We start from the raw sequence: 57,671 nt of genomic DNA, 5'->3' as shown, positions 1-57,671 counted from the left end.
CCACCGCTGGCTCGGCGGCATGCTGACGAACTTCCAGACGGTGTACAAGCGCCTTCAGCGGATGAAGGAGCTGGAGGCCCTCGGTGACCTGAGCGGCACCGCCGCCGGGTACACCAAGAAGGAGACCCTGCAGCTCTCCCGCGAGAAGATCAAGCTGACCCGCACGCTGGGTGGTCTGCGGGACATGCAGAAGCTGCCGGCCGCGGTCTGGATCGTCGACACCAAGAAGGAGCACATCGCCGTCGACGAGGCCCGCAAGCTGGGCATCCCGGTGATCGCGGTGCTGGACACCAACTGTGACCCGGACGAGGTCGACTTCCCGATCCCGGGCAACGACGACGCGATCCGCTCGGCCGAGCTGCTGACCAGGGTCGTCGCCGCCGCCGTCGCGGACGGTCTCATCGCGCGTTCCGGCCGTCGCCGGGGCAGCGACGAGAAGCCCGAGGCGGGTGTGGCCAGCGACGAGCCGCTGACCGAGTGGGAGCGTGAGCTGCTCGAGCAGCCGAAGAAGGCCGACGAGTCGGCCGCCCCGGCCGAGCAGCCGGCGCAGGCCGCCGCTGAGCAGCCCGCACCGGCCGCCGCTGAGCAGTCGGCACCGGCCGCCGCCGAGCAGCCGGCGCAGGCCGCCACCGAGCAGCCGGCGACCGTCGCCGCGGAGTGACCGCACCGTCGCTGCCCCGCCGTCCGTTTTTTCGTACGGGCGGCGGGCGGCGACGGTACGCCGGGCACGATCGACCCGGATCCGGGTAACCGGCACCTCTGACCATCCACACGCCGTCTCAACACCGAAGAGAGAGCCATGTCCCAATTCACCGCCGCGGACGTCAAGAAGCTCCGCGACCTCACCGGCGCCGGCATGATGGACAGCAAGAAGGCGCTGACCGAGGCCGAGGGCGACTTCGAGAAGGCCACCGAGATCCTGCGCGTCAAGGGCGCCAAGGACGTCGGCAAGCGGGCCGGACGGACGGCCGCCAACGGCCTCGTCGCCCACTCCGGCCAGGCGCTGCTCGAGCTCAACTGCGAGACCGACTTCGTGGCCAAGACCGACTCGTTCATCGCGCTGGCCCAGCAACTCGTCGAGCACGGCGAGCGCTCCGGCGCGACCAACGCCGAGGAGCTGCTGGCCAGCGAGCTGGACGGCAAGAGCGTCGCCGACCTGATCCAGGAGCAGTCCGCCAAGATCGGCGAGAAGCTGGTCCTCAACCGCTTCGCGAAGCTCGACGGCACCACCGCCGTCTACCTGCACCGCAAGGCCCAAGACCTGCCCCCGGCGGTCGGCGTGCTGGTGCAGTACGCGGGCAAGGCGGACGAGGCCGGTGACGCGGACGCTCGTGGCGTCGCCATGCAGATCGCCGCGATGCGGCCGAAGTACCTCACCCGCGACGAGGTGCCGGCCGAGGTCGTCGAGTCCGAGCGGCGCATCGCCGAGCAGACCGCCCGCGAGGAGAACAAGCCCGAGGCGGCGCTGCCGAAGATCGTCGACGGTCGGGTGAACGCCTTCTTCAAGGACTACGTCCTGATCGAGCAGGCGTCGGTCACGGACAACAAGAAGTCGGTGAAGCAGGTGCTGGCCGAGGCCGGCATCGAGGTCACCCGCTTCGTGCGGTTCGAGGTCGGCCAGGCCTGAGCCGTCACCGGGCGCCGCTGGCGTCCGTGGGCAGGAGACGTCGACGAGGAGGCCGCCGGTGTACGTGACAGGCACCGGGGCCTCCTCGTCACATAAGGTCGGCAGCGGCAGGTTCGCGGTACGCGCCGCACGGGGCGTGCGCGTGGGGAAGGGCGGGGCGGATGACGCAGGTTGTGAGTGACCGGACGCTGGCGGTGGAGGATCCGACCGCGCCGCCGCCCGGACGGGCCCGCCGGGTGGTGCTGAAGCTCTCCGGTGAGGTGTTCGGTGGCGGCGCGATCGGCGTCGACCCGGATGTCGTCCAGGCCATCGCCCGGCAGATCGCCACCGTGGTCCGGCGGGGTGTGCAGGTCTCCGTGGTGGTTGGCGGCGGCAACTTCTTCCGCGGCGCCGAGTTGCAGAAGCGCGGGATGGACCGGGCGCGCGCCGACTACATGGGCATGCTGGGCACCGTGATGAACTGCCTCGCCCTGCAGGACTTCCTGGAGAAGGAAGGCATCGAGACCCGGGTGCAGAGCGCCATCACCATGGCCCAGGTCGCCGAGCCGTACATTCCGCTGCGGGCGATCCGGCACCTGGAGAAGGGCCGCGTGGTCATCTTCGGCGCCGGCGCGGGGATGCCGTACTTCTCCACCGACACGGTCGCCGCCCAGCGGGCGCTGGAGATCCGGGCCGACGTGGTGCTGATGAGCAAGAACGGTGTGGACGGCGTCTACACGGCCGACCCGCGGATCGACCCCACCGCCAGCAAGCTCGACTCGATCACCTTCTCCGAGGCGCTGCGCCGCAACCTTCGGGTGGCGGACGCGGCGGCGTTCAGCCTCTGCATGGAGAACGGCCTGCCGATGCTGGTCTTCGGCGCGCAGGGTGACGACACCATCATCCGCGCGGTGGGTGGCGACAAGATCGGCACCCTGATCACCGCCTGAGCGCCACCGCCTCCGGCGACGGCGGCAGCGGTCCTGACGACTTCAAGCAGAGCCCACGACGAGCACAGAAGGAGGCGAGGAGACCGGTGATCGACGACACCCTCCTCGAGGCCGAGGAAAAGATGGAGCGCGCGGTCGAGCACGCCAAGGAGGAGTTCGGCGCCATCCGCACCGGTCGCGCGAACCCCGCCATGTTCTCCAAGGTCATCATCGACTACTACGGCACGCCCACGCCGCTGACCCAGATGGCGTCCGTCGCGATCCCCGAGCCGCGAATGGCGATCATCAAGCCGTACGACAACTCGCAGATCAACGCCATGGAGAAGGCGATCCGCGACTCGGACCTCGGCGTGAACCCGAACAACGAGGGCAACCAGCTGCGCATCCTGCTCCCGCAGATGACCGAGGAGCGCCGCCGCGACATGATCAAGGTCGCCCGGCACAAGGGCGAGGAGGCCAAGGTGGCGATCCGCAACGTCCGCCGCCGTGGCAAGGAGGAGCTGGACCGCATCGTCAAGGACGGTGAGGCCGGTGAGGACGACGGTCGCCGCGCCGAGAAGGAGCTGGACGACCTGACCCAGCGCTACGTGGCCAGCATCGACGACCTGGTCAAGCACAAGGAGACCGAGCTGCTGGAGGTCTGACCTCCGGCCCGGCGTGACGTCGACGAGGCCCGACCCCGATCCGGGGCCGGGCCTCGTCCCGTGTGGTCAGCGCGGGATCCGCACCGTCCGGGTCGTCTCGGTCAGGGTCGTCCCGCCGTACGCGTCGTGCAGCTCGAAGCGCACGATGGCCCGACCGGGGTGCAGCAGCGGGTCGGTCCGGTAGAAGCTCATCGTGATGCTCTCGGTGCCGCCGTCGCAGGTGATCTCACCGGCGCCGCGTCCGCTGGTCGCCCAGACGGTCGGCAGGCCGTCCTGGATCAGCGAGGCGGACAGGTTGTAGATCCCGGCCGGGCAGCGCCGGACCTCGCCCCAGACCCGGGTGGCCGGGTAGTCGGGACCCTGTTGCTCGTAGCTGGGGTCGTACGGGTACAACTCGCTGGCGCGGTGCTCGATCCTGATGTGGGCGCTCGGCGTCGCGGCGGCGGCCGGTGGGGCCACCGCCAGGACGATGGCGGCGATCGTCGACACCGCCAGGCTGATTCTGCGCACGAACCGTTCCCTTCCCCGTGGAACGCGTCGGCGGGCACCGGCGCACTGACAGCCGACCACCGGCGGGCCGGCCGGTCATCCCCCGTTCGCCCGGTAGCGCGGTCGGATAGGCGTCGGTGGATCGGTGGTCGGTGTGGGCGCGCGGCCGATGGCCGGGGTCGGGTCGCCCCGCTCGCCGGCTGGGCCGGGCGCCATCGTCCGCCTCGCCCCGGCGGCGGGTGCAGTAGGCTCGGCACGATTCCCGGTCACCGGGCGGTGAACACCGGGAGTCGACCGACCGTCGGGACGGTCAGCCGGAGTAACACAGTCACGCGTGTAGGGGATGGTTGTGGTCTTGCGTCATGTGGTGGTTCTCGCGCCGCGTCGCGGTGCGTGATGTCCCACCCCGACCCCTACAGCGGAGAGCCGCGCGGCTGGGACCGGCCGGAACGGCCGGTGGCCCTGCCGTGGCCCGAGCAGGAGCTGGAAGCCGGCCAGTGGAGCCGTCGTCCGGCCGCAGGCCCTGAGCTGTACGCCGAGCCGCGTACCCGCCCGACCGCCGAGCCGTACCCGGGGGACCCGTACGACGAGCGCGGCCGCATGGTCCGCCCGGACGACCGGGACCGGCGCGATCGCTTCGATGACCGGGACCGGGACCGGTACGAGGACGACCGGAACCGGCCCGACCGGTACGACGATCGGTCCCGCGCCGGTCGGTACGGTGACCGCCGGCCCGTCGGTGACGACGCCCCGGTCGGTCCGGTCGGCCCGGGCCGCTACGACGACCGCGACGGGCCGGTGCGCTACGACGGCGATGCGGAATACCCGACCGCGCAGCTCGCGCCCATCGGGGCCGACATCGGGCCGGACCAGGATCTCGCGGATGGCGGGGAGCGTCCGTCCGGTCGGCGGTCGAAGGGCCGACGCCGGGCCAGTGCCGACCGGCCGGCCACCCAACAGGTGGGCAACGGGCGTGCCGGCCGGAACCTGCCGGCGGCGATCGGGGTCGGGCTCGGCCTCGGCGCGCTGATCGTGGTGCCGCTGGTCTTCTACCCGCTGGCGTTCCTCGTGGTGGTCGCGGGCGCGGTCGGCATCGGCATCTGGGAGATGGCCCGGGCGGTACGGCGTAGCGGCGCCCACCCGCCGCTGCTGCCGCTGCTCGCCGGCGGTGTGCTGACCGTGGGCCTGGCCTGGTTCGCCGGCCCGGACGCGCTCAGCCTGGGCCTGCTGGTCACCGTCCTGGGCACCATGATCTGGCGGCTGGGCGACGGTCCGGGCGGCTTCCAGCGTGACCTCACCGCGGCCACTCTGATCGCCGTCTACGTGCCGTTCCTCGGCGGGTTCGCGGCGCTGCTGGCGGCCGCCCCCGACGACGGCCCGCTGCGCATCCTGGCCACGCTGGTCGCGGTGGTCCTCTCCGACACGGGCGGGTACGCGGCCGGCGTCTCCTTCGGCCGCCACCCGATGGCGCCGACGGTGAGCCCGAAGAAGTCCTGGGAGGGCTTCGCCGGGTCGGTCACCGCGGCGGCGCTGGGCAGCGCCCTGCTGCTCTGGCTGATGTTCGAGGTGGCGCCCTGGTGGGGTGCGCTGTTCGGGCTGGCGGTCTCCTGCGCGGCGGTCCTCGGCGACCTGGCCGAGTCGATGATCAAGCGCGACCTCGGGGTCAAGGACATGAGCAACCTGCTGCCCGGCCACGGCGGCCTGATGGACCGGCTGGACTCGATCCTGTTCGCGGTGCCGACGGCGTACCTGTTGCTGGCGATCTTCGTGCCGGTGGTGAACTGAGGCATGGATCACGGCGCCCGGGTCGTCCCGGTCCGGCGGTCGGGGTCGGTCCGACACCTCCGGACGGGTACCTGCCGCCGACGGCGTGACACACTGGACCAGCCATGACAAGCCTGCCGTTGATCCCCGTCACCTCCGACGCCCCCGCCGCACGCCGGGCGTCCATGCCACCGCAGCACCTCGCCGACCTGGACCTGGCCGGCCGCCAGGCGCTGGTCACCGGGTTGGGTGAGCCGGCGTTCCGTGCGAAGCAGGTCTCCACGCACTATTTCGGGCGGCTGGTCCGTGACCCGCAGGCGATGACCGACCTGCCGGCGGCGACCCGCGACCGGCTTGCCGACCAGCTGTTGCCCAGACTGCTCACCCCGGTGCGCGAGCTGGCCTGCGACGACGGCGCGACCCGCAAGGCGCTCTGGCGGCTGCACGACGGCGCGCTGGTGGAGAGCGTGCTGATGGGCTATCCGGACCGGGTGACCGTCTGCATTTCCAGCCAGGCCGGCTGCGGCATGGCCTGCCCGTTCTGCGCGACCGGCCAGGCCGGGCTGACCCGCAACCTGTCGACGGCCGAGATCGTCGACCAGGCGGTGTACCTGGCCGGCGTGGCCGCCTCCGGCGCGGTCGCCGGTTCCCCGCCGCGACTGTCACACGTCGTGTTCATGGGCATGGGCGAGCCGCTGGCCAACTACAACCGCGTGATCGCGGCCATCCGTCGCCTGGTCAGCTCTGCTCCGGAGGGGCTCGGCCTGTCGCAGCGGCACATCACCGTTTCCACGGTCGGCCTGGTTCCGGCCATCCACCGACTGGCCAGCGAAGACCTCTCTGTGACCCTTGCGCTGTCGTTGCACGCCCCTGATGATGATCTGCGCGACGAACTCGTGCCGGTAAACCAGCGCTGGAAGGTAGCCGAGGTGCTGGACGCAGCGTGGGACTACGCCGCCCGGACGGGCCGTCGCGTGTCGATCGAGTACGCGATGATCAAGGACGTGAACGACCAGCCGTGGCGAGCGGACCTGCTCGGGCGGCTGCTGGCCGGCAAGTTGGCCCACGTGAACCTCATCCCGCTCAATCCGACGCCGGGCAGCCGCTGGGACGCGAGCCCGAAGCCGGTTGAGCGGGAGTTCGTCCGGCGGTTGCGCGACGCCGGGGTGTCCACCACGGTTCGGGACACCCGAGGTCGCGAGATCGACGGCGCGTGTGGCCAGCTCGCCGCCGCCGAGGACAACGACACCAACACCGACCGCGCCGGAGAGGCACCGGCGTGACCGGGCGTGGCGAACGAGACCAGGAGACATAGTGGCGAGTCAGGGTCAGCGTTTCCGGCGCAAGGCGCTCCGCCGGGGATACAAGGTCGACGAGGTGGATGCCTTCCTCGACCGGGTCGAGGCGACGCTCGACGGCCGGCAGGTCGGCGCGCCCGTGGCCTCCCAGGAGGTCCACGACGTCGTCTTCCGGGTCCGGTTCAACGGCTATGACGAGTGGCAGGTCGACCTGCACCTGGACCGGGTCGAGCGGCAGCTGGCCGAGCTGGAGGAGCGCAGCGCCGCTGGACGCGGCGGCGACCCCCGGATGGGCCCGCCGGACCGGATGGGCCCGCCGATGCGCGACGACCGGGGCATGGTCCCGCAGCCGATGCCGCCCCGTCCGATGCCGGCGCAGGCCGGCCCGCCCGACCGCTACGGCCGGTACGACGAGCCGACCGGCGCCTTCGCCGGTGGCTACGACGCCCCCCGCGGCGGTTACGACGCGCCCCGCGGCCCCGGTGGCCCGGGTGGTCCCGGCCCGATGGGTCCCGGCGGCCCGATGGGTGGGCACGGTCTCCCGCCGCGCGGCCTGCCCGCCGGTCCCGGTGGCTACGGTCCGGACGAGCAGCGGATGCCCGGCGGGTACGGCCCTGACGACCAGCGCGGTCCCGGTGGCTACGGCCCTGAGGACCAGCGTGGGCCGGGTGGCTACGGCCCCGACGACCAGCGCTCGCCCGGTGGCTACCCGCCGGAGGAGCCGCGCTTCGACGGCTTCGAGGCCGGTCGGCACGGTCGCGCCGACATGACCGCCGAGATCCGGATGCCCGAGCGGGACCCGCGCGACATGCGCCGTGGCCCGGCCGGCCCGCCCCCGATGCCGCAGCAGGGCATCGGTGGCCCGCCGCCGATGGCCGGCCCGCCCGCCGTGCCCGGCCCGCCGATGGGCGGACCACCGATGGCCGGCCCGCCCGGCAGCGACCTGTACCGGGTCGACCAGATCCGGCGCCGCTTCCAGGTGCGCCGCTTCGGCAGCGGGTACGACCCGGACCAGGTCGACCGGTTCTTCGAGACCCTGCTGGGCGGCATGCAGGGCCGCAACCCGATGCCGGTCAACCCGAAGGACCTGGACACGCTCCGGTTCGGTCTGGTGCCCGGCGGCTACTTCGAGGCTGAGGTCGACGCGGCGCTCAAGGACGTGCAGGACATCCTCTTCGGGCGCTGACCCCCGACGCGTACGGACGAGGGCCCGTCCCCGGGTGGGGGCGGGCCCTCGGCGTGCGTCGGCCGGTCGTCCGGTGGCCGGTCGGGTCAGGAGCGCAGACCGTTGCGCCGCAGCACGGCGTCACCGATGACGATGATCAGCAGCAGCGCGGCCAGGCCGACCAGCCAGACGTCCTCGACCCTGCCCTCGTGGTTGCCGCAGATCATCGCCAGCAGCGCCAGCGCGGTGAGGACCGCGCCGATCCGCCCGGACTTACGGTGTCCGGGCTTGTGCTGGTCTGGCGACGTTACCGGCTCGCTTCCTGCCACTGTCGGTCCTTCCCTCGCGATCGGATCTCCGGTTAGTCTGGCACGCCTCCTGCCCGGGGCGGCGCGCTGGGGGTTTCCCGGTGATCGGGCCCCGCCCATCCGGGCCGAACGGCACTACGGGCGTCGCGAGGCGGCGGTCAGACTCCCTCCGGTAGCGTTTGGCGTACACCTGATTGTCTGTTTGAGGGGGACTGTGCGGTGCGAGTGACCGGAACCGGGCACGCCAGCATGCGGATCGACACGGCCGCGGGCAGCATCCTGTGCGACCCGTGGGTCAATCCGGCCTACTTCGCATCCTGGTTTCCGTTCCCCGACAATTCCCTGCTCGACTGGGAGACCCTGGGCCAGGTCGACTACCTGTACGTCTCCCACCTGCACCGGGACCACTTCGACGCGAAGCACCTGCGGGACTTCGTCTCCAAGGACGCCACCGTCCTGCTCCCCGAATTTCCCACCTCGGAGATGGAGGACGAGTTCCGGGCGCTGGGCTTCACCAAATTCCTGAAGGCGCCCAACGAGCAGGTCGTCGAGCTGGACGGCGGGCTCAAGATCATGATTCAGGCGCTGACCAGCCCCACCGACGGCCCGATCGGCGACTCCTCGCTGTGGGTCGAGTACGACGGGGTGCGGTTGCTCAACCAGAACGACGCCCGCCCCACCGACCTGAGCGTCTTCGCCGAGCTGGGGCACGTGCACGCGCACCTGCTCCAGTTCTCCGGCGCGATCTGGTACCCGATGGTCTACGAGCTGCCGCAGGCGGCGAAGACCGCGTTCGGCAAGCAGAAGCGCGACCGGCAGTTCGACCGGACCTGGCGCTACATCGACGACCTGAAGGCGTCGCACGTCTTCCCGATCGCCGGCCCGCCGTGCTTCCTCGACGACGCGCTGTGGCAGTTCAACGACATCCACGGCGACGAGGGCAACATCTTCCCCGACCAGTCCGTCTTCCTGGCGGAGTACGCGAAGGTCGGCGGCACCAACGGGATCGTGCTGCTGCCGGGCAGCGTCGCCGAGGTGACCACGGAGGGCGCGACCACGACGCACCCGGTGCCGGTCGAGGAGTTCTTCGCGAACAAGGTCGCCCACCTGGAGGAGATGCGGGAGCGCAAGCGCCCCGTCATCGAGGCGGAGAAGGCGTCCTGGCGGCACCCCGAGGTGGACGTGCTCGCGCAGATGAAGAGCCGCATCGAGCCGCTGCTCGACGAGTCGATCTACCTGGCCAAGGGGGTCGGCGGGCCGGTCCGTTTCGACCTGGTCGGGTACGACGGCGAGAGCGTCGAGTCGATCGTGGTGGACTTCCCGGGCAAGGAGGTCCGGCCGTACGCGGACGAGAAGGTCCGCTACCGGTTCCGTACCGAGCGGGCGCTGATCGAGCACCTGCTCCACATCGACGAGGTGGACTGGGTCAACTCGCTCTTCCTCTCCTGCCGGTTCTCGGCGGCCCGGATCGGCCAGTACAACGAGTTCGTCTACGCATTCTTCAAGTGCCTCTCGGAGGAGCGGCTCCAGTACGCCGAGGGCTGGTACGACGAGCACGAGCGGAGCACCGACGCCGAGGACATCACCCTGGGCGACTGGGTGGTGCAGCGGCGCTGCCCGCACCTGAAGGCCGACCTGACCCGCTTCGGCATCGTCGAGGGCGACCAGCTCACCTGTCAGCTGCACGGCTGGCGATTCGACCTGGCCAGCGGCCGCTGCCTGACGAGCGTCGGTCACAAGGTCCGCGCCCACCGCGTCGACGCCGAGACTCCCGCCCCCGCCGGCGAGGCGCTGAGCTGACGGGCAGGCCGGGCACCCGACGTGGTGCCCGGCCGCACCCCCGATCCGCGTCCGCGCGGCCCCTCCATGCGCCACGATGCAGTGGAGAGCGGCGAAAAGCCGCAGGCCGGCGGGAACCGGGCACACCGAGAGCGGGGCGGGCGTGGCGGGGGCGGACGCGCAACAGGGCCGGTACCGGTACCGGCGTGGCCGGGAGATGGCCCGGGACGCGGCGCGCGTGGAGACGTTCAGCGACGGGGTCTTCGGGGTCGTGCTGACGGTGATGGCCGTCGAGCTGCTCCAGACCGGCCCGGCGCGGGTGGGCGGCAGAGAGCTTCCCGAGGCCCTCGCCGACGCCTGGCCGTCCTACCTGGCGTACGTGATCACCTTCGCGATCGCCGGTCAGGTCTGGATCGCCCACCACAACATCTGGCGGTACGTGGTCCGGGTCGATCAGATGCTGCTGGTCCTCAACCTGCTCGTGCTGCTCTTCATCGCCACGATCCCGTTCACCGCCGACCTGCTGTCGGACAACCTGCGCGGTGGTCCGACCGAGCAGCGGCTGACCGCCGCCCTCTACGTCGGCACCGTGCTCGGTGAGGCGCTCTTCGTCAACCTGACCTGGTGGTGGGCCCGCCGGCGTGGGCTGCTCCACCCCGACCTGGATCCCCGGCTGGCCCGGGCGGTCGCACGGCGGATGCGGCTGAAGCCCCTGCTCTACCTGGTCGCCTTCGCCGTCGTCTTCGTCGACCCCATCCTCAGCCTCTGCGCGTACCTCCTGCTGGTCGCCTTCTACCTCATCGGGGGCCCCGGTGACCTCCGGCCGTACGCCCACCCGGCGAAGGACGGGTCAGCGGCCTAGGTCGGCGAGGATGCGGCGGGCGGCGTTGTGGCCGGCCGCGCCGATCACGCTGCCGGCCGGGTGGCAGCCGGCGCTGCCGGCGTACACGCCGTCGATCCCGGTGGCGTAGGGCATCCGGTCGGCGAACGACACGGTGTTGTCGACGTGGTGGATGTGCCCGCCGGTGATGCCGAAGTGGGCCTCGATGCCCGGTGGGGGCAGCGGCACCGCGTCGGCGATCAGGTCGGCGGTGCCGGGGGCGTACCGCTCGACGATGCCGATCAGCTGGTCGACGTAGCCGGGCAGCGCGGCGTCCCAGGTGGTGTCGGCCAGCTCGTAGGGGACCGACTGGACGAACAGCGCGGACGAGTGGTGCCCGGCGGCGTCGGAGAGCGACGGGTCGACGGTGGTGTGCAGGTACCACTCGATGGTCGGCTCCGCCGGCAGCCGCCCGGCCTGCACGTCCGCCCACATGGCCCGCAGCGCGGCCATCGGCGAGGTGGTGTCGCCGCCGACCAGCGACGCCGAGCCGGGCAGCAGGTGGATGGTCGAGCCGAACGGGCTCGGCGCGTCGGCCGGCAGGCAGGAGAACCGGGGCAGCGCGCTGAGCGCCAGGTTGAGCTTGAGGGTGGTGCCGGGGCGGCGGACCGCCGCCATCCGCTCGCCGAGCGGCGCCGGCAGCGCGCCGTCGGGCAACAGGTCCATCAGCCGGTACGGGTCACACGCGCCGAGCACCACCCGGGCGGCGACCTGCCGGCCGTCGGCCAGCACGACACCGGTCGCCGCGCCGCCGTCCAGGGTCACCGCGGTCACCGGCGTACCGGTCAGGATGGTCGCCCCGGCGGCGCGGGCGGCGTCGGCGAAGGTGCGCGACACGGTGCCCATGCCGCCCTCGGCGATCATCCAGGTGCCGCCCGAGCCGGGTAGCCGGCACATGTTGTGGACCAGGAAGTTGTGGCCCGTTCCCGGGTCGTCCGGGCCGGCGTTCAGCCCGGAGAGCCCGTCGGTGACCGCGTACATGCTGACCAGCAGCTCGGAGCGGAACTCGAACCGGGCGAGGTGGTCCGCGACCGAACCCCGGACGAGATCGACGAAGGTCTGTCGCAGCGCCGGGCGGACGTGCCGTTCGGCGGTCTCCTCGACCGTCAGCGGCTCGGCGAGCCAGGCCGGGGCGAGATCCTCGCGCAGCGCGGCCAGCTCGGCCTGCATGGCGTCGTCGGCGGCCACGTCGGCGGGGGAGAAGAACTCGGCGAGCTGCGCGCGGGTGGCCGCCGTGTCACTGCCGAAGAGCAGGTAGGGCGCGCCGAGCCCGCCCGGCGTGGGCAGGAAGTAGTGCGGGTCGCGGCGCAGTACCGGGATCCGTACGTCCAGCGTGGCGAGCAGTTCCGGCGGCATCAACCCGAGCAGGTACGAGCCGGTGGAGTGGCGCAGCCCGGGCACCTTCGGGAACGGGTTCTCGGTGCGGGTCGCGCCGCCGATCACGTCGGCGGCCTCCAGCACCAGGACGTCCAGGCCGGCACGGGCCAGCAGGATGGCGGAGACCAGGCCGTTGTGCCCCGCACCGACGATCACCACGTCCGCGCGACCGGGAAGTTCGCTGCTCATGCCGCGGCAGCCTAGTCCGCGGCGTCGTCCCGGGTCAGCCCCTTCGCCGTGATCAACCCTGCCGTCGGGCCCGCCAGCCGGAGAGGGCCAGGGTCGCCGAGTAGCCGGCCAGGACGATCACGTGGAACAGGTAGAGCCACAGGAGCACGGCGACGCCGGCCCCGATCTCGTCGAAGCCGCCGAACGGCACGCCCAGGTCCAGCGGGAGCGAGGCGAAGAGCACGAATCCGTGCAGGAAGCCGGACAGGTTCGCCGCGGTGAACGACCCGATCGCGAGCGTGGAGAGCCAGTCCGGCGACGCCGGGCCCACCACCCGGAAGACCCACAGCAGCACCGGCGTGAGAACCAGCCAGACCGCCAGGAACGACAGCACCACGCCCAGCGCGCCGGCCCAGCCGCCCTGGCGTACCAGCCGGGTGGTGAGCGGCAGCGCCAACAGGATCGCCAACAGCAGCGCGGGCGCCGGGGCGAGCAGCGGCATCAGCAGCAGCCGGCCCCGCCAGCCGACCAGGTGCTCGTCGGTGCCGGGCGCGGCCACCGAGACGAACGCCCGGCGCAGGCCCTCGCCGTACAGCGACGCGGGCAGCAGCGAGGCCAGCGCCAGCACGGGGGTCAACTCCACCCCGGCGTCGACCAGCGCCGCCACCGCCCGGGGCGTGCCGATCGCGGTGGGCAGCGCCTCCACGGCGTACGAGGTGAGCCGGCGTACCCGGTCGGCCCCGGCGACCAGCGACGTCAGCCAGATGGCCAGCAGGGCGACCGGCACCACGGCGATCGCCCCGTAGAACGTGATGGCGGCGGCGTGCAGCGACAGGTCCCGGCCACGCACGGGGCGGAACGCGGCGCTGATGATCCGCTTTGTCCGCCGCCATCCGCTGCCCACCGCGAACTCTTTCCCCGTCATCGGCTCCGCCACTCATTAAGATCGCCGGCCATGACCGTTCTCACCACCGAACGCCTGATCCTGCGTGACTGGACCGCGAGCCCGACCGATCTGGCCCGGATCTACGACATCTACTCCCGTCCCGAGATCACCCGCTGGCTCGCCGTGTCGCCGGGCCTGCCGATGACCGAGCCGGGGCAGGCCGCCGAGCGGCTGAAGATCTGGCAGGACCGGCACGCCGACGACAATGGCCGGTACGGCACCTGGGCGATCGAGGTGCGGGACACCGGGCTGGTGGCGGGCACGGTGCTGCTGAAGCCCCTGCCGGGGCTGGACGAGACCCGGCTCACCGAGAACATCGAGATGGGCTGGCATCTGCATCCGGATTCGCGGGGCCACGGCTACGCCACCGAGGCGGCCCGCGCGGTCATGTCGCGCGAGTTCGCCACCGGTACGCCGGAGATCTACGCGTTGGTCTCGCCGGGCAACGATCCGTCCATGGCGGTCTGCCGGCGACTGGGCATGTCCCACGTGGGCCTGCGCACCGACTGGTACGGCGGCGAGGAACTGGAGACCTTCGTCCTGCCCGCCCCGACGAGCTGACCACCCGCCTCGCTGAGGCGAAGGAAGGGCCCCTGTCGTCGACAGGGGCCCTTCTCATGTCTGCCGGCACCAGATGGGTGGCCGTCAATAGTCACGGCGGTCGAAGTGTTGACGCCCTCGTAGCACGTCAGTAACATCTGGTCAACGTCATGCAAAATCTAGACAAAGATGTGCTTGATTCTTTGCATGGGGTCGCAAGTTCCAGCGGTCCATCTTCTTGGCACCTTTTCTCCCTCTTGTTCCGCCGCCACCACCTCGCCTCTTCGGCACCTCCTCCGCCGGCCGGCGCGCCCCCACGCGCCGGCCGGCGACGCGCCGATTCACGCCCACGCCGTGGTCCCCCCGCGGCACCGTCCCCCCGAACGACAGGACAGTGATGAGACGAACGAATCTGTTCAGGATGGTGGCGGCGACAGTCGCGGCCACGCTGATGGCCACGGCAGGGTCGGCGGCCGTCGCGAACGCGGCCGGCAGCTCCCGTCCCGCCGACACGGCAGCCGCGACGAGCACCGCCTTCGCCCCGGCGGCCACCAACCTCGCCCAGGGTCGCCCGACACAGGAGAGCGGCCACGCCGACGTCTACGACTCGTCGAAGGTCGTCGACGGCAACGCCGGCAGCTACTGGGAGAGCACCAACAACTCGTTCCCCGAGTGGGTGCAGGTCGATCTCGGCTCGTCGCAGGCCGTCAACCAGGTCGTGCTGAAGCTGCCGACCTCCGGGTGGGGGACCCGCACGCAGACCCTGAGCGTGCAGGGCAGCGCCACCGGATCGTCGTTCAGCGACCTGGTCGCGTCGCAGACCTACACCTTCAACCCGACGAGCGGCAACACGGTCACGATCAACTTCAACCAGACCTCCACCCGCTACGTGCGCATCACCATCACCGCCAACAGCGGCTGGCCGGCCGGCCAGCTGTCCGAGCTCGAGGTGTACGGCAGCGGCGGCAGCAGCCCGGACACGACCGCACCGAGCGTGCCGGGGAACCTCTCGTACACCCAGTCCGGCACCACGATCACCCTGAACTGGGTCGCGTCGGTCGACAACCCGGGCGGCAGCGGCATCGCGGGCTACGACATCTACCGCAACGGCACGTTCCTCCAGTCCGTCGCGAACGTGACCACCTTCAACGACACGCAGCCGACCACGGCGACCGTCTCGTACCACGTGCGGGCGCGCGACGTCGCCGGCAATCTCTCGGGCAACAGCAACACGGTGACCCGTACCGGCGGCGGTGACACCACCGCGCCGAGCGTCCCCGGGACGCTGTCGCAGAGCACGTCGGGCAGCACGATCACCCTCAACTGGGGCGCCTCCACCGACACCGGCGGCAGCGGCCTGGCCGGTTACAACGTCTACCGGGGCGGCACCCTGATCGCGACGCTGGGCACCGTCCTCACGTACCAGGACACCCAGCCGTCGACGGCGACCGTGTCGTACCACGTCCGCGCCCGTGACGGCGCGGGGAACCTGTCCGGCAACAGCAACACGGTGACGCGCACCGGCACCGAGCCCCCCGCCTGCACCAACGTGGCGCAGGGCAAGACCATGACGGCGAGTGGCTCCACCTTCACCTTCACCCCCGAGAAGGCGAACGACGGGCAGCTCGCGACGTACTGGGAAGGCGCGGCGAGCTACCCGCAGAACCTGACCGTGGCGCTCGGCGCGAACCACTCGATCTCGGCCGTCACCGTCAAGCTGAACCCGGACCCGGCCTGGGGCACCCGTGCCCAGACCATCCAGGTCCTCGGCCGCGACCAGGCCTCGTCGGCGTACACGAACCTGGTGTCGGCGGCGAGCTACCAGTTCGTCCAGGGCAACAACGTGGTGCGCATCCCGGTCACCGCGACCACGGCCGACGTGCAACTGCGGTTCACCGCGAACAGTGGCGCCCCGTCGGGCCAGGTGGCCGAGTTCGAGGTGTGCGGCACGCCGGCGCCCAACCCCGACCTGGTGATCAGCTCGGTGACCTGGTCGCCCGCGTCGCCCAGTGAGGCGAGCCAGGTCACGCTCTCGGCCGTGGTCCAGAACGTGGGGTCGGCGGCCGCCGGCGCCACCACGGTCAACTTCAGTCTGGCCGGCGCGGTCGTCGGCAGCGCCGCCGTGGGCGCGCTCGGCGCGGGCGGCTCCACCACCGTCTCGTTCAACGCCGGAACGCGGCCGATGGGCAGTTACGCCGTCTCGGCGGTGGTCGACCCGACGAACACGATCGTCGAGCAGAACAACGGCAACAACAGCCTCACCGCACCGTCCCCACTGGTGGTCTCGCAGGCCCCGGGTCCCGACCTGCAGGTCCTGAGCATCAGCTCCAACCCGCCGAACCCGGCCGTCGGGGCGTCCGTCACGTTCACCGTGGCGGTCCGCAACCGCGGCACCGCCGCGACCGGCGCGACCACGGTCACCCGGCTGACGGCGGGGGGCACCACGCTCAACACCAACACCGCCTCGATCGCCGCCGGCGCGACGGTCAACGTGGCCGTCGCCGGAAGCTGGACCGCCACCAGCGGCGGCGCCACCATCACCGCCACCGCCGACGCGACCAACACGGTCGCCGAGACCAACGAGACCAACAACTCCTTCTCACAGTCGATCGTGGTCGGGCGTGGGGCTGCCGTCCCGTACGTCTCCTACGAGGCGGAGGCCGGCCAGTACCAGGGCACGCTGCTGGAGTCCGACCCGCTGCGCACCTTCGGCCACACCAACTTCGCCACCGAGTCCTCGGGCCGCAAGTCGGTGCGTCTGAACAGCACCGGGCAGTTCGTCCAGTTCACCTCGGCCAACCCGGCCAACGCCATCGTGGTGCGCAACTCCATCCCGGACGCGCCCGGCGGTGGCGGCATCGAGGCGACGATCAGCCTCTACATCAACGACGTCTTCTCCCGGAAGCTGACGCTCTCCTCGCGCCACAGCTGGCTCTACGGCAACACCGACGGCCCGGAGGCGCTGACCAACACGCCGCAGGCCGACGCCCGACGGCTGTTCGACGAGTCGAACGCGCTGCTGTCGCAGTCGTACCCGGCCGGCACCCGGTTCAAGTTGCAGCGCGACGCCGGTGACTCGGCCTCGTTCTACGTCATCGACATGATCGACCTGGAGCAGGTGGCACCGGCGGCGAGCCAGCCGGCCGGGTGCACGTCGATCACGTCGTACGGTGCCGTCCCGAACGACGGGCTGGACGACACCGCGGCCATCCAGCGGGCGGTGACCGACGACCAGAACGGGGTCATCGGCTGCGTGTGGATCCCGGCCGGGCAGTGGCGGCAGGAGCAGAAGATCCTGACCGACGACCCGCTGAACCGGGGTACGCACAACCAGGTCGGCATCAGCAACGTCACGATCCGGGGCGCCGGGATGTGGCACTCGCAGCTCTACACGCTGACCGAGCCGCAGAACGTGGTCGGCGGCATCAACCACCCGCACGAGGGCAACTTCGGCTTCGACATCGACAAGAACACCCAGATCTCCGACATCGCCATCTTCGGCTCGGGCCGGATCCGTGGCGGTGACGGCAACGGTGAGGGCGGGGTCGGTCTGAACGGTCGCTTCGGCACCGGCACCAGGATCAGCAACGTCTGGATCGAGCACGCCAACGTGGGTGTCTGGGTGGGCCGCGACTACGACAACATCCCCGAGCTGTGGGGCCCGGCCGACGGGCTGGAGTTCACCGGCATGCGGATCCGCAACACCTACGCCGACGGCATCAACTTCAGCAACGGCACGCGCAACTCGCGGGTGTTCAACTCGTCCTTCCGCACGACGGGAGACGACGCGCTGGCGGTCTGGGCCAACCCGTACGTCAAGGACCGGAACGTCGACATCGCCCACGACAACCACTTCGTCAACAACACCATCCAGCTGCCCTGGCGGGCCAACGGCGTCGCCATCTACGGCGGCTACGGCAACTCGATCGAGAACAACCTGATCTACGACACCGCCAACTACCCGGGCATCATGCTGGCGACCGACCACGACCCGCTGCCCTTCTCGGGGACGACGCTGATCGCCAACAACGGCCTCTACCGGACCGGTGGCGCCTTCTGGAACGAGGACCAGGAGTTCGGCGCCATCACCCTGTTCCCCGCCACCAGGGACATCGTCGGCGTCACGATCCGCGACACCGACATCATCGACTCCACGTTCGACGGCATCCAGTTCAAGAACGGCGGCGGCAACATGCCGAACGTCGCGATCACCAACGTGCGGATCGACAGGTCCAACAACGGCGCCGGCATCCTCGCGATGAGCGGTGCCCGCGGCAACGCCAACCTGACCAACGTGACCATCACCAACTCGGCCGACGGCAACATCGTCATCCAGCCGGGATCGCAGTTCGTCATCACCGGCGGCTGACCCCGCCGCCTGACCAGCTGTGAGCGTGCTCCCTCGGTGCCGACGCCGGGGGAGCACGCTCATGTGGCGGGTGGCGGCCACTTGATCGACACGGTTTCGGCGACGCCGGGGCCTCCGGACGCCGGGGACGGCCCGACGTCGGTGACCTGGAATGGATCATCGCTCACCGTCGCCGCGCAGTGTCCGTCGTGGTCGTCGCGGCGCTGGCAGCGGCCAGCGCCGTCGAGCCTGGCGTCACAGAAGACCCGGGTACGCAGAAACTGCCGATCCTCCTCGCTGAGCGTGGTCTCGCCGAAGTCGATGACGGCGAGGTGACCGAGCGAGTCGCGCAGCGCCACGGCCAGGGCGGTGACCCCGTCGAGGCTGGTCAGTGTGGTCGGCAGGTGGATGATCCACCTCGGCCCCGTCATCCCGGCCGCCGGCGGAGCCACTGCGGGCCCCCGCTAACGAGCTGGTCGGCTTCGATCACAACGCCGGGCCGGGCTGCGGTGCGCCGTCGGTCGGGACATGGCCAGCGCAGCCCACAGGTGCAGTACCGATCCCACCGTGCCCAGTTGCGCTGGTGCCTCGGTTCGAGCGGCACCGGCCCGATCTGTCTGCCCATCGTCGTCCGCCTTCCTCGCGCCTGTTCACACTCTGCTGTGGACGCGACTACCGTCGGAAGGCGGCGAGCGCCCTCAACGCCGGCTGTGTCGACCAGCGGGCGCACGGTGGTCGCCGCTGGCGAGGTGTGGGCGACATGTGGTGGAGGTGTGATGGACAGCGGCCCGGCGTCGACGCTGGAATTCCTCGGGGCGGAGTTGCGACGGGCCCGCCGGGAGCGCGGGCTGAGCCAGGAGGAGTTGGCTCAGCAGATCAGCTACTCGTCGTCCCTGGTGGGCATGGTGGAGATCGGCCATCGCACCCCCTCGCAGGACTTCATCGCTCGGGTCGACGGGGCGCTGGAGGCTGGCGGGCTGTTCGCGCGGCTGCTCACCCTGGTCCGGGCTGACGCCGCGCCGCCCTGGTTCCGTGAGTGGATCAGCGTGGAGCGGGACGCGACGATGATCCGCTGGTTCGAGCCGTCCCTGATCCCCGGCCTGTTGCAGACCGAGGCGTACGCCCGGGCGGTGCTGCGCGGCGGGGGGATGCTGCGGGAGCCGGAGGTCGAGCAGCGGGTCGGCTCCCGGATGGAGCGGCAGTCGGTGCTGAGCCGGGAGCAGCCACCGGAGTTCGTGGCCGTGGTCGACGAGGCGGTGCTACGCAGGGGAATCGGTGATCGGGCGGTGATGGTGGAGCAGTTCGAGCACCTGCTCCAGGTGACCGAGCAGTCCCACGTCGACCTGCACGTCGTGCCGGCCGAGGCGGGCATGCACGCCGGGCTGGCCGGCCCGTTCATCCTGGCCCGGATGGCGGAGGGCGCCGAGGTCGCACACCTCGACACCGCGCTGCGCGCGCACGTCACCGACCGACCCGATGACGTTGATAACCTTCAGCGTAGGTGGGAGAGCCTGCGGGGCGAGGCGTTGCCCCGGCGGGCCTCCCGGGATCTCGTGCGGGAGCTGGCGACGTCATGGACCTGACCGGCGCGGTGTGGCGGACGTCCACCCGCAGCGACAACGGCGGTGCCACCTGCGTGGAGGTGGCCACCAACCTGCCGCACGTGGTCGGGGTGCGCGACAGCAAGGACCGGCAGGGGCCGGTGCTGACCTTTCCGCCGGCCGCGTGGACCGCGTTCGCCCACGCCACCGCCACCGGTCGCCTCCCTGCTCGCGGCTGACGGGGCGGCCCTGCTGCCGGGCGGATCGCCCGCCCGGCAGTCTCGATTCGAGGGCCGTCAGGAATTCCCGCGCCACTGGCGGCGGACACGCTGTGCGACCGGGGTGCCGTGGGGGCTGCGGGACTAGGCTGGCCTGAGCAGGATGGTCCGCTGAGGGGGTGAGCCCGGATGGCCCAGGCAGCGTTCGCGCCCGAGCCGGCGCCGCAGCACACCGAGCCGTCGTTCGACGTGCTGCGGTGGCATGACGAGCCGTGGACCGCGCAGCTCGCCCTCGACCTGTTGCCGGAGACCAACGGCCCCAAGGTTGAGGTCCTGAGCGGAAGCGTGATCGTGACACCACACGCGGGAATCGATCATCAGTCGGTCGAGCGAGAGTTGCCCTACGTGCTGCACCGCGCCGCACGAAAGGCTGGACTCTGGGTCTACCCGGAGATCAACATCCTTTCTGGGGATGATCTTTTCATTCCTGACATCGCTGTCCTGCGTAACTCGGGTGGTGGCCGGACGACGGTGGCCATAGCGGAGGCGGTTCTGCTGGGCGAGATCGTGTCGCCGGGCAACCGGCGCAAGGACGTGATCGACCGGCCACGGGAGTACGCCGCCGCCGGGGTGCCGTTCTTCCTCCGGGTGGACCTGCGTAACCGGGTGCCGACCATCGCCCTGTTCGAGCTGGCCGACGGGGAGTACCGGCCGATGGCCGCCGCCGCGGCCGGGAGCACTTTCGCCATGCGTGAGCCGTTCGAGTTCACCATCGATCCAGCGGAGCTGCTGGACGAGGAGGCGCCACCGCAGGAGGCCGTCGAGCCGCAGGTGGGCGGGGACGGCTGAGGCTCCCAGCGGGCGTGCAGCGTCGGTGGGGAACAATGGCCCGGTGACTTCCCCCCGCGACCTCGTCCTGCTCGGGTCCACCGGCTCGATCGGCACACAGGCCATCGACATCGTCCGGCGCAACCCGGACTGGTTCCGGGTGGTCGCCCTGGGCGCGGGCGGCGGCAACGTCGGGCTGCTCGCCGCGCAGGCGCTCGAACTGGGCGTCGACGCGGTCGGGGTGGCCAAGGCGTCCGCCGCGCAGGACCTCCAGCTCGCGTTCTACGCCGAGGCGAGCCGGCGCGGCTGGGCCACCGGCGACTTCAAGCTTCCCAAGATCGTGGCCGGGCCGGACGCGATGACCGAGCTGGCCCAGTGGCCGTGCGACATCGTGCTCAACGGGGTGGTCGGCTCGCTGGGCCTCGCTCCCACGCTGGCCGCGCTGCGCGGTGGTCGTACTCTCGCGCTGGCCAACAAGGAGTCGCTCGTGGCCGGCGGCCCGCTGGTCAAGGCCGCGGTGACGCGGCCGGGGCAGATCGTTCCGGTCGACTCGGAGCACTCGGCGCTGGCCCAGTGCCTGCGCTCGGGGTCGCGCGGCGAGGTGCGGCGGCTGATCGTCACCGCCAGCGGCGGACCGTTCCGGGGCCGGCGGCGCGACGAGTTGACCGAGGTCACCCCCGACCAGGCGCTCGCCCACCCCACCTGGAACATGGGGCCGGTCGTCACGATCAACTCGGCCACCATGGTCAACAAGGCCCTCGAGGTGATCGAGGCGCACGAACTCTTCGACGTGCCCTACGCCGACATCACCGTGATGGTGCACCCGCAGTCGGTGATCCACTCGATGGTGGAGTTCACCGACGGCTCGACGATCGCGCAGGCCAGCCCACCGGACATGCGGCTGCCGATCGCGCTGGGCATCGGCTGGCCGGACCGGGTCCCGGAGGCGGCCGCCGCGGTCGACTGGACGGCCGCGCACACCTGGGAGTTCGCGCCGCTGGACGACGCGGCGTTCCCGGCCGTCGCGCTGGCCAAGGCCGCCGGGGAGGCCGGCCGCTGCCGCCCGGCGATCTACAACGCGGCGAACGAGGAGTGCGTCGCGGCGTTCGTGGCCGGCCGGCTGCCGTTCCTCGGCATCGTCGACACCCTCGAACGGGTGTTGGACGAGGCTCCCGACTTCACCGAACCAGGTACCGTCGAGGACGTGCTCGCGGCGGAGTCGTGGGCACGCGCGCACGCGCAGGAGATCATCTCGGCGTCGGTGGAAGGAGCTTGATGGCAAACCTGCTCGGGGTGGCGCTCTTCGCCCTGGCCATCCTCGTCTCGGTGAGCCTGCACGAGGCGGGTCACATGTTGACCGCCAAGGCGTTCGGGATGAAGGTCACAAAGTACTTCGTCGGTTTCGGCCCCACCGTCTGGTCGTTCAGGCGGGGTGAGACGGAGTACGGCATCAAGGGCATTCCGCTCGGCGGCTTCTGCAAGATCGTCGGGATGACCCCGCAGGACGACGACGTCGACCCGGCCGACGAGCCGCGGGCCATGTGGCGCTACCCGGTCTGGAAGCGGACGATCGTCATGTCCGCGGGCTCGATCACCCACTTCGCGCTCGCGCTGGTCGCGATCTGGATCGCCGCCGTCTCACTGGGCCTGCCCAACCGCGACTTCCCCTCCACCGAGGCGGAGATCCGCCAGGAGCCGGCGGTGATCGCGCTGTCCGAGTGCGTGGTCCCGGAGAGCTCCCCCCGGGCCTGCGCCCCAGGTGACGCCGCCAGCCCGGCCGCCCAGGCTCAGCTGCGCGACGGTGACCGCATCACCTCGATCAACGGCACGCCGATCAACAACTACGGCGAGCTGCTCGTCGCCCTGCGCGGGCTCAAGCCGGGCGACACCGCCCAGATCGACTACGTGCGTGACGGGCAGCCCGCGAAGACGAGCACCGTGCTCGCGCAGACCCAGCGCCCGCCGCTCGACGACCCGAAGGGCACCGTCGCCCCGGTCGCCGCGCTCGGTGTCGGCCTCGTGCCCACCACGCCGACCCGGGTGACCTACGGCCCGGTCGCGGCGTTCGGCGCCACGGCCGACTTCACCCGCGAGCTGGCCGTCGGCACCGTTCAGGCGTTGCAGCGGCTGCCGCAGAAGGTCCCCGCCCTGTGGACCGCCATCACCGGCGGCGAACGTGACGTGGACACCCCGATCAGCGTGGTCGGCGCCAGCCGGCTCGGCGGCGAGGCGTTCGCCAACAAGGCGTGGCTGCTGTTCGTGACGCTGTTCATCTCGTTGAACTTCTTCATCGGCGTGTTCAACCTGCTGCCGCTGCTCCCGCTGGACGGCGGCCACATCGCCATCGCCTGGTTCGAACGCGCCAGGTCCTGGCTCTACGCGCGGATCGGCCGCGCCGACCCGGGGCGGGTCGACTACCTCAAGCTGATGCCCTTCACGTACGTGGTGATCCTGATCGGTGGCGTGTTCACGCTGCTGACCATCACCGCGGACGTCGTCAACCCGATCACGCTCTTCCCAAGGTGAGTGCTGAAGTGACCGCAATCAGTCTCGGTATGCCCGCCGTACCGCCCCCGCCGCTCGCTCCCCGCCGGGCCAGCCGCCAGATCATGGTCGGTTCGGTGCCGGTCGGCGGCGGCGCGCCGGTGTCCGTGCAGTCGATGACCACCACCCTCACCTCCGACGTCAACGCCACCCTCCAGCAGATCGCCGAGCTGACCGCGTCGGGCTGCCAGATCGTCCGGGTCGCCGTGCCGTCCCAGGACGACGTCGAGGCGCTGCCGGCGATCGCCAAGAAGTCGCAGATCCCCGTGATCGCCGACATCCACTTCCAGCCCAAGTACGTCTTCGCCGCCATCGACGCGGGCTGCGCGGCCGTCCGGGTCAACCCGGGCAACATCCGCCAGTTCGACGACAAGGTCCGGGAGATCGCGAAGGCCGCCGGCGACGCCGGGGTGCCGATCCGCATCGGCGTCAACGCCGGCTCGCTGGACAAGCGGCTGCTCAGCAAGTACGGCAAGGCCACCGCCGAGGCGCTGGTCGAGTCGGCGCTGTGGGAGTGCTCGCTGTTCGAGGAGCACGGCTTCCGCGACATCAAGATCTCGGTCAAGCACAACGACCCGGTGGTGATGATCCGGGCGTACCGGCAGCTGGCCGAGCAGTGCGACTACCCGCTGCACCTGGGCGTCACCGAGGCCGGTCCCGCCTTCCAGGGCACCATCAAGTCGGCGGTCGCCTTCGGCGCCCTGCTCGCCGAGGGGATCGGTGACACCATCCGCGTGTCGCTCTCCGCCCCACCGGTCGAGGAGATCAAGGTCGGCAACCAGATCCTGGAGTCGCTGGGGCTGCGCGAGCGGGGCCTGGAGATCGTCTCCTGCCCGTCCTGCGGTCGCGCCCAGGTGGACGTCTACAAGCTCGCCGAGGAGGTCACCGCCGGCCTGGAAGGGCTCCCGGTGCCGCTGCGGGTGGCCGTGATGGGCTGCGTCGTCAACGGTCCGGGCGAGGCCCGCGAGGCCGACCTCGGCGTCGCCTCCGGCAACGGCAAGGGCCAGATCTTCGTCAAGGGCAAGGTCGTCAAGACGGTGCCCGAGGCGCAGATCGTGGAGACGCTGATCGAGGAGGCGCTGCGGATCGCCGACGAGATGGGCGCCGAGCTTCCCGAGGAGCTGCGCGGGCTGATCACCGGCCCGACGGTCACCGTGCACTGATCCACCCGCCGGGGCATTCGACCGTGCCGACGACCGGTACGAAGAGAGAGCGGCCGTTCCCCCGGAGGGAACGGCCGCTCTCGTGTTCTCGCCCGTCACTGTGGCACTCCGCCGCCGACTGGGGGATCTCGTTCGGGCTGGCTCCGGCCGACGCTCAGGGGCAGTACCAGGGCGCGTAAGGCATGGGGTACGAGCTGGGCAAGATGCTCGCGCCGGTGGTGGTGACGAGCCTCGCGCTCGGTTGGGCGTACCCGGCTGACTGGTGCTGGGTGGGTTGTTCCTCCTGCTCGGTGCCCTGGTGCACCCGGTCGTCCGGTGGGCCGCCCGGACCCGGCCGACCAGCGTCGATGCCGAGCCGGCGACCGTCTGAGGCCGGGCTCGCCACTCGGCCGGCGGGGTGGGGGTGGGATCTGGCAGGGTGGTACATGTGCTGACGGTGCCGGTTAGGCAACTGGGGGAATCAGAGCGCCGCGCGGTCGAGCGACTGCTCGATCTGGACCCGTTCGCGGGCGCGCAGGTCGCCGAGCGCATCGCCGCGCGCGGGCTCTCCTGGTGGCGCGCCGAGGGCAGGATCCTGGGGTACGGCCCACGGCGCAACCTGGAATCGCTCTGCTGGCTCGGCGGCAACCTCACCCCGGTGCTCGCCACGGACGCTGCGGTGGCCGCCTTCGCCGATCTGCTCGCCGGCGAGGAACGGCTCTGCTCCTCGATCGTCGGCCGGGCCGACGCCGTCCTCGGGCTGTGGGACCGGCTCTCCGACACGTGGGGCCCCGCCCGGGACGTCCGCCCCAACCAGCCGCTGCTGGCCACCGACGCGCTGCCACCCGTCCCGGTCGACCCCGACGTACGCCGGGTCCGCTCCGGCGAGGTCGACCGGCTCTTTCCGGCCGCCGTGGCCATGTACACCGAGGAGGTCGGCGTCTCCCCACTGGCCGAGGACGCGGGCCGCAGCTACCGCCGGCGGGTCAACGACCTGGTCCGCGCCGGTCGGGCGTACGCCCGGTTCGTCGACGGGAAGGTCGTGTTCAAGGCCGAGCTGGCCGTGGTGACCAAGCGGACCGCGCAGGTCCAGGGCGTCTGGGTGGCCCCGGAGTGGCGGGGTCGGGGGATCGCCGCCGGCGCGATGGCGGCCGTGGTGCGCGACGCGCTGCTGCGGGTCGCTCCGACCGTCAGCCTGTACGTCAACGACTTCAACGTGCCGGCCCGCCGCGTCTACGAACGCTGCGGCTTCCAGCCGGTCGGCACCCTCGCCACGGTCCTCTTCTAACCGGCGGTTTCGCTGCGCGCCCGTGATGTGGAAATGCCGCTGGCCGGCACCCCGGGTTGGGGGTGCCGGCCAGCGGTCGGTGTCACACGGGTCGTGCGGTGGGTCAGCTGTTCCAGTGCTGGGCGACGAGGTCGGCAGCCTGCTGCTCCCACTGGGCGTAGGCGTCGGGGTAGGCCGAGACCTGCACGGTCTGCGCGGCGTCGGTCAGCGCCATGTCCTGCCACCCGTCAACCTGCTTCAAACCCTTCAGGAACGCGGTCGTGGAGTACTCCGGGTCGGTGATCTGCTCCGGCGTGCCCCAACCACTGGAGGGGCGCTGCTGGAACAGGCCCAGCGAGTCGTGGTCGTTGCTGTCGCCGAGGTGGCCGAGGTTCTCCAGCTTCGACTCCTGCAGGCTGGTCGCGATCGAGATGACCGCGGCCCGCTCGGGCAGGCCGGCCTTCTTCGTGGCGGCGATGATCGCCTTGACGTTGGCGGTCTGCTCGTCGTTGAGGTCGATGTGCGACTGGGCGCCCTGCGCCTTGACCGTCTGCACCGCGACCGCGACGGGCTTGCCGTCGGTCGGGGTGGCGGCGTGGGCGGCGATCGGACCGGCGAAGACACCACCGGCGAACGCGAGACCAGCAACGGACAGCATGCTCTTACGGAAGATCGTGTTCATGGGGGTTGCTCCTTCGGGGGTAGACACCACGAGCCGATGGGGGTCGGCATCCGCGGTGTGAGCACCTCGTCCGGCGCTTCCAAACAAAAGGGAAAGTCTTCGAGGTCGGCGGCCTACGGGCGGGGCCTCGTGGCGCCGGGTCCATGTGTAACGACCTGCGGGCCGGGCTCATTCCGGGGTTGGCCCGTCCATCGGCACCCCGTCTGAGGGAGTGCTGGTGCGGTCGTTCGGGGGTCTGTAACGACCGGGCGAGGGCTCGCATTCCAAACCTGGGGGCCGGGTGGCGAGGCGCCGTGGTCCTGCGATCGTCAGGGTATGTAACGACCTCGGGCCGGCCATGATTCCGCCGCCCGGGTGCAGCCGGTCACAGGCCAAGGACCCCGATACCAGACAGCGGTCACCGGTCAGCGATCACCGGACCCGTCACCGGTCAGCGACGCCATCACCGGGTCGGTCACCGATCACCGATCAGGCCCCGATACCGGACATACGAGGCCGGACCGCCCCCGGTCCCGACGCGACACCAGCCGGCTGGGAGGTGATCGAGTGGGTATCCCTGCGGGGTATCCCCCGCCCGGGACACCGCGACTTCACTGAAACCGAGTCGATCACCGCCAGGAGGCGCTGCTGGGGCCGAGGTCGACAATCAGCCTGATACCTCACAGGCATATTTATGCCTCACAGGTATCGCGACTATGACTGCGACCGCCTCCCAGTGGCGGGTGACGTGCCCGGCGCAGGTATCCGGGCTAAGACAGAGACATCACGCAGGTAGTCGCGACGGGATAGCCGAGTCGAGCGGCGGGGCCCGGTTGCTGCGGGGCGAGGCCATCGAGGTGATCGGCGAGACGTTGCGGACCGAGGTGGACAGAGGTGACCTGCCGGCCGACCTGGACGTGCCCACCGCCTGGGCGTGGGCCTGATGATGGCCGTGGACTGGCTAATCCTCCAGCCCGACCGGTCGACCGAGGACGTGCAGGAGGCGTTGCTCGGCATCGTGCGCCGGGTCGCCCGGACCTGGCCTGACGCCCTGCTCAGAGCGGGTAAATCGGTTGAGCCGACCGGGTGGAACCGGCACGCTGGGTGCTCCGCCACCCACGTCCGGAGGACATCAATGCGCCTGCTCCGTGATCTGTGGGGCACCTCGCCACGTCGTGTGACGATCGTGGCCGTCCTCATCGTGCTCGGCGCCGCCGGCCAGGCGGGGGCGTCGGCGCTCGCCGGCGCGGTGCTGGTGCACCGGTCGACCGGCTTCTTCGCCGTTCTGGCCGTGGCGCTGGCCGCCGTGGTGCTCAGCGACCTCGCGGTGAGCCTGCTGATGGCCGGGCTGACCGCCGACTGGTCCGCCGACGTACGCAGGCGCCTCTGCCGGGTCGCGCTCGGTCAGGACCTGCCCACCCTGGAGACCACCCCGGTGGGCGAGCTGCTGGACCGCATCGACGGGGACGTCTACCAGGTGGCGTCGGCGGTCCGCAACCAGGGTTCTCGGCTCGCCCAGGGGCTCTGCGTCGGCCTGCTGTCGATGGTCGTCGCGCTGGCCGTGTGGTGGCCGGCCGGCGTCGCGATGCTGCTGCTCACGGTGGCGCTCGCCGTGGGGCTGCGCCGGCCCACGGCACGGATCGGTCCGGCCCGGATGGCCGAGGAGGAGGCATGGTCGGACCTCGCCGCCGTGATGGAGGAGGCGGTGCACGGCCAGGACGACGTACGGACCAGCCTGGCCCGGCCGTACGTGCTGCGTCTGTACGCCCGGCGGGCCGCCGCCGTGCTGTCCCGCGGCCACCTGGTCTGGGTGCTGTCCGCCCGGGTTGCGTCGGCCGCGACCGCGACGATCCGGGGCGGCATCGGCGTGGTGGTGCTCGGCGGGGCGTGGGCCCTGGCCACCGACCGGGTCGACGCTGCCCGGCTCACCGCCATCTGGCTGCTCGCCCTGGCCTTCGGGGCCACCGCGGAACACGTCAGCCGGATGGTGCCCGAGCTTCAGGAGGCCCTCGGCGCGTGGGCTCGTGTGCAGTTGCTCCAGAAGGCGCGGCAGGAGCCCGTCGGTGGGGCCAGCCCGGCCGAGGGTGACCTGCGCATCCGGGAACTGACATTCGGGTACGAGGTGAGCGGCCCGGAGAGCGGCCGGGGTCCCGCTCTGCGCGGGCTCAGCCTCACCTTCGCGCGCGGCCGCTCGTACGCGCTGATCGGGCGGACCGGTTCGGGCAAGTCGACCCTGGCGAAGGTGCTCACCAGGGCCGTCGACGTGCCACCGGGCACCGTCTTCCTCGGCGGCACCGACCTGTGTGACCTCGACGTCGAGCAGCTTCGCCGCTGGGTGGCGCTGGTGCCGCAGCGCACCGAGATCCTGGCGGGCACGCTCGCCGAGAACGTCGCGCTCTTCGACCCGGAGCTGCTCGACGCCGCCGCCCGCGCGCTGGACGAGCTGGGCCTGGCCGGCTGGATCGCCGAGCTGCCCGACGGGCTGGCGACCCGGCTGGGGGAGGGCGGGCATGTGCTCTCGGCCGGTCAGGAGCAGTTGGTGGCCTTCGCCCGGATCCTGGTCCGCGACCCGCACGTGGTGATCCTCGACGAGGCCACCGCACGGCTGGACCCGGTCACCGAGGCACGGGTGCAACGGGCCACCGAACGGCTGCTGCGCGACCGCATCGGCATCGTCATCGCGCACCGGCTCTCCTCGGTTCGCCGCTGCGACGAGGTGGTGGTGCTGGCCGACGGCGCGGTGGTCGAGGCCGGTCCGCTGGAAACCTCGACCCGTTTCGCCGAGCTGCTGGCGACCAGCCACGCCGCCGCGTACGCCGCAGTGCCGGCCGGCCGCAGCGGTGCCGGCACGGATCTGCTGGTCGGCCCCGACCCGGCCGACGCCTGGCCAAGCGCGCCGACGGCCGAGCCGGTCGAGCCAGGCGGGCCGGTCGAGCCGGGCAGGCCAGGCGGGCTGGTCGAGCCGGGTGGACCCGTCGAAACGGTCGGGCCGACCCGTGCCGACCCGCCGCCACTGCCGCCCGTCCCGCCGGCCCGCACGTTCCGGGAGATCGTCCGACTCTGCACCAACGACCCCCGGTACGGGCTGGCCGCGATCGTGCTGTTCCTCGGGCTCAGCCTGCTCGGGCTGGACGGCCCGGTGCTGCCGTGGCTCTGGGCCGATCTGGTCGACGGGACCGGCAACCCGTACCTGCCGGCGCTGGGCATCGTGGCCGGGCTGCTGGTCACCCTGCCGCTGCCGTTCTACACGCACGTCTGGTTCCCGCACTGGTGGGTGCGGCAGATGCTGCGGATCGGCCTGCGCCTGGTGCACGGCCAGACCGGGCCGCGCCGGGTCAGCTCGCACACCCCGGCGGAGGTGGTGGCGCAGGGCGGTGACACGGAGCGGGTGGTCCAGCTCGCCGACCACGTGCTGGACCAGGCCGTCGCGCTGGTGCTGGTGGTCGCCATGACGGCGGTCACCGGCAGCGTCGTACCGGGGCTGTTCTTCCTCGGCACCATGGTCATCTCCGGCCTGGCAGCGACGCTGTTCGGTCCGAAGCTCGAGCGTGCGGCCCGGGCGACGGTGGCGGCGCGGGCGGCCTTCGCCACCGCGTTGGTCTCCGCGCTCTCCGCGGCGCGGACGGTGAAGCTCGCCGGCGCGACGGCGCCGGTGCTGCGCCACCTGGCCGACCTGGACGTGGTGCGCAGCGACCGGCAGCGGCGGGAGATCTCGGTGCAGGTGTGGTCGCGTTCCACGCCGGCGATGGCCAGCGGCCTGCTGCCGATCGGCGCGTGGGCGCTCTACCTGAGCGGTGGGCTCTCCGCCGGGGCGGTGCTGGTGGCCGTCTCCACGCTCGGCGCGGCCCGCTGGTTCGCCTGGACCACCGCGTCCCTGGTCTCCCAACTGCCGTCCGCGCGGGTCTGGACCCGCCGCACGGTGGCGATGGCCGGGGTGGGCGCGTACTCGGCGGGGGTGCCGGCGGTCGACCTGGCCGCCGGGACCGCGCCCGCGCCGACGCCGCCGCCCCGACACCCGCTGCGCCAACTGGAGCTGCGCGGCTTCGGGGTGGTGCACTCCGACGGCGCGGTCGCCGTCCGGGACGTGGACCTGACCGTGCGACGCGGCCAGTTGGTGCTGGTCGTCGGGCCGGTCGGCTCGGGCAAGTCCTCGCTGCTGCGGGCCCTGGCAGGGATCGTGCACCACACGGGGGAGCTGTCCTGGAACGGCGACCCGGTCACCGAGCCGGAGCTGTTCCTGCGCCCCAACCAGGTCGGCTACGTCGGTCAGCTGCCCCGGGTGCTGTCCGGCACGGTGGCCGACAACATCGCGCTCGGCCACCAGGTGGACGCGGCCGGGGCGGTCAGCACCGCTCAGCTCGACCACGATCTCGCCGCGGCCGGCGGCGGGTTGGGTCTGCTCATCGGGCACAAGGGCACGCGGCTCTCCGGCGGCCAGCTACAGCGGTTGGCGCTGGCCCGGGCGCTGGCTCCGCGTACCGAGCTGCTGGTCGCCGACGACGTGTCGTCGGCCTTGGACGTCACCACCGAGCTGGCGCTGTGGCAGGCGCTGCGCGCGCACGGGGTGACCGTGGTCGGCTCGACCGCTAAGCGGGCCGCGCTGGTCCGCGCCGACCACGTGGTGGTGCTGATCGGCGGCACGGTGGCCGCCCAGGGGGCCTGGCGGGACCTGGAGGGCGACTGGTCGCACCTCGCCGGCTGACGGTCGGGCGGCTGCCGCCACGGCAGCCGCCCGACCGGCGGGGTCAGGAGGCGCGGGCGTACTGGGCGGGCCCGGTGTACGCGACGCCGAGCTTGGCGGCGGCCCGACGCGGCCAGTACGGGTCGCGCAGCAGCTCCCGGCCGAGCAGCACCAGGTCGGCCTCGCCGCCGGCGACGATCTGCTCGGCCTGCTCCGGTTCGACGATCAGGCCGACCGCGCCGGTCGGCACGCCGGCCTCGCGGCGGATACGGGCTGCCAGCGGCACCTGGTAGCCGGGGCCGAGCGGGATGCGCGCGTTCGGGTGTGCTCCGCCGGAGGAGGCGTCGACCAGGTCCACGCCGGCCCCGGCCAGCTCGCCGGCGAGGACCACGCTGTCCTCGATCGTCCAGCCACCCTCGACCCAGTCGGTGGCGGAGATCCGGGTGAGCACCGGGACGTTCTCGCCGACCGCGGCGCGCACCGCGCGGGCCACCTCCAGGGTGAGCCGCATCCGGGCCGCCCGGTCCCCGCCGTACGAATCCGTGCGGTGGTTGGTCAGCGGTGAGAGGAACTCGTGCAGCAGGTAGCCGTGCGCGGCGTGGATCTCCACGGCGGCGAAGCCGGCGGCCAGGGCCCGTTCGGCGGCGGTGGCGAAGGCCTCGACCACGCCCGCGACGCCGGCCGCGTCGAGGGCGGTCGGTACCCGGTAGTCGGCGACGAACGGCTCCGACCCCGGGGCGACCGGCGTCCAGCCGCCCTCGGCGTCCGGCACGCCGCCGCGGGCCGGCGCCCACGGCCGGTACGTGGACGCCTTGAACCCGGCGTGCGCGAGCTGGACCGCCGGCACCGCGCCCTGAGCGGCGACGAACCGCGTCACCGGCCGCCACGCGTCCACGTGCGCGCCGGACCACAGCCCGGTGTCCTGCGGGCTGATCCGGCCCTCCGGCAGCACGGCGGTCGCCTCGGACAGCACCAGCCCGACCCCGCCAACCGCCCGGGTGCCGAGGTGGATCAGGTGCCAGTCGGTGGGCAGGCCGTCCGGACCGGCGGAGTACTGGCACATCGGCGCCATGGCGATCCGATTGGGCAGGGTGACCGCGCGCAGGGCCAGCGGCGTGAACAGGGAGCTCATGTCGTCATCCTCTCGGAAACGGCGACGGGCCCCCCGGGAGGGGCCCGTCGGCGTCGATGCGAACTGGTCAGGCGGGGACGGGGCTCAGCTCGTCCTGCCGGTCGGGCCGGGTGTCGGCGACCGGCTCCGGGTCGGTCAGGTCACGCCGGCCGGCGGATTCGTACGCGGCGCGGTCGAGGGTGCCCTCGCGGGCGGCGACCACGGTCGGCACCAGCGCCTGCCCGGCAACGTTGGTGGCGGTCCGGATCATGTCCAGGATCGGGTCGATGGCCAGCAGCAGGCCGGCGCCGGCGAGCGGCAGGCCCAGCGTGCTCAGGGTGAGGGTGAGCATCACGATCGCGCCGGTCAGGCCGGCGGTGGCCGCCGAGCCCACCACCGAGACGAAGGCGATCAGCAGGTAGTCGGTGACGCCGAGGTCCACGCCGAACACCTGGGCCACGAAGATCGCGGCCAGGGCCGGGTAGATCGCGGCGCAGCCGTCCATCTTCGTGGTGGCGCCGAACGGCACCGCGAACGAGGCGTACTCGCGGGGCACACCGAGCCGCTCGACGGAGCGCTGGGTCACCGGCATGGTGCCCACCGAGGAGCGGGACACGAAGGCCAGCTCGATCGCCGGCCAGGCGCCGGCGAAGAAGCGAAGCGGGTTGAGGCGGCCGGCGAGGACCAGCACCAGCGGGTAGACCACGAACAGCACGATGGCGCAGCCGACGTAGACGGCGGTGGTGAACTTCGCGAGAGGGGCCAGCAGGTCCCAACCGTAGGAGGCGACGGCGTTGCCGATCAGGCCGAGGGTGCCGATCGGGGCGAGCCGGATGACCCACCACAGCGCCTTCTGGACGATCTCCAGCAGGGAGCGGTTCAGCGCCACGAACGGCTCGGCGGCGTCGCCGACCAGCAGCGCCGCGGCGCCGACCACGAGGGCCAGGAAGACGATCTGGAGCACGTTGCCCTCGACGAACGCGCCGACCGGGTTGGTGGGCACGATGCCGGTGAGGAAGTCGGTCCACGAGCCGGTGTTCTTCGGCGGTGTCGCGCCACCCAGGTCGAGGGTCACGCCCCGGCCCGGGTTGGTGAGCAGGCCCAGGCCGATGCCGATGCCGACCGAGATCAGCGCGGTGACGCCGAACCACAGGAGGGTCTTCAGCGCGAGCCGGGCGGCGTTGGCCACGCCGCGCAGGCTGACCACGCTGACCACGATGGCGGTGAAGACCAGGGGCGGCACGGCCAGCTTGAGCAGCTGGACGAAGAGGCCGCCGACGGTGTGCAGGGTGCTGGTGAGCCAGCTCAGGTCGTTGCTGCGGGCCAGGAAGCCGAGCGCCACGCCGAGCACGAGGCCGAGGAGGATCTGTACGGAGAAGGGAATCTTGCGCAGGCCGAAAGGCATGGGGACTGATCCAATTGTCGGGGCTGAACGGGGTAGACGTGCGGAGCGCAGCTACGCCGGACAGATGCCGCTGGCCTGCAGTCGGAGATCGACATACAGGCGAACGGTTAGGTCCCAGACATTGGTCATCGCCAGCCGACGATACGCCGACGATCGGCCATCGGTAGGCACGGATCGGCGTGACGCTCCTTACACGCGCCCGCCGGCCCGACCCTCAGGAGGGCGGCCTTCCCTGCCGGCGGCGAGGGCGAGGGTGATGGCGGTCGCCAGGCCCCACAGCACCGCCAGCGCGAGGATCAGCCGCTCCAGCACCCCCACCACGGCGCCCCGGCCGACGATGAGCATGGCCAGCCCGACCGCGGCGCAGAGCGGCAGGCTGAGCGCGGCGGCCCCGCCCGCCAGCCGGCGTACCGCCCGGCCGGCCGGGCCGGACACGGAGAGCGCGACCATGGCGAAGACCGTCGCCGCGGTCGCGGCGATGCTCGCGCCGCCGTGCACCAAATCCGCCATCGTGGCTCGCTCGAACGGCGGCAGGGGGCAGCCGGCGGAGCAGGTCACCGCCCCGGACAGGCCGGTGAAAACGGCACCGGCGGCGAGCAGCGCCGGCGCCGCCCGCACCCCGGGGGGCAGCGCCGCGGCGAGCAGCAGCAGCGAGCCGGCCAGTGCGAGGATCCCGATCCGGTACGTCGCGGCGTGGCCGCTGCCGGCGATGCCCGCCTCGCTGACGTACCCGGTGAACCCCGGATCGGGTCCGGAGACCACCGCGACCATCACCACGACCGCGCCGGCCAGCCCGCAGCCGGCGGCCGCCCACCCGGCGACCCGGCGCGCGACGTCCGCCCGGGCGGCGGTCGCCGTCGTGGTGCCGGGCCGGCCCGACTCAGCCACGCCCGTGCGGCGTGGTCCAGCCGGACTCGTCGGGACCGAGCGGCACGATGCCGCTCGGGTTGATCTCCCGGTGGGTGCCGTAGTAGTGCCGCTTGATGTGGTCGAAGTCCACCGTCTCGCCGAAGCCCGGGGTCTGGAACAGGTCCCGGGCGTACGCCCAGAGCACCGGCATCTCAGTCAGCTTCTGCCGGTTGCACTTGAAGTGCCCGTGGTACGCGGCGTCGAAGCGGACCAGCGTGGTGAAGAGCCGCACGTCCGCCTCGGTGATCGCGTCGCCCATCAGGTAGCGCTGCCCGGCCAGCCGCTCGGAGAGCGCGTCCAGCCGGGCGAAGAGCCCCCGGAACGCCTCGTCGTACGCCTCCTGCGAGGTTGCGAAGCCGCACCGGTAGACGCCGTTGTTGACGTCGGTGTGGATCTCGGCCATCAGCGCGTCCATCTCGGGGCGCAGTGCCTCCCGGTAGAGGTCCGGCGCCCCCGCACGGTGCAGCGACCGCCACTGCGTGGAGAAATCGAGGGTGAGCTGCGGGTAGTCGTTGGTGACCACCCGGCTGGTCAGCTTGTCGACCAGCGCCGGCACGGTCACCCGGCCGGTGTAGTCCGGGTCGGTGGCCAGGTACGCCTCGGAGAGGAAGCTGACGCCGAGGACCGGGTCGAAGCCGTCCGGGTCGAGGGCGAACGCCCACCCCCGCTCGTCCCGGATCGGGTCGACGGTGCCCAGCGAGATCGCGTCGTCCAGCCCGAGCAGGCCGCGCACGATGCGGGCGCGGTGCGCCCACGGGCAGGCGCGACACCAGATCAGCCGGTAGCGGCCGGCCTCCAGCGGCCAGCGGCCCTGCTCGTCGGGGCCGCCGCCGGGCGGCGAGGTCGAGTCCGGGGTGACGCGGCCGGTGAACCGGTTGGGCTGGCGGACGAACGCGCCGCCGCCGCTGGTCTCTGCGCTGAACTGGGCCCGGGCCATGCCGTCAACCTATCCGCTGCGGACGCGGATATCCTGGCGGCTGGTGGCCCACTCGACCCCGGTGGGCGCCGCACCCCCGCAGTCTCCACCCCGAAGGACTCGCGATGACCGTGGCATACCTGGTGGCCGGTGTCCGTACCCCGATCGGCCGGTACGCCGGCGCGCTGGCCGGCGTCCGCCCCGACGACCTGGCCGCGCACGTGATCCGTGAGCTGGTCTCCCGGCACCCGTCGGTGGACTGGGCCCGCGTGGACGATGTCGTGCTCGGCTGCGCCAACCAGGCCGGCGAGGACAACCGCAACGTCGCCCGGATGGCGGCGCTGCTGGCCGGCCTGCCCGAGCAGGTGCCGGGCAGCACGGTCAACCGGCTCTGCGGCTCCGGGCTGGACGCCCTCGCCACCGCCGCCCGCTCCATCGTCGCCGGGGAGGCGGAGCTGGTGGTGGCCGGCGGGGTGGAGAGCATGAGTCGGGCGCCGTTCGTCATGCCGAAGGCCACCTCGGCGTACTCCCGCTCGGCGGAGGTGTACGACACCACCCTGGGCTGGCGGCTCGTCAACCCGCTGATGCGGGACGGCTGGGGCGTCGACTCGATGCCGGAGACGGCGGAGAACGTGGCCGCCGAGTACGGCGTGAGCCGGGCCGAGCAGGACGCCTTCGCGTACCGCTCCCAGCAGCGCGCGGCCAAGGCGCAGGCCGACGGCCGGTTCGCCGAGGAGATCGTGCCGGTCTCGGTGCCGGCGGGCCGGCGGGAGACCCGGCTGGTCGAGGTCGACGAGCACCCCCGGGAGACCTCGCTGGAGAAGCTGGCCGCGCTGCCCACCCCGTTCCGGGAGGGCGGCACGGTGACCGCCGGCAACTCCTCGGGCGTCAACGACGGCGCGGTCGCCCTGCTGGTGGCGAGCGAGGCCGCGGTGGCCCGGTACGGCCTGACCCCGCTGGCCCGGATCGGCGGCGCCGCGGCGGCCGGTGTGCCGCCTCGGATCATGGGCATCGGCCCGGTGCCGGCGACCCGGAAGCTGCTCGACCGAACCGGCGTCGAGCTGAGCGCGGTCGACGTGATCGAGCTGAACGAGGCATTCGCCGCGCAGTCGGTGGCCGTGCTGCGCGAGCTGGGGCTGCCCGTGGACGCCGAGCATGTCAACCCGAACGGCGGCGCCATCGCGCTGGGGCACCCGTTGGGCGCGAGCGGCGCCCGGCTGGCGCTGACCGCCGCCCTGGAGCTGCGTCGTCGCGGTGGCCGGCGGGCCCTCGCCACCATGTGCATCGGGGTCGGGCAGGGCATCTCCCTGCTGCTGGAGTCGGCCGCCTGAACGCGGAAAGAGCGTGAAGGGATCTCCCGAACGCGGGAGTCGGCGGCCTAGAGTGGTCCACACCACACGACCCGCGGGTCTGCCGGTGGTCGCGCGCGCCCGACGACGCCGGTGCCGTCCCGCGCTGCGGCGATGAACTGGGGAGCACGCTGATGCCGGACGGACTGCCGACCGAGATCGATCTGACCAGGCCGAGCGCGGCCCGGGTGTACGACTATTTCCTGGGCGGGGCGCACAACTTCGAGATCGACCGTCAGCTGGCCGAGCAGATCGCCGGCATGACCCCGAATCTCGCCGCCACCATGCGCTCCGGGCGGGACTTCCTGCGCCGGGCCGTCCGCGCGCTGCTCGACGCCGGCATCGACCAGTTTCTCGACATCGGCTCCGGAATTCCCACCGTGGGCAACGTGCACGAGGTGGCGCAGGGCGCGAACCCCAAGGCCCGCGTGGTCTACGTCGACATCGACCCGGTGGCCGTCGCACACAGCCGGGAACTGCTCGCCGGCAACGAGCTGACCGGGGTGATCCACGCCGACCTGCGCGAGCCGGAGCGGATCCTCGCCGAGACCCGCCAGCTCGGGCTGATCGACTTCAGCCGGCCGATGGGCATCCTGCTGGCCGGGGTGGTGCACTTCATCCCGGACGCCGACCGGCCCGAGGACATCCTGGCCACCCTGCGGGCCGCCGCCGCGCCCGGCAGCTTCCTGGTCATCTCGCACTCCACCTTCGAGGACCAGCCGCAGGAGATGCTGGACGCCCAGCGGCTCTCCGCCCGGACGGACACCGAGATCACCCTCCGCTCCCGCGCGCAGGTCACCGGGTTCTTCGGCGACTGGACCGTCCTCGAACCGGGCGTCGTGCACATGCCGCTCTGGCGTCCCGACTCGCCGTCCGACGTGGACGGGCACCCGGAGCGCTTCGGCGCCTTCGGAGGCGTCGCCCGGTACGACCAGCCAGCCGGCTGATCCCGTGGCCGCCGTCCCGGATCCCACCGGGGTCGACGCCGGCCGGGCCGACGCCCAGGGCTACGCCGCCGACTGGGCCCGCGCGGTGCGCCGCCTCGGTTTCGTGCCGCTCAGCGCGGCCGAGACCGAGCGGCTGCTGCTGGTGCACACCGTCCGGCTCGCCCAGGCGGTACGGGCCGAGCCGTTCTCGGCCCGCCCCGCCGAGGAGGTCGGGCGGGCACTGGTGGAGGCGCACCTCACCGAACCCCGGGCGCTGGAATGGTCCCTGCGTGCCCTCGGCGAGGACTTCCCCCGCCGCGTGCTGGGCGCCGACGAAGGCCGGGCGGACCTGACGGACCGGATCGCGGCGGTGCAGGGCGCCCTGGCCGCCGGTTTCGCCCGCGCGCTGCGCGACCGCACCTTCACCCAGCAGGAACGGATCGCCCGCTCGGCCTGGCAGGCGCGGGACCAGGTCGAACAGGCGCTGCGCGACAGCGAGGCGCGCTTCCGGGCGGTCTTCACCGGCGCCGCGATCGGGATCGGCATCGCCGGGGTGGACGGCCGGATCATCGACGTCAACCAGGCGTTCGCCGACATGCTCGGCTACTCCATCGAGGAGCTGTGCGAGACCAACGTGTCGACGCTGTTCCACGCCGACGACGCCGCCGGGATGTGGGAGCTGTACCAGGCGCTCATCGAGGGCAAGCAGGACTCGGCCCGGGTGGAGAAGCGCTACCACCGCAAGGACGGCAGCGTGGTCTGGACGGATCTGGCGGTCTCGCTGATCCGGCACGACGACGGCCGGCCCCGGTTCACCGTCGCGATGATCGAGGACATCACCGAGCGGTACGAACTTCAGCAGCGGCTGCGTTTCCAGGCGCTGCACGACCCGCTGACCGGGCTGCCCAACCGGACGCTGTTCTTCGAGACGTTGGGCCGGATCCTCGACACCGCCGGGCCCGGTCGACGGGTCGGGGTGTGCTTCCTGGACCTGGACGGGTTCAAGGCCATCAACGACAGCCTCGGCCACGACCTCGGTGACCGGCTGCTCGTGATGATCGGCCGGCGGCTGGCCGAGTGCGTGGCCGACCACGGCCACCTGGTCGCCCGGATGGGCGGTGACGAGTTCGTCATCCTGGTCGACGGCGGGGACGACCTCGACGAGTCGGTGGCCGTGGCGGAGGCAGCGTTGGCCGCCGTCGCCGTTCCGGTGCACGTCGGCGACCAGCAACTGGCCGTCTCGGCCAGCGTGGGCATCGTGGAGTGCCCGGCCGCCGCGACCAGCGCCTCGGAGCTGATGAAGGCCGCGGACACCACGCTCTACTGGGCGAAGGCGGCGGGCAGGGGGCGGTGGGCCGTCTACGACCCGGAGCGCAGCGCCCGGGACATCGCCCGTTCGGCGTTGGTCGCCGGGCTGCCGGCGGCACTGGACCGGGGCGAGTTCGTGCTGCACTACCAGCCGATCGTCTCGCTGCTGGAGGGCAGCATCCTCGCGGTGGAGGCGCTGGTCCGCTGGGAGCACCCGGAGTTGGGCCTGATCGGGCCGGACCGGTTCATCGGCCTGGCCGAGGAGACCGGCCTGATCGTCCGGCTCGGCGAGTGGGTGCTGCGGCGGGCCTGCCGGGACGCCGAGCGGTGGTGGCGGGAGTTCCCCGACGCCCGGCTGGTGGTCAGCGTCAACCTGGCCGCCCGGCAGGCCGACGACCCGGCGATCGTGGAGACGGTGGCCGACGTTCTGGCCACCAGCGGGCTGCCGGCCGAGCTGCTCCAACTGGAGCTGACCGAGAGCGCCGTGATGGGTAGCGCGGGCGAGCCCCTGCGCAGCCTGCACCGGCTCGCCGCGCTGGGCGTCCGGCTGGCGGTGGACGACTTCGGCACCGGGTACTCCAACCTGGCGTACCTGCGGCGGTTGCCGATCCACTGCCTGAAGCTGGCCGGCCCGTTCGTCGAGGGCATCCGCGCCGACGGGACGGATGCCGTGGCCGACCACCGCGACGAGCGGATCGTCGACGCGTTGGTCAGGTTGGCGCACGCGCTGGAGCTGTGGGTCACCGCCGAGGCGGTGGAGACCCAGGTGCAGGCGGAGCGGCTGCGAGCGCTGCGCTGCGACACCGGACAGGGCCGGTACTTCGGCGCGCCGGCGCCGGCGGAGCAGATCACCGACCGGCTGCGCGGCGGAGGGGCGACACGATGGGCGTGACGGACACCCAGGCGGCGGTCACCGTGCTCGCCGGGCTGGCCATCCTGGCCGGGTTGGCGGGCGTGGTGGTGCCCGGCCTGCCGGCACTGCCGTTGTGCTGGGGCGGTGTGCTGATCTGGGCCGTGTTCGGTGGGGCCGGCGTCGGCCGGTGGGCGGTGCTCGCCGCCGCGACGCTGGTCGTCGCCGGTGGCACGGTCGTCAAGTACGCCTGGCCCGGGCGGAACCTGAAACGTACGGGGGTGCCGACGTCGTCGCTGCTCGCCGGCGGCCTGCTCGGGCTGGTCGGCTTCTTCGTGATCCCGGTGGTCGGGGCGGTGCTCGGCTTCGTCGGCGGGGTGTGGGCCGCCGAGCGGCTGCGGCTCGGCGACTCCCGGCTGGCCTGGCCGTCGACCAGACAGGCGGTCAAGGCGGCCGGCCTGTCGATGCTGGTCGAGTTCCTCGCGGGCGTGGTCGTCGCCGTCCTCTGGGTGGCCGGCCTGCTGCTGACCTGATCCGGGCATCCCGGGGGCGGCGGCGCGGAGCGGGTGTCGGGGTACGGCGGAGCCGGCCGTACCGGTGAGAGAGAGGTGACGTGCCCCGCGCCGCCGCGGTGCCGGGCGGTCCGAGTGCCCGGCGGTGACCCGTCGTGATCGGGCCTGGTCACGAGGTCAAGCATGCGGGCCGGCCGGTCGCGCGGCAACGCAATTAGCCGCGTCGGCGGTGAGATTCCCACCGGCGTCGTATTGACCACCTTGATCGGCGGGACGACACTTTGCGCACTCGCACGCGGAACCACCTCAGGGAGGTGTGCAGTGGCCACGACGCCCGTGCCGACCGCCGAGCAACCGATGGACGACGACGCCCGACGGCTCGCCGAACTCGGCTACAAACAGGAGCTGCGCCGCAAGTGGAGCGGCTTCTCCAACTTCGCCATCTCGTTCTCGATCATCTCGATCCTGGCCGGCTGCTTCACCACCTTCGGTCAGGCGTGGAACAACGGCGGGCCGGTCGCCATCTCGTGGGGCTGGCCGCTGATCTCACTGTTCATCCTGATCATCGGCTTCTGCATGGCGGAGCTGGTGTCGGCGTACCCGACCGCCGGCGGCATCTACTGGTGGGCGGCGACCATGGGCCGCCCGGTGCACGGCTGGTTCACCGGCTGGCTGAACCTGATCGGCCTGGTGGCGGTCACCGCCTCGGTCGACTACGGGTGCGCGACCTTCCTCAACCTCACCCTGTCGGCGCTCTTCGACGGCTGGGCCGGCACGCTGCGCCAGGCGTTCGTCCTGTTCGTGATCATCCTGGCGCTGCACGGTCTGATCAACATCTTCGGGCACCGGATCATCGACGTCCTCCAGAACGTCTCGGTCTGGTGGCACGTCGCCGGCGCGGCCGCCGTGGTGGCCATCCTGGTCCTCGTCCCGGACAACCACCAGAGCTTCCAGTTCGTGTTCACCGAGCGGTTCAACAACTCCGGCTTCGGTGACGGGAACACCGGCGGGCTGACCTTCTGGTTCTACGTGCTGCCGCTGGGCTTCCTGCTCACCCAGTACACGATCACCGGCTTCGACGCCTGCGCGCACGTCTCGGAGGAGACCCGGGGCGCCTCGCAGGCCGCCGCACGGGGGCTCTGGCAGTCGATCTTCTACTCGGCGGTCGGCGGCTGGATCCTGCTGCTGGCGTTCCTCTTCGCGGCCACCGACGTCGAGGCGGTCAACGCCGCCGGCGGCTTCTCCGGCGCCATCTTCGAGTCCGCGCTCACCCCGGTCTTCTTCAAGATCGTCATCATCATCTCGACCATCGGGCAGTTCTTCTGCGGGATGAGCTGCGTGACCTCGATGAGCCGGATGGCGTACGCGTTCAGCCGCGACCGCGCGGTCCCGGGCTGGCGCCTCTGGTCCCGGGTGGACCGCAACGGCACCCCGGTCAACGCGATCATCGGCGCCACCGTGGCCGGCCTGGTGCTCACCCTGCCGGCGCTGTACGAGAGCTCCGCCGGCATCCCGATCGCCTTCTACGCGGTGGTCTCCGTCGCGGTGCTCGGGCTCTACCTGTCCTTCCTCATCCCGATCGCGCTGCGACTGCGGATGGGCGACCGCTTCGTGCCGGGACCGTGGACGCTCGGGCGGAAGTACAAGCTGCTCGGCTGGATCGCGGTGGTCGAGATCGTGGTCATCGCCGTCTACTTCGTGCTGCCGATCGTGCCCGCCGGGGTGCCCGGCAACGACGGGTTCACCTGGTCGGCCGTGAACTACGCGCCGCTCGCCGTGGGCGGGGTGCTGCTCGTCGTCGCCGTCTGGTGGTACGCCTCCGCACGGAAGTGGTTCGCCGGCCCCGTGCGTACCGTCGAGGCGCCTGCGGCCGACCCGACGCCGGTCGACGGCCCGGCCTGACCGGCACCCGGCGGGACGGGCACCGCTGCCGTCCCGCCGGGTTTGCCGCCCTCGCCGCCGGGGGCATTGACGGTGATCCGGTTTGCCAGTAGACCTTGGTGATGGAGGCCCGCACATGAGGAAAGCGCCGCTCACGCTGGAACAACTGCGGGTCGCCGTGGCCGAGGGCGAGATCGACACGGTGGTGTTGGCCCTCGTCGACATGCAGGGCCGGTTGCAGGGCAAACGGTTCCACGCGCCCTTCTTCCTCGACCAGGTGGTGGCCAACGGCAGCGAGGGTTGCAACTACCTGCTCGCCGTGGACGTCGACATGAACACCGTCGACGGGTACGCGATGTCGAGCTGGGAGCGCGGCTACGGCGACTTCGCGATGGTTCCGGACTTCGCCACCCTGCGCCGGATGCCCTGGCAGCCCGGCTCCGCGCTGCTGCTGGCCGACCTGACCTGGCTGGACGGCTCCGGTGACGTGGTCGCCTCGCCCCGGCAGATCCTGCGCCGGCAGCTCGCCCGGCTGGCCGAGCACGGGCTGACCGCGTACGCCGGCACCGAGCTGGAGTTCGTGCTGTTCCGCGACTCGTACGAGGACGCCTGGCGGCGCGGCTACCGCGACCTCACCCCGGCCAACCAGTACAACGTGGACTACTCCTTGCTCGGCACCGCCCGGGTCGAGCCGCTGCTGCGCCGGATCCGCACCGAGATGGCCGGGGCCGGGCTGACCCCGGAGAGCGCCAAGGGTGAGTGCAACCTCGGCCAGCACGAGATCGCCTTCCGCTACGACGAGGCGGTGGCGTGCGCCGACCATCACGTCATCTACAAGAACGGCGCCAAGGAGATCGCCGCCCAGGAGGGTGTGTCGATCACGTTCATGGCCAAGCCGAACGCGCGGGAGGGGAACTCCTGCCACATCCACTTCTCGCTGCGGGACACCAGCGGCGCCTCGGCGATGCTCGGCGGCGGGCCGGCGCACCTGTCGGAGACCGGGCAGCGGGTGCTCGCCGGGCTGCTGGCCACGATGCGGGAGTTCAGCCTGCTCTTCGCCCCGAACATCAACTCCTACAAGCGCTACCAGCCGGGCACGTTCGCCCCGACCGCGTTGCGGTGGGGCGTGGACAACCGCACCTGCGCGCTGCGGGTGGTCGGGCACGGGCAGGGCATGCGGGTGGAGAACCGGGTGCCCGGCGCCGACGTCAACCCGTACCTGGCGATCGCCGGGCTGGTCGCGGGCGCGCTGCACGGCATCGACCGAGGGCTCAAGCTGGGCCCGGAGTGCACCGGCAACGCGTACGACGACCCGGACGCCGAGCGGGTGCCGGGCACCCTACGCGACGCCCTGGCGCTGTGGGAGGAGTCGACGGTGGCCCGGGAGGCCTTCGGCGCGGAGGTGGTCGCCCACTACGCCAACCAGGCCCGGGTCGAGATCGCCGCCTTCGACGCCGCCGTGACGGACTGGGAGCTGACCCGTGGCTTCGAACGCCTGTAACGAGCGCGGGGGGTGGGGCGCGTGACCCTGGTCGTGGATCCGGCTTCCGGGGAGGGGTTCCGGGACGTTCCCGGCGCCTCCCTGGAGGAGGTTGATTCCGCTGTCTCGCGGGCGGCTCGGGCCTTCGAGGCCTGGCGGGCCGTGGCGCCGGGGGAGCGGGCCCGGATGCTGCGGCGGTTCGCCGCCGTGGTCGACGCGCACCTGGACGAGCTGGCCGCGCTGGAGGTCCGCAACTCCGGGCATACCATCGGCAACGCCCGCTGGGAGGCCGCCAACGTCCGGGACGTGCTCGACTACTACGCGGGCGCGCCGGAGCGGCTGACCGGGCGGCAGATCCCCGTCGCCGGCGGGTGGGACGTCACCTTCCACGAGCCGCTCGGCGTGGTCGGGGTGATCGTGCCGTGGAACTTCCCGATGCCGATCGCCGCCTGGGGGTTCGTCCCGGCCCTCGCCGCCGGCAACACCGTGGTGCTCAAACCCGCCGAGCTGACCCCGCTCACGGCGCTGCGCCTCGCCGAGCTGGCCCGCGAGGCCGGCCTGCCCGACGACGTGTTCACCGTCGTCCCGGGTGAGGGTGCCGTGGTGGGGGAGCGGTTCGTCAGCCACCCGGCGGTCCGCAAGATCTGCTTCACCGGCTCCACCGAGGTCGGCACCAGGATCATGGCCGGCTGTGCCGCCCAGGTGAAGCGGCTCACCCTGGAGCTGGGCGGCAAGAGCGCGAACATCGTGTTCGCCGACGCCGACCTGGACCGCGCCGCCGCCACCGCGCCGTCCGCGGTCTTCGACAACGCGGGCCAGGACTGCTGCGCCCGGTCCCGGATCCTGGTCCAGCGACCGGTGTACGACCGCTTCCTGGAACTGCTCGAACCGGCGGTACGGGCGGTGCGCGTGGAGGACCCCTCCCGGGACACCGCCGAGATGGGCCCCCTGATCTCCGCGGGGCAGCGCGACCGGGTGGCCGGCTACGTGGCCGGGTCGCGGGTGGCGTTCACCGGCTCCTGCCCCGACGGCCCCGGTTTCTGGCACGCCCCGACTGTGCTGCTGGCCGACTCGCCGGCCGACCGGCACTGGCGGGAGGAGATCTTCGGCCCGGTGGTCTCGGTGCTCCCGTTCGACGACGAGGCCGACGCCGTCCGTCTCGCCAACGACACCGAGTACGGCCTCTCCGGCTCGATCTGGACCCGCGACGTGGGGCGCGCCCTCCGCCTGGCCCGGGCCGTCGACTCGGGCAACCTCAGCGTCAACTCGCACTCCTCGGTGCGCTACTGGACCCCGTTCGGCGGGATGAAGCGCTCCGGGCTGGGCCGGGAGCTCGGCCCGGACGCGCTGCACGCCTTCACCGACGTCAAGAACGTGTTCATCGCGACAGAGGAGTGACGCCAGTGCAGGGTCGGTTGCAGGACCGGGTGGCCGTGGTCACCGGAGCGGGCAGCGGGATCGGGTTGGCCACCGTCCGGCGGTTCGCCGCCGAGGGCGCCCGGGTGGTCTGCGTGGACATTGACGCGGAGGCCGGCGAGCGGGCCGCCGAGGAGTGCGGCGGCGAGTTCGTGGCCACCGACGTCGCCGACGAGTCGGCGGTGCGCGACCTCTTCGACGGCGTGGCCGACCGGCACGGGCGGGTGGACGTCGCGTTCAACAACGCCGGCATCTCCCCGCCGGACGACGACTCCATCCTGGACACCGGCCTGGACGCCTGGGAGCGGGTGCTGCGGGTCAACACGACGAGCGTCTACCTCTGCTGCAAGTACGCCATCCCGCACATGCGCCGCCAGGGCAAGGGCTCGATCATCAACACGGCGTCGTTCGTGGCGCTGATGGGCGCGGCGACGTCGCAGATCGCGTACACGGCGAGCAAGGGCGGGGTGCTGGCGATGACCCGGGAGCTGGGCGTCCAGTTCGCCCGGGAGGGCATCCGGGTCAACGCGCTCTGTCCCGGCCCGGTGGCCACCCCGCTGCTGCTGGAACTCTTCGCCGCCGACCCGGAGCGGGCCGCCCGCCGGCTGGTGCACGTGCCGATGGGCCGGTTCGGGCAACCGGAGGAGATTGCCGCCGCGGTGGCGTTCCTGGCCAGCGACGACGCCTCGTTCATGACCGCCGCGCAGTTCGTGGTCGACGGCGGGATCACCGGCGCGTACGTCACGCCACTGTGAGCGCGAGGAATGAGCCGGGTTTGCGAGCCCCGCAGTCGCGAACGGTGCCAGCTCCGTGACCAGGCCGTTGATCGGGATCAGCGCGTACGTCGAGCCTGCCGACTGGGCGGTCTGGTGGGGTGTTCGGGCGGTGCTGGTGCCCGAGGCGTACGTGCGGGCGGTGACCGCCGCCGGTGGTCGTGCGGTGGTGCTGCCGCCGGACGACGCGGACGGTGACGTGGTGGCCGTCCTCGACGGGCTGCTGCTGGCCGGCGGCGCCGACGTCGACCCGGGGCGGTACGGCCAGCCGCGCGACCCCAGGACCGACGACCGGCCCGACCGGGACGCCGGCGAGCTGACCCTGCTGGCCGCCGCGCTCACCGCCGAGGTGCCGGTGCTGGGGGTCTGCCGGGGGATGCAACTGCTGGCCGTCGCCTACGGCGGCACCCTGCACCAGCATCTGCCCGACGTGGTCGGTCACGACGCGCACCGGCCGGCGCCCGGGGTCTACGGCGCGCATGCCGTGCGGTTCGCGCCGGGCAGCCTGGCCGCCACCGTGTTGGCCGGCGTGGACGGGGTCAACTCGTACCACCACCAGGCGGTCGCCGACCCCGGGCGGCTCGCGGTCACCGGCTGGGCGGCGGACGGCGTGATCGAGGCGGTCGAGGATCCGGGTCGGCCGTTCGTGCTGGGGGTGCAGTGGCATCCGGAGAACGAGCCGGATCCCCTCCCGATCGCCGCGCTGGTGCGGGCGGCCCGCCAGCGGACCCCCGGTGCGCTGGTCGCCCCGCCCGACGACACCGCGCTCCGGAGGCCCGCGGCGACGTGACGCACATCGCAACCGCCGGGTGAGGCCGCTGGTGGGAGGATCAGCACATGGGCAAGGTCTATCCGGAGATCGATGGCCGACTGCGTGACTTCATCGCGGCCCAGCCGGTCTTCTTCGTGGCCACCGCGCCGTCGGGTGCCGAGGGGCACGTCAACGTCTCACCGAAGGGCATGCGGGGCACCTTCGTGATCCTCGGGCCGCACCGCGTGGCGTACCTCGATTACCACGGCAGCGGCGCGGAGACCATCGCTCACCTGCGGGACGACGGCCGGATCACGCTGATGTTCTGCGCCTTCGACGGCCCGCCGAAGGTCGTCCGGTTGCACGGCCGGGGCAGCAGTGTCGCGGTGACCGAGGAGGCCTTCGCCGACCGGCTCGCCGAGTTCCCCGAGCCGCCGGACGTGCACGCCGTCCGAGCCGTGATCACCGTCGAGGTGGAGCGGGTCAGCGACTCCTGCGGGTACGCGGTGCCGTTGCTGGACTACCGCGCCGAACGTGATCTGTTGCTCACCTCACACTCGCGCCGTACCGCCGACGACCTGGTGGCCTACCGGGCCACCAAGAACGCGGCGAGCATCGACGGCCTGCCCGTCTTCTGAGTACGGAATCACCGCCCGCCGGGGCCGCCCGCCACCGCACCCACCCCGCACTGTCGGGTGGCCGACGGGTGAGCGTGGGTAATCAGCGTCTGAGCAGCGACATACGTTACGTTGCTGATCCGCCGGGGTACAGGTCGGAGCACGGCACGTGGGAGATCAACGGCTGGGGGCACGGCCGGAGCGGGAGGCTGCATGAGCTCGGCCCAGGGGGGCGCGGACGCGGGGAACCCCTTCGCGGACGGCGGGAAACTCTCCCCGATGCTGGCGGCCGCGTTCGCGGCCGGTGGAGAGCTGGGCGAGCGGCTGAACGGCTTCGACTGGTCCTCGACACCGGTGGGCGCACCCGGCGGCTGGCCGCCGTCGCTCTCCACCGCGGTCGGCATGATGCTCGCCTCCAGCGCGCAGATCGTCATGTTCTGGGGCGAGGACGAGCTCGCCTTCTACAACGACGCCTACCGCCCGACCATCGGCGCCAAGCACCCGGCGGTGCTCGGCCAACCGGCACGGCAGCACTGGGCGGAGACCTGGGAGGTGCTCGGGCCCCTGCTCGAAGGCGTCCGGCGCACCGGGCGTTCCTACCGGGGCGAGGACCACCCGTTCCTGCTGGACCGGTACGGCTTCCTCGAGGAGACCTACTTCGACGTCTCGTACGACCCGATCCGGGGGGCCGACGGCTCGGTCGACGGCGTCTACTGCATCGTCAACGAGACCACCGGCCGGGTGGTCGGCGAGCGCCGGCTGCGCGCGCTGGCCGAGCTGGGCGCCGAGCTGGCCGACGCGGGCAGCGCCGCCGAGCTCGGCCGGACCGCCGCCGACGTACTCGGTCGGCACCGCGCCGACGTGCCGTTCGCGCTGATCTACCTGGCCGACGACGCCGGCCGGTTCACCCTGGCCGGTTCCCACGGCACCGGCCCGACGTCCGTCGGGATGGACCCCGAGGTGCTCGCCCGGGTCGCCGCCGACGGCGCGCCCGCCGCGATCGACGTGGCCGGGCTGCTCGACCCACCGCCGGCCGACGCGGCCGACAAGGCCTTCGTGCTGCCCATCACGGCGACCAACGAGACGGTCGGCGCGCTGGTCGTCGGCGCGGCACGCCGGCTGCCGCTCAGCGACGAGTACCGCGACTTCCTCGACCTGGTGGCCGCCCAGATCTCCCGGGCGATGGGCAAGCAGCGGGCGTACGAGCAGGAGCGGGCCCGCACCGCGGAGCTGGCCACATTGGACCAGGCCAAGAGCAACTTCTTCGCCAACGTCAGCCACGAGTTCCGCACCCCGCTGACCCTGGTGCTCGGCCCGCTGGACGACATGCTGGCCGACCCGGCGCTGCCCGCCGACTACACCGACCGGCTCACCACGATGCACCGCAACGCGCTGCGCCTGCTCAAGCTGGTCAACACCGTGCTGGACTTCTCCCGGCTCGAATCCGGTCGGCTGGCCGCCCGCTACCAGCCCACCGACCTCGCCGACTACACCGCCCGGCTCGCCAGCACCTTCCGCTCGGCCACCGACCGGGCGGGCCTGCGACTGGTGGTGGACTGCCCGCCCCTGCCGGCGCCCGTCTTCGTCGACCGGGACATGTGGGAGAAGATCGTCCTCAACCTGGTGTCGAACGCGGTCAAGTTCACCTTCGACGGCGAGATCCGGGTCCGGGTCCGGGCGGTGGACGGCGCCGCCCGACTGGAGGTGACGGACACCGGCGTGGGGATCGTGCCGGCCGAGCTGCCGCACGTCTTCGAGCGGTTCCACCGGGTGCCGGGGGTGCGCGCCCGCACCCACGAGGGCACCGGGATCGGCCTGGCGCTGGTCCGGGAGCTGGTCGGGATGCACGGCGGCGAGGTGGGGCTGACCAGCCGGGTCGACGAGGGCAGCACCTTCACGGTGACGATCCCGTTCGGGTCGGCGCACCTGCCCGCCGACCGGGTGGCGGCGTCCGGCTCCGTGCAGGCAAGCGAGCCCGACCAGGCCCGGCTCTACGTGGCCGAGACCGCGTTGTGGACCGGCAGCGAGCCGCCGCCGGAGTTCGCCGTCCGGCCGACGGAGGTCCCCCCGGCCGGCCGCATCCTGATCGTCGACGACAACGCGGACCTGCGCGAGCACGTCACCCGGCTGCTCACCCCGACCTGGGAGGTGGTCACCGCGAGCGATGGGCTGGCGGCACTGCCACTGGCCCGCGAGGGCGGGTTCGACCTGGTGCTCACCGACGTGATGATGCCCCGGCTGGACGGGTTCGGGCTGGTCGGCGCGCTACGCGCGGACCCGCGTACCCGGCACGTGCCGATCGTGCTGCTCTCCGCCCGGGCCGGCTCCGCGGAGGCGGTGGCCGGTCTCTCCGTCGGCGCCGACGACTACCTCACCAAGCCGTTCTCCGGCCAGGAGCTGATCGCCCGGGTCCGGGCCAACGTCGAGCTGGGCCAGCTGCGCGGGCAGATCATCCGCCGGCTCCGGGCGCTGGCCGACGCCGCCGTCGCGGTCAACACCGCCCGGTCGACCGCCGACGTGCTCCAGGTCGCCGCCCGGCACGCGCTCAACCTTGCCGAGGCCGCACGGGTGGTGGTCACCGCCACCGGAGCCCGGTTCGAGGCGGACGCCGGCGGCGTCACCGCCGCCGACCCGTCCTTCGTGGCCGAGCTGACCGGCACCGCCGGTGAGCCGCTCGGCGAGCTACGGGTCTGGCGGCCGGCCAGTGACGACGCCCAGGCCGACGAGGCCGCGCTGACCCAGCTCGCCCGGCTGGTCGGAGTGCGGCTGGAGAACGCCCAGCTCTACGAGGCCGAGCACCGGATCGCCACCACCCTGCAGCACAGCCTGCTGCCCCGGTCGCTGCCGCAGATGCCCGGCGCGGTGGTGGCGAGCCGCTACCTGCCGGGCAGCGCCGACGTCGAGGTCGGCGGCGACTGGTACGACGTGATCGCGCTGGAGGACGACGAGCTGGTGCTGGTCATCGGTGACGTGGTCGGCAAGGGCGTCCGGGCCGCCGCGGCGATGGGACAGCTCCGCAACGCGTTGCGGGCGTACGTGCTGGAGGGCTACGACCCGGGTGAGTCCCTGACCCGGCTCAACCGGCTGGTCGGGTCCACCGAGGGCCGCTCCTTCGCCACCGTCGTCTGCCTGCTGTTCAGCCCGCGTACCGGCCGCCTGCGGTACGCCAGCGCCGGTCACCCCTCGCCACTGCTGATCAGAGGAGGCGACGTGGCGTTCCTGCACGACCGCGCGCTCGGCCCACCGGTCGGCGCCATCCCCGGCACGACGTACCAGGCCGTCGAGGGGGAGTTGCCCGCCGGCAGCCGGCTGCTGCTCTACACCGACGGGCTGATCGAGGACCGCAAGCTCGGCATCGACGCCGCGCTGGCCCAGCTGCGCGCCGACGCGGCCGTCTCCGGCGAGCACGTGGAGGACCTGATCGACGCGGTGGTCGAGCGGGTCGTCGGGCGACCCCGCCGCGACGACGTGGCGGTACTCGCCCTCGAGGCGGCGGAGCTGAACCGCTTCGCCCTGCGCCTCCCGGCGGACCCCACCCGGCTGAGCGTGCTGCGCAAGCGCCTGGAGGACTTCCTGGTCGCGCACGAGGTCGGCGAGACGGACCTGTTCGACCTGACCGTGGCGGTCTCCGAGGCCGCCGCGAACGCCATCGAGCACCCGATCCACCCCGCCGAGCCGATGATCAGCGTGGAGGTGGCCATCGAGAACCGCACGGTGACCGCGACCGTTCGCGACAGCGGGCAGTGGCGGGAGTCGACCGGCTCCGGATTCCGGGGGCGCGGGCTGTCCCTGATCAAGGCGTTGGGTGACCTGTCGGTGCGGCGTACCGATGAGGGCACCGAGGTGACGCTCCGCCGGCAGTTGCAGGCCTGACCGAGCGCCCGACGACGGCCGGACGGGGCGTGCGCCCGACGGGCGGTGCGCGGCCGGCTCAGGCCGGCTCAGGCCGGCTTCAGCCAGCTCTGCCCGCTCAGGCCGGAGATGTCCAACACCCGACGGACCTGCCGGGACGGCAGCACGGTGAGCCGGTCGGGAAACTGCTGGGCGAGCCGAATCACGGCGTGGATGGCGGCCGAGTCGAAGAAGGTGACCGCGCTCAGGTCGAGGGTGATCCGCTCGGCGGGCTCGCGCAGAGCGGCCTGGAGCATCGTGTCGGCGGTCGCCATGTCGACCTCGCCGGCCACCACCACGTGGAGGTGATCACCGTCGATCTCCGCGCTGGCGGAGAAGACGGGCGGTGCTCCCCCTTGATCCACGATGACACCATGGCACAGCCGGCCTGGCAGGGCAACAACCGGTCCGGGCCGGCCGTGGCGAGGGTCACCAGCCGGCCCGGCGATAGGCTTGGGACATGACCGTCCGTCCGCCGCTGACCCCAGGTACGCTCTCCCCGATGCGACCGGTGCCCGCCCACATTCCCCGACCGGAGTACGTGGGCAAGAAGCGCCCCCAGGAGTGGCGCGGCTCGCACGTGCAGACGCCGGAGACCATCGAGAAGATGCGGATCGCCAGCCGGCTGGCCGCCCAGGCGACGCAGCTCGCCGGCGAGCACTGCAAGCCCGGCGTGACCACCGACGAGATCGACCGGGTGGTGCACGAGTTCCTCTGCGACCACGACGCGTACCCGTCGACGCTGGGCTACAAGGGCTTCCCCAAGTCCTGCTGCACCAGCCTCAACGAGGTCATCTGCCACGGCATCCCGGACTCCACCGTCCTGAAGGACGGCGACATCATCAACGTCGACGTGACCGCGTACATCGGAGGGGTGCACGGCGACACCGACGCCACCTTCTGCGTCGGCGAGGTCAGCGAGGAGGCCCGGCTGCTGGTCGAGCGGACCCACGAGGCGATGATGCGCGGCATCCGCGCGGTCGCCCCGGGCCGGCAGATCAACGTGGTGGGCCGGGTCATCGAGTCGTACGCCAAGCGGTTCGGCTACGGGGTGGTCCGTGACTTCACCGGCCACGGCATCGGCGAGTCCTTCCACAGCGGGCTCTACGTGCCGCACTACGACAGCCCGCGGCCCACCGACATCATGGAGCCGGGGATGACCTTCACCATCGAGCCAATGATCACGCTGGGCACCTACCAGTACGACATGTGGGACGACGGGTGGACCGTGGTCACCAAGGACCGGAAGTGGACGGCCCAGTTCGAGCACACCATCGTGGTGACCGACGACGGCCACGAGATCCTGACCCTGCCGTGACCGACACCCCGGCGGCAACGCGCGAGGCGCACCACGCGGACGTCTCCGGCGGCTGGCTGCGCCCCGCCGTCTTCGGCGCCATGGACGGACTGGTCACCAACATCGCCCTGATCGCCGGAGTCGGCGGCGGTGGCGTCTCGCCGCGCAGCATCGTGCTCACCGGCACCGCCGGCCTGGTGGCCGGCGCGATCTCGATGGGGCTCGGCGAGTACACGAGCGTCCGCTCGGCCAACGAGCAGGTCGCCGCCGAGGTGGCCAAGGAACGGCGCGAGCTGGAGCGGCACCCCGAGGCGGAGGCCCGCGAACTGGCCGACGTGTGGGTGGCCCGCGGCCTGCCCCGGGACCTGGCCACCCAGGTCGCCGAGGCGGTGCGGCGTGATCCCGAGGAGGCGCTGCGGGTGCACGTCCGCGAGGAGTTGGGCGTCGACCCCGACGAACAGCCCAGCCCCTGGTCGGCGGCGATCTCCTCGTTCCTGTTCTTCTCGGTGGGCGCGCTGGTTCCCCTGCTGACGTACCTGTTCGGCGCCACCGAGCTGTGGCTGGCGCTGGCGGTCGGCGGGCTCGGGCTGTTCGCCGCCGGCGCGGTGGTGGCCCGGTTCACCAACCGGCCCTGGTGGACCAGCGGGCTGCGCCAACTGCTGCTGGGCGCCGCGGCGGCCGCCGCCACCTACCTGATCGGGTCGCTGATCGGGGTGCAGGGCGGGCTGTGACGCCGGGTCAGCCGGCGAGCAGTTCGTCGACCGTGCCGTCCACCGGGCGGCCACGGGCGGTCAGCTCCACCGCCTGCCGAGTCAGCACCGCCCCGACCTCGGTCATGTCCGCGCCGGCCAGACCGGTACGCCGAACCGCGTCCCCCGGGTCCCGGAAGTAGGTGCGGCTCAACAGGCCCGTCACCGTGGCCGCGGCCAGCCGAGCCTCGCCGAGCATCAGCAGCGCCCGGTCGGTCTCGTACCACTCGGCCAGCCGCGCGGCCCGCGCGTGCGCCGCGCTGCCCCGGTACCAGGCCTGCCGGGCCGCGGTGCTGAACTCCGCCGGCCTGGCCCGCGCCAGCCGCCCCAGGTGCTCGTCGCGCAGCGTCCGCAACCAGCCCGTCGGGTCGTGCAACGCCCGGGTCGTCACGTAGCGGTCGGCCGTCAGTGGCCAGAGTGGGGAGAGCACCCGCGCCTGCCCGAGGTAGTCCTCGGCGGCGGCCACGGTCAGGTCTACCAGCACCCCGTCCACCCGCCGGGTCGCCGGTGGTGGCCCGGTGCCGGATCGGTAGGTGACCACCAGCATCCCCACCTCGCCGTCCCCGCCGCCGTCGTCGTCGCCGTGCGCCAGCGGACCGTGCACCGCCACCGCCAGCACGTCGGCCGGGAAACGCCGCCGGGCCGCCTCGGCGACCCGCTCCGCCACGACCCACCGTCGATCGTCGAAGCCCCGGTCCACACCGGCCTGCCCGCTGCTCGCGCTCACCGGCCGCCTCCCGTTCCCGACTGAGCGTCAGCCTAACCAGCCGGTGGCGGGGCGCCCGGCCCGCCGCGCCCGGTCGGCACCAGCCGGAAGACGCGGATCTCCCGGCCGCCGGCCCGCTGCACGTACGTGCGGTACGCCGGCCATTCGGTGACCAGGAGCTGCCACAGCCGGTCCCGCTCGGCGCCGGTGGCCAGCTCGGCCCGTACCGGCACGCGCCGGCCCCTGACGTCCACCTCGGCGGTCGGGTCGGCGAGCAGGTTCATCGCCCAGCCGGGCTGGTGGGTCTGCCCCCAGTTGGAGCCGACCACCACGTACGCGTCCCCGTCGGGCACGTAGAGCAGGGGGTTGCTGCGCGGCTTGCCGGAACGGCGGCCGGTGGTGGTGATCACCAGGGACGGGATCAGGCCGAGCGCGACCACCCGGCCCTTGGTGAGCCGGCCGACGATCCGGTCGGCGGGGACCAGCATGCGGGCGGCGGCGCCGAACCAGCGGTGGTGACCGACTCGACGGGTGAGGGTTCCCAGCACTGACACGTCGACCAGTCTGCCGGCTGCCGCGCCCCGGCGGCACCCCCCGAGAAGCCGACGGCGCCGCTCAGTCGAGCCGTCGCTCGATCGGCAACCGGGCGCGGGTGAACAGGCCCGCGCCGAGCATCGCCACCACCGGCACCACCACCAGGACGCCGAGCGCCGGCCACGGCATCAGGAACGGGTACGGCTCACGCAGCGGCCAGCCGGTGGCGTACTGCCGGTTGACCGAGAACAGCACGATGGCGGCGGTGCCCAGCCCGGCCACGATGCCGAGCACCGAGCCCAGGCCGGCGATGACCCCGGCCTGGCAGATCGCCAGCAGTCGGCGTACCCCCGGGGCCGCGCCGACCGCCGCGAGGGTGGACAGCTCGGCGCGCCCCTCGGCCGCGGTGAGCGCGGTGGCGATGCCGGCCGCGCCGACCGTGATCAGCCCGGCCGCCGCGGCGAGCAGCAGCAGCAGCGGTGAGTTGTCGCGGGGTGCGGCGCCCTGCTCCACGCTCAGCGAGAACGCCCCGAAGGACTGCAGCGCCGCGGTGAAGCGTTCCTGCCGGCGCACGTCCGGCGGCGCCGGGGTGCTGACCACCCAGCCGGTGGGCGACCAGCTCAGCCCGAGCTGCCGGGCGGCGGTCGCGGACAGCAGCAGGCTGGGTTCGCCGACCGTCGGAGGCAGCGCGTACCCGGGCAGTTCCCGGGTGGTGACGACCGGCCCGGCCGACTCGGTCTCCACCCGGTGCACCTGCACGGTGATCCGGCCGTCGTGCAGGTAGCGCGGGTCGGTCACCACGGCGCCCCCGGCGCGCAGCACCTCGGTGGCGGCGTCGGTCGCCGCAGGGTCCGCGCCGGTGAGGAGCGGCAGCGCGCTGCCGTCGTCCACCAGGGTCCGCACCCACGTGCCGTAGTAGTCCACGCCGCGGACGACGCAGCGCGGGTCCGCCCGGGCCTGCCGGCGCTCCGCGTCGGAGAGGCTGTCCCCGGGCTGCCAGGGGCAGGCCCGCCCGGGCGGTAGCTCCGGCGCGACGGAGCAGTAGCCGCCCGGGGTGGTCGTCGTGCAGGCCGCGGCCTGCACCGGCGCCACCGCGTCGGCGCCCAGGTGCGCACGGGCCGCCGTGGTGACCTGGGCCAGCGTGGGTCCGGGCCGCTGGGCCGGCCCCGCCGGGTTGACCAGCACATGGCCGGTCGGCAGCATCGGCTGGTAGGCGCGGGCGTCGCGGACCCCGTCGCTGGCCAGGTACCCACCAAGCGCGACGCTGCTGGCCACGGCCGCCATCACGGCGCAGATGGCCGGCGCCGCCGCGGCCCGGTTGCGGCTGGCGTCGCGCAGCGCGATCCGGGGTGCCAGCGGCAGCACCCGGCCGAGCCGGGCGAGCGCGCCGATCAGCGTGGGCGTGCAGCAGACCAGGCCCAGTTCGCCGAGGATCAGGCCGGTCAGGATCACCGCCGGTGAGGTCTGGGTGGCCCCGAGGGCCGCGAGCGCCGCCCCGCCGACCACCAGCGTCAGCCCGAGGACCAGCCACCGGGTCGGGGACCGGGGCGGGGTACGACGCCCGGCGAGCCCGGCGATGACGTCCTGCCGGGCGGCGGTCCAGGCCGGCGCGAGCGCGGCGAGCACCCCGGCCAGCACCGCGACACCGCCGAGCAGGACCAGCGCCGACGGCCAGCAGCGGTACCCGCCGAAGCGGGCGCCGAAGACGTACTGCTCCACCAGCGGGCGACCGGCGAACGCGGCGCCGACGCCGAGCAGCAGGCCGGCGGCGGCGCCCAGCACACCCAGCACGACCCCGTCGGCGAGGACGACCCGACGAAGCTGGGCGGCGTCCCCACCGGCCACCGCGACCAGTGCCAGGTCCCGCCGCCGGCGGCGCACGCCGACCGCGAAGGCCGGCCCGACCAGCAGGACGACCTCCAGAAGCCCGAGGCCGGCGATCAGCACGCCGGTGCTCAGTTCGGCCGCGTCGTTCGGACCGACCACCCCGAGCCAGCCCCGGGACGGTTGCGTCGACGGGCCGGTCGGGTGGCGCGGGGCGACCAGCACGCCGCGCTCGTTGAGTCGGGACACCACCGCCGCGTCGACGGTGCCGGGCACGTCCACCAGCCAGGTGCCGGGCGGCTCCGGGTCGGCTCGCGGTACGGCGGCCGGGTGCAGCGCCACCACCGGGCCGAGGTTGTCGGGGAATTCGACCACCCCGACGACGGTGTACACCCTGGTCCCGTCGGCGGTGGCCACGGCGGCGCCGAGGTGCAGGTCCAGGCGGCGGAGCGCGGCCGGGCTCACCGCGACCTCGCCGGGCTGCCGGGGTGCCCGTCCGGCCTGGAACCGCACCAGCCCCCGGGCCAACGGGTCGGTGAGGTCCAGCACCCGCCCTTCCAGGTCCTCGTCGCGGTGCGGGCCGTGGACGCTCAGCGTGACCGTGTCGCGTACCTCGGTGACCCGGCTGCCCGGGCGGAGCAGCGCGGCCACCTCGGAGGTGGTGGCCGTCCGGCGGCCGGACGCGTGATCACCCTCCGAGGCGTACCAGCTGTCGCCCCACTCGTCCTGCGCGATCGGGGTGTCGGTGATCCAGCGCAGCTCCGCGTCGGCGACACCGAGCCGCCGGTCGATCCGCTCCTGCGGGGTCAGCTCGGCCATGTCGTAGCTGACCGCCAGGAAGGTCAGCACCAGCACCGGCAGCGCGATCATCGCGAGCACCAGGGCGGTGCGCCGGCGTGCCCGCCGTGACTCCCGCCGGGCGATCCGCAGCGCGGCCCGCCAGGAACCGGTCAGCTCGGCCAACCGCCGCCGGCCCGGAGGAGCTGGCGGCGGACCGGGCGGGACCGCCGGGACGTCGGCGCGGCCGGGGGCCCGCAACGCCCGGCGGATGGTCACCGGTCGCTGCCGGACAGCAGTTGCTCGACGCTGCCCAGCGGCGCCGTCGTGTCGACCAGCACCCCGTCGCGCAGGAACACCACCCGGTCGGCCCAGCCGGCGTGCCGCGCCTCGTGGGTGACCAGTACGCCGGCGGCGCCCGCGTCGACCCTGCGACGCAGCAGGTGCAGCACGGCCTCGCCGGTCTGCGAGTCCAGCGCCCCGGTCGGCTCGTCGGCGAGCACCAGCCGCCGCTCGCCGACCAGCTCTCCGGCGGCCAGCAGCAG

Annotated in this window: 45 protein-coding genes and 2 pseudogenes (1 of these 47 running past the window's edge); 32 read left to right on the top strand and 15 right to left on the bottom strand. The window is 72.5% G+C overall.

Going from position 1 to position 57,671, the window contains the following annotated elements; all coding sequences use genetic code 11:
• The 4 genes from rpsB to frr all read left to right on the top strand — a co-directional run.
• Positions 1-661, top strand: partial view of a 30S ribosomal protein S2 gene (gene rpsB / locus DKT68_RS17805; protein WP_109818540.1) — the 3' portion only. Its footprint begins 278 nt before the window's first position; the window shows 661 of its 939 coding nt (coding positions 279-939); its start codon lies off the left edge, out of view; the stop codon is at positions 659-661.
• 138 nt (positions 662-799) lie between these two features.
• Positions 800-1,627, top strand: coding sequence for a translation elongation factor Ts (gene tsf, locus DKT68_RS17800; protein WP_109818539.1), 828 nt, complete (start codon positions 800-802; stop codon positions 1,625-1,627).
• Positions 1,628-1,788: 161 nt separating this feature from the next.
• A complete protein-coding gene (gene pyrH, locus DKT68_RS17795) occupies positions 1,789-2,556 on the top strand; it encodes a UMP kinase (RefSeq protein ID WP_089017260.1) in 768 nt (255 codons plus the stop codon).
• A gap of 86 nt (positions 2,557-2,642) precedes the next feature.
• Positions 2,643-3,200 (top strand): ribosome recycling factor, encoded by a 558-nt coding sequence (gene frr, locus DKT68_RS17790; protein ID WP_074317817.1) that lies wholly within the window; start codon positions 2,643-2,645, stop codon positions 3,198-3,200.
• Between the two features lie 66 nt (positions 3,201-3,266).
• On the opposite strand, the gene DKT68_RS17785 is transcribed toward frr, so the two are convergent.
• A complete protein-coding gene (locus DKT68_RS17785; protein WP_109818538.1) occupies positions 3,267-3,710 on the bottom strand; it encodes a hypothetical protein in 444 nt (147 codons plus the stop codon).
• Positions 3,711-4,085: 375 nt separating this feature from the next.
• Here DKT68_RS17785 and DKT68_RS17780 point away from each other — a divergent pair, with 375 nt between their 5' ends.
• The 3 genes from DKT68_RS17780 to DKT68_RS17770 all read left to right on the top strand — a co-directional run bounded on the left by DKT68_RS17780 (position 4,086) and on the right by DKT68_RS17770 (position 7,937).
• Complete coding sequence (locus DKT68_RS17780; RefSeq protein ID WP_109818537.1) at positions 4,086-5,474, top strand: phosphatidate cytidylyltransferase; 1,389 nt, start codon at positions 4,086-4,088, stop codon at positions 5,472-5,474.
• A gap of 104 nt (positions 5,475-5,578) precedes the next feature.
• On the top strand, positions 5,579-6,736 hold the full coding sequence (gene rlmN, locus DKT68_RS17775; protein ID WP_109818536.1) for a 23S rRNA (adenine(2503)-C(2))-methyltransferase RlmN: 1,158 nt from the start codon (positions 5,579-5,581) through the stop codon (positions 6,734-6,736).
• A gap of 31 nt (positions 6,737-6,767) precedes the next feature.
• Positions 6,768-7,937 carry a DivIVA domain-containing protein gene (locus DKT68_RS17770; protein WP_109818535.1) on the top strand — a complete coding sequence of 390 codons (1,170 nt, stop codon included), beginning with the start codon at positions 6,768-6,770 and terminating at the stop codon, positions 7,935-7,937.
• An 86-nt stretch (positions 7,938-8,023) separates the two neighbouring features.
• Here the strand turns inward: DKT68_RS17770 and DKT68_RS17765 are convergent, their stop codons facing one another.
• Complete coding sequence (locus DKT68_RS17765) at positions 8,024-8,245, bottom strand: DUF2631 domain-containing protein (RefSeq protein WP_109818534.1); 222 nt, start codon at positions 8,243-8,245, stop codon at positions 8,024-8,026.
• A 198-nt stretch (positions 8,246-8,443) separates the two neighbouring features.
• Between DKT68_RS17765 and DKT68_RS17760 the strand changes: the two genes are divergently transcribed.
• Together DKT68_RS17760 and DKT68_RS17755 are read left to right on the top strand one after the other, a co-directional pair.
• On the top strand, positions 8,444-10,024 hold the full coding sequence (locus DKT68_RS17760; protein WP_109818533.1) for a Rieske 2Fe-2S domain-containing protein: 1,581 nt from the start codon (positions 8,444-8,446) through the stop codon (positions 10,022-10,024).
• Between the two features lie 196 nt (positions 10,025-10,220).
• Positions 10,221-10,865 (top strand): TMEM175 family protein, encoded by a 645-nt coding sequence (locus tag DKT68_RS17755; RefSeq protein ID WP_109818551.1) that lies wholly within the window; start codon positions 10,221-10,223, stop codon positions 10,863-10,865.
• Here DKT68_RS17755 and DKT68_RS17750 read toward each other — a convergent pair.
• Together DKT68_RS17750 and DKT68_RS17745 are read right to left on the bottom strand one after the other, a co-directional pair.
• Positions 10,854-12,449, bottom strand: coding sequence for a phytoene desaturase family protein (locus DKT68_RS17750; RefSeq protein ID WP_109818532.1), 1,596 nt, complete (start codon positions 12,447-12,449; stop codon positions 10,854-10,856). The genes DKT68_RS17755 and DKT68_RS17750 overlap by 12 nt on opposite strands.
• Positions 12,450-12,501: 52 nt before the next feature.
• Positions 12,502-13,332, bottom strand: a complete 831-nt coding sequence (locus DKT68_RS17745; protein ID WP_109818531.1) for a YhjD/YihY/BrkB family envelope integrity protein — start codon at positions 13,330-13,332, stop codon at positions 12,502-12,504.
• Between the two features lie 51 nt (positions 13,333-13,383).
• Between DKT68_RS17745 and DKT68_RS17740 the strand changes: the two genes are divergently transcribed.
• Both DKT68_RS17740 and DKT68_RS17735 read left to right on the top strand, forming a co-directional pair.
• Positions 13,384-13,935, top strand: a complete 552-nt coding sequence (locus tag DKT68_RS17740) for a GNAT family N-acetyltransferase (protein WP_109818530.1) — start codon at positions 13,384-13,386, stop codon at positions 13,933-13,935.
• A 376-nt stretch (positions 13,936-14,311) separates the two neighbouring features.
• Complete coding sequence (locus tag DKT68_RS17735) at positions 14,312-18,283, top strand: CARDB domain-containing protein (RefSeq protein WP_109818529.1); 3,972 nt, start codon at positions 14,312-14,314, stop codon at positions 18,281-18,283.
• Between the two features lie 152 nt (positions 18,284-18,435).
• Here the strand turns inward: DKT68_RS17735 and DKT68_RS17730 are convergent.
• A pseudogene (locus DKT68_RS17730) lies at positions 18,436-18,693 on the bottom strand (hypothetical protein); the annotation flags it as partial.
• 345 nt (positions 18,694-19,038) lie between these two features.
• Here DKT68_RS17730 and DKT68_RS17725 point away from each other — a divergent pair.
• From DKT68_RS17725 to DKT68_RS17690, 7 genes are all read left to right on the top strand, one after another.
• Positions 19,039-19,845 carry a helix-turn-helix domain-containing protein gene (locus DKT68_RS17725; protein ID WP_109818528.1) on the top strand — a complete coding sequence of 269 codons (807 nt, stop codon included), beginning with the start codon at positions 19,039-19,041 and terminating at the stop codon, positions 19,843-19,845.
• On the top strand, positions 19,836-20,042 hold the full coding sequence (locus DKT68_RS17720; protein ID WP_109818527.1) for a DUF397 domain-containing protein: 207 nt from the start codon (positions 19,836-19,838) through the stop codon (positions 20,040-20,042). The genes DKT68_RS17725 and DKT68_RS17720 overlap by 10 nt, the downstream gene beginning before the upstream one ends.
• A gap of 168 nt (positions 20,043-20,210) precedes the next feature.
• Positions 20,211-20,870, top strand: coding sequence for a Uma2 family endonuclease (locus DKT68_RS17715; RefSeq protein WP_109818526.1), 660 nt, complete (start codon positions 20,211-20,213; stop codon positions 20,868-20,870).
• 43 nt (positions 20,871-20,913) lie between these two features.
• Positions 20,914-22,125: a 1-deoxy-D-xylulose-5-phosphate reductoisomerase gene (gene dxr, locus DKT68_RS17710; RefSeq protein WP_109818525.1), complete on the top strand. Its 1,212-nt coding sequence runs from the start codon at positions 20,914-20,916 to the stop codon at positions 22,123-22,125.
• Positions 22,125-23,375 carry a M50 family metallopeptidase gene (locus tag DKT68_RS17705; RefSeq protein WP_109818524.1) on the top strand — a complete coding sequence of 417 codons (1,251 nt, stop codon included), beginning with the start codon at positions 22,125-22,127 and terminating at the stop codon, positions 23,373-23,375. The genes dxr and DKT68_RS17705 overlap by 1 nt, the downstream gene beginning before the upstream one ends.
• Before the next feature lie 8 nt (positions 23,376-23,383).
• The gene (gene ispG, locus DKT68_RS17700; RefSeq protein ID WP_109818523.1) at positions 23,384-24,556 is read left to right on the top strand and encodes a flavodoxin-dependent (E)-4-hydroxy-3-methylbut-2-enyl-diphosphate synthase; all 1,173 of its coding nucleotides are present in this window, start codon (positions 23,384-23,386) and stop codon (positions 24,554-24,556) included.
• A gap of 427 nt (positions 24,557-24,983) precedes the next feature.
• Complete coding sequence (locus DKT68_RS17690) at positions 24,984-25,823, top strand: GNAT family N-acetyltransferase (RefSeq protein WP_109818522.1); 840 nt, start codon at positions 24,984-24,986, stop codon at positions 25,821-25,823.
• Between the two features lie 103 nt (positions 25,824-25,926).
• On the opposite strand, the gene DKT68_RS17685 is transcribed toward DKT68_RS17690, so the two are convergent.
• A complete protein-coding gene (locus DKT68_RS17685) occupies positions 25,927-26,484 on the bottom strand; it encodes a hypothetical protein (RefSeq protein ID WP_109818521.1) in 558 nt (185 codons plus the stop codon).
• 1,114 nt (positions 26,485-27,598) lie between these two features.
• On the opposite strand from DKT68_RS17685, the gene DKT68_RS17680 reads away from it, so the two are divergent.
• The gene (locus DKT68_RS17680; protein ID WP_109818520.1) at positions 27,599-31,165 is read left to right on the top strand and encodes an ABC transporter ATP-binding protein; all 3,567 of its coding nucleotides are present in this window, start codon (positions 27,599-27,601) and stop codon (positions 31,163-31,165) included.
• A 43-nt stretch (positions 31,166-31,208) separates the two neighbouring features.
• Here the strand turns inward: DKT68_RS17680 and DKT68_RS17675 are convergent, their stop codons facing one another.
• The 4 genes from DKT68_RS17675 to DKT68_RS17660 form a co-directional block, all read right to left on the bottom strand.
• The gene (locus DKT68_RS17675) at positions 31,209-32,276 is read right to left on the bottom strand and encodes an NADH:flavin oxidoreductase/NADH oxidase (RefSeq protein WP_109818519.1); all 1,068 of its coding nucleotides are present in this window, start codon (positions 32,274-32,276) and stop codon (positions 31,209-31,211) included.
• Between the two features lie 67 nt (positions 32,277-32,343).
• The gene (locus DKT68_RS17670; RefSeq protein WP_201749082.1) at positions 32,344-33,648 is read right to left on the bottom strand and encodes a dicarboxylate/amino acid:cation symporter; all 1,305 of its coding nucleotides are present in this window, start codon (positions 33,646-33,648) and stop codon (positions 32,344-32,346) included.
• 201 nt (positions 33,649-33,849) lie between these two features.
• Complete coding sequence (locus DKT68_RS17665) at positions 33,850-34,548, bottom strand: DUF998 domain-containing protein (protein ID WP_109818517.1); 699 nt, start codon at positions 34,546-34,548, stop codon at positions 33,850-33,852.
• Positions 34,541-35,506, bottom strand: a complete 966-nt coding sequence (locus tag DKT68_RS17660; RefSeq protein WP_109818516.1) for a glutathione S-transferase family protein — start codon at positions 35,504-35,506, stop codon at positions 34,541-34,543. Before DKT68_RS17660 ends, DKT68_RS17665 begins: the two co-directional genes overlap by 8 nt.
• Before the next feature lie 104 nt (positions 35,507-35,610).
• Between DKT68_RS17660 and pcaF the strand changes: the two genes are divergently transcribed.
• From pcaF to DKT68_RS17605, 11 genes are all read left to right on the top strand, one after another.
• Positions 35,611-36,816, top strand: coding sequence for a 3-oxoadipyl-CoA thiolase (pcaF, locus tag DKT68_RS17655; protein ID WP_109818515.1), 1,206 nt, complete (start codon positions 35,611-35,613; stop codon positions 36,814-36,816).
• Positions 36,817-36,968: 152 nt separating this feature from the next.
• The gene (locus DKT68_RS17650; RefSeq protein WP_109818514.1) at positions 36,969-37,781 is read left to right on the top strand and encodes an SAM-dependent methyltransferase; all 813 of its coding nucleotides are present in this window, start codon (positions 36,969-36,971) and stop codon (positions 37,779-37,781) included.
• 4 nt (positions 37,782-37,785) lie between these two features.
• On the top strand, positions 37,786-39,960 hold the full coding sequence (locus tag DKT68_RS17645) for a putative bifunctional diguanylate cyclase/phosphodiesterase (protein ID WP_109818513.1): 2,175 nt from the start codon (positions 37,786-37,788) through the stop codon (positions 39,958-39,960).
• Positions 39,951-40,451, top strand: coding sequence for a DUF456 domain-containing protein (locus tag DKT68_RS17640; protein ID WP_109818512.1), 501 nt, complete (start codon positions 39,951-39,953; stop codon positions 40,449-40,451). The genes DKT68_RS17645 and DKT68_RS17640 overlap by 10 nt, the downstream gene beginning before the upstream one ends.
• A gap of 300 nt (positions 40,452-40,751) precedes the next feature.
• A complete protein-coding gene (locus DKT68_RS17635; protein ID WP_109818511.1) occupies positions 40,752-42,332 on the top strand; it encodes an amino acid permease in 1,581 nt (526 codons plus the stop codon).
• A gap of 115 nt (positions 42,333-42,447) precedes the next feature.
• Entirely contained in the window at positions 42,448-43,812 is a 1,365-nt protein-coding gene (locus tag DKT68_RS17630) for a glutamine synthetase family protein (protein WP_109818510.1), read from the top strand.
• A gap of 21 nt (positions 43,813-43,833) precedes the next feature.
• Positions 43,834-45,189, top strand: a complete 1,356-nt coding sequence (locus DKT68_RS17625; RefSeq protein WP_109818509.1) for an aldehyde dehydrogenase family protein — start codon at positions 43,834-43,836, stop codon at positions 45,187-45,189.
• A 5-nt stretch (positions 45,190-45,194) separates the two neighbouring features.
• The gene (locus tag DKT68_RS17620) at positions 45,195-45,962 is read left to right on the top strand and encodes a 3-oxoacyl-ACP reductase (RefSeq protein ID WP_109818508.1); all 768 of its coding nucleotides are present in this window, start codon (positions 45,195-45,197) and stop codon (positions 45,960-45,962) included.
• Positions 45,963-46,017: 55 nt separating this feature from the next.
• Positions 46,018-46,770, top strand: a complete 753-nt coding sequence (locus tag DKT68_RS17615; protein ID WP_109818507.1) for a gamma-glutamyl-gamma-aminobutyrate hydrolase family protein — start codon at positions 46,018-46,020, stop codon at positions 46,768-46,770.
• Between the two features lie 47 nt (positions 46,771-46,817).
• A complete protein-coding gene (locus DKT68_RS17610; protein ID WP_109818506.1) occupies positions 46,818-47,369 on the top strand; it encodes a pyridoxamine 5'-phosphate oxidase family protein in 552 nt (183 codons plus the stop codon).
• Between the two features lie 192 nt (positions 47,370-47,561).
• Entirely contained in the window at positions 47,562-51,221 is a 3,660-nt protein-coding gene (locus tag DKT68_RS17605; protein ID WP_109818505.1) for a SpoIIE family protein phosphatase, read from the top strand.
• A gap of 68 nt (positions 51,222-51,289) precedes the next feature.
• On the opposite strand, the gene DKT68_RS17600 is transcribed toward DKT68_RS17605, so the two are convergent.
• Positions 51,290-51,604, bottom strand: coding sequence for an STAS domain-containing protein (locus DKT68_RS17600; RefSeq protein ID WP_201749081.1), 315 nt, complete (start codon positions 51,602-51,604; stop codon positions 51,290-51,292).
• A 95-nt stretch (positions 51,605-51,699) separates the two neighbouring features.
• Between DKT68_RS17600 and map the strand changes: the two genes are divergently transcribed.
• Positions 51,700-52,557, top strand: a complete 858-nt coding sequence (map, locus tag DKT68_RS17595; protein ID WP_074317881.1) for a type I methionyl aminopeptidase — start codon at positions 51,700-51,702, stop codon at positions 52,555-52,557.
• Positions 52,554-53,267, top strand: coding sequence for a VIT1/CCC1 transporter family protein (locus tag DKT68_RS17590; RefSeq protein ID WP_109818503.1), 714 nt, complete (start codon positions 52,554-52,556; stop codon positions 53,265-53,267). Before map ends, DKT68_RS17590 begins: the two co-directional genes overlap by 4 nt.
• A 7-nt stretch (positions 53,268-53,274) precedes the next feature.
• Here DKT68_RS17590 and DKT68_RS17585 read toward each other — a convergent pair whose 3' ends face one another.
• The 4 genes and pseudogenes from DKT68_RS17585 to DKT68_RS17570 all read right to left on the bottom strand — a co-directional run.
• A complete protein-coding gene (locus DKT68_RS17585; protein WP_109818502.1) occupies positions 53,275-54,012 on the bottom strand; it encodes a hypothetical protein in 738 nt (245 codons plus the stop codon).
• Positions 54,013-54,044: 32 nt separating this feature from the next.
• Entirely contained in the window at positions 54,045-54,545 is a 501-nt protein-coding gene (locus DKT68_RS17580) for a nitroreductase family deazaflavin-dependent oxidoreductase (RefSeq protein ID WP_109818501.1), read from the bottom strand.
• Positions 54,546-54,606: 61 nt separating this feature from the next.
• Positions 54,607-57,405, bottom strand: a complete 2,799-nt coding sequence (locus DKT68_RS17575; protein WP_236646943.1) for an FtsX-like permease family protein — start codon at positions 57,403-57,405, stop codon at positions 54,607-54,609.
• Positions 57,402-57,671 (bottom strand): annotated as a pseudogene (locus tag DKT68_RS17570) (ABC transporter ATP-binding protein); the annotation flags it as partial. The gene DKT68_RS17575 and the pseudogene DKT68_RS17570, both read right to left, overlap by 4 nt.

Source organism: Micromonospora acroterricola, from assembly GCF_003172955.1.
Taxonomy (GTDB): domain Bacteria; phylum Actinomycetota; class Actinomycetes; order Mycobacteriales; family Micromonosporaceae; genus Micromonospora; species Micromonospora acroterricola.
This window is presented reverse-complemented; position numbering and strand designations above follow the sequence as displayed.

Bases quoted from the DNA above. Each gene is read 5' to 3' on its own strand.
- DKT68_RS17660 (WP_109818516.1), bottom strand. From the start codon at position 35,506: ATGGCCCGGGCCCAGTTCAGCGCAGAGACCAGCGGCGGCGGCGCGTTC.
- DKT68_RS17715 (WP_109818526.1), top strand. From the start codon at position 20,211: ATGGCCCAGGCAGCGTTCGCGCCCGAGCCGGCGCCGCAGCACACCGAG.
- DKT68_RS17705 (WP_109818524.1), top strand. From the start codon at position 22,125: ATGGCAAACCTGCTCGGGGTGGCGCTCTTCGCCCTGGCCATCCTCGTC.
- rlmN (WP_109818536.1), top strand. From the start codon at position 5,579: ATGACAAGCCTGCCGTTGATCCCCGTCACCTCCGACGCCCCCGCCGCA.
- DKT68_RS17755 (WP_109818551.1), top strand. From the start codon at position 10,221: ATGGCCCGGGACGCGGCGCGCGTGGAGACGTTCAGCGACGGGGTCTTC.
- DKT68_RS17605 (WP_109818505.1), top strand. From the start codon at position 47,562: ATGAGCTCGGCCCAGGGGGGCGCGGACGCGGGGAACCCCTTCGCGGAC.
- DKT68_RS17630 (WP_109818510.1), top strand. From the start codon at position 42,448: ATGAGGAAAGCGCCGCTCACGCTGGAACAACTGCGGGTCGCCGTGGCC.
- DKT68_RS17610 (WP_109818506.1), top strand. From the start codon at position 46,818: ATGGGCAAGGTCTATCCGGAGATCGATGGCCGACTGCGTGACTTCATC.
- DKT68_RS17780 (WP_109818537.1), top strand. From the start codon at position 4,086: ATGTCCCACCCCGACCCCTACAGCGGAGAGCCGCGCGGCTGGGACCGG.
- tsf (WP_109818539.1), top strand. From the start codon at position 800: ATGTCCCAATTCACCGCCGCGGACGTCAAGAAGCTCCGCGACCTCACC.
- DKT68_RS17740 (WP_109818530.1), top strand. From the start codon at position 13,384: ATGACCGTTCTCACCACCGAACGCCTGATCCTGCGTGACTGGACCGCG.
- DKT68_RS17640 (WP_109818512.1), top strand. From the start codon at position 39,951: ATGGGCGTGACGGACACCCAGGCGGCGGTCACCGTGCTCGCCGGGCTG.
- DKT68_RS17675 (WP_109818519.1), bottom strand. From the start codon at position 32,276: ATGAGCTCCCTGTTCACGCCGCTGGCCCTGCGCGCGGTCACCCTGCCC.
- DKT68_RS17725 (WP_109818528.1), top strand. From the start codon at position 19,039: ATGGACAGCGGCCCGGCGTCGACGCTGGAATTCCTCGGGGCGGAGTTG.
- DKT68_RS17735 (WP_109818529.1), top strand. From the start codon at position 14,312: ATGAGACGAACGAATCTGTTCAGGATGGTGGCGGCGACAGTCGCGGCC.
- DKT68_RS17685 (WP_109818521.1), bottom strand. From the start codon at position 26,484: ATGAACACGATCTTCCGTAAGAGCATGCTGTCCGTTGCTGGTCTCGCG.
- DKT68_RS17750 (WP_109818532.1), bottom strand. From the start codon at position 12,449: ATGAGCAGCGAACTTCCCGGTCGCGCGGACGTGGTGATCGTCGGTGCG.
- DKT68_RS17680 (WP_109818520.1), top strand. From the start codon at position 27,599: ATGCGCCTGCTCCGTGATCTGTGGGGCACCTCGCCACGTCGTGTGACG.
- pcaF (WP_109818515.1), top strand. From the start codon at position 35,611: ATGACCGTGGCATACCTGGTGGCCGGTGTCCGTACCCCGATCGGCCGG.
- pyrH (WP_089017260.1), top strand. From the start codon at position 1,789: ATGACGCAGGTTGTGAGTGACCGGACGCTGGCGGTGGAGGATCCGACC.
- DKT68_RS17720 (WP_109818527.1), top strand. From the start codon at position 19,836: ATGGACCTGACCGGCGCGGTGTGGCGGACGTCCACCCGCAGCGACAAC.
- DKT68_RS17650 (WP_109818514.1), top strand. From the start codon at position 36,969: ATGCCGGACGGACTGCCGACCGAGATCGATCTGACCAGGCCGAGCGCG.
- map (WP_074317881.1), top strand. From the start codon at position 51,700: ATGACCGTCCGTCCGCCGCTGACCCCAGGTACGCTCTCCCCGATGCGA.